Origin of the sequence: Duganella sp. BJB1802 (assembly GCF_013369445.1) — a bacterium.
In the GTDB taxonomy this organism is placed as follows: Bacteria; Pseudomonadota; Gammaproteobacteria; order Burkholderiales; family Burkholderiaceae_D; genus Rugamonas; species Rugamonas vulcania_A.
The window spans coordinates 54,629-112,299 of the sequence record NZ_JABWEF010000022.1 but is presented as its reverse complement, the minus strand read 5'-3'; the positions used below and the strand labels follow the sequence as shown (position 1 = coordinate 112,299).

Sequence of the window (57,671 nt, the reverse complement as noted above, 5' to 3'; positions counted from 1 at the left end):
TCATCTCGATGGCGTCGATCCTGGCCTCGGCCAGCATGGATTCGAGCTTCTCTTCGTCGATGAACAAATCGATGGCCGAATCGGAGTGCGGCGGCAGGTCGCGCTGCGGCTCCTGCAGCGGCGACTTCACCGGCGACAGGTGGTTGGCCAGCAGCAGCGTGTCGAGCAGCGTGTCCGGCGGGATCGACATGAAGCTGTCGCGCAGGCCTTCGATGGCTTCGGCCACCGGCTCGGGGATGCACAGCTTGCGCATCACTTCGCGCGTGATGATCTCCTCGCTGGCCGAATGCCAGTTCTCGGGATCTTCTTCCAGCAGGCCGGGGAATTCGTCGGCGCGCGAGAGCAGGTAGAAGCCGCCCACCTCGTGCACGATGGCGGCGAACAGCGCGGTGTCCGGATTCACGCCGGTGACCTGGCGCGCGATGATGCGCGACAGCGCCGCCACGGCGATGGTGTGGTCCCACAGCTTCTCGGCCTTGAAGCGCAGGTCGGGGTCGGCGATCTTGGCGCCGAACTGGCGCACCACCATGGCGGCGGCCAGCGCGAACAGGTTCTGATAGCCGATACGCATGATGGCGCCGCGGACGTTGGTGATCATCGGCGCGCCGGAGCGGTTGAACATCGCCGAATTCGCGATGGCGACGGTACGCGCGGCCAGGATCGGCTCCGCCAGCACCAGGCTGATCGCCTTGTCGACCGGGCACTCCGGGTCGTCCAGCGCGAGTTGAACGCGGAGTGCCGCATTGACGCTGGTCGGGAAAACCAGTTCACCACGGATGGCCAGCGCCGCGATATGGCCGAATGCTTCAAGTTTATTCATGATCAAAATTATACGCATGCGCGGCCCCAATCTCAACGCCATCATGGCGTGATGTGGCTTCTTGGCGGCGGGAGGAGGCGGCAATGCGACAGTGCGCGGCGCCATCGGGGGCGCCGCGCACGGGAAAAGCTTGGTTCAGCTTCAGGCGTTGGCGAATTGCGGACGGCGCGCGGCGCCGTCGCGCTGGTAGCGGCTGACCGACAGGTCGTCGGACAAGATCGCCGGGCGGCGCGCCGAGATCAGGTCCGCCAGCAGCTGGGCCGAGCCGCACGACATGGTCCAGCCCAGGGTGCCGTGGCCGGTGTTGATGAACAGGTTGCGCAGACCGGTGCGGCCGACCACCGGCGTGCCGTCCGGCGTCATCGGACGCAGGCCGGTCCAGAAGGTGGCGGACGCGGTGTCGCCGGCGCCGGGGAACAGGTCGTTGACCACCATCTCCAGCGTCTCGCGGCGGCGCGGGTTCAGGTTCAGGTTGAAGCCGGCGATCTCGGCCATGCCGCCGACGCGGATGCGGTCGTCGAAGCGGGTCACGGCGATCTTGTAGGTCTCGTCCAGGATGGTCGAGACCGGCGCAGCCGAGGCGTTCACGATCGGCACGGTGATCGAGTAGCCCTTCAGCGGGTAGACCGGAATCTTGACCAGGTCCTTCAGCAGCGTGGTCGAGTAGGCGCCCAGCGCGACCACGTAGGAGTCGGCCGTCACCAGTTCGCCGGCGAGCTGCACGCCTTTGATCTCCTCGCCGGCCGTGACCAGGCCGGTGATGTCGACGCCGTAGCGGAACTTCACGCCCATCTGCTCGGCCATCGCGGTCAGGCGGGTGGTGAACAGCTGGCAGTCGCCGGTCTCATCGTTGGGCAGGCGCAGGCCGCCGACCAGCTTGTTCTGGTCCAGGCCGGGCTCGGCGGCGACCAGTTGTTCGCGGCTCAGCAGTTCATACGGCACGCCGGTTTCCTTCAGCACCTGGATGTCCTTGGCGGCGTCGTCCAGTTGCTTCTGGGTGCGGAACAGCTGGGTGGTGCCTTGCTGGCGGCCTTCGTATTCGATGCCGGTGGCGGCGCGCAGCGCCTTGAAGCAGTCGCGGCTGTACTCGGCCAGGCGCACCATGCGCTCCTTGTTGACGGCGTAGCGCTCGGCATTGCAGTTCTGCAGCATCTGCCACATCCATTGCAGCTGGAACAGCGTGCCGTCCGGCGTGATCGACAGCGGCGCGTGGCGCTGCAGCATCCATTTCATCGCCTTGAGCGGGATGCCGGGCGCGGCCCACGGGGAGGCGTAGCCGGGGGAGATCTGGCCGGCGTTGGCGAAGCTGGTTTCCAGCGCGGGGCCGGGCTGGCGGTCGAGCACGGTCACGTCGTGGCCGGCCTGGGCCAGATAGTAGGCGCTGGTGACGCCGATAACACCGCTACCCAAGATCACAACGCGCATACAGTCTCCCGATTATTTAGCCATGCCAGATATTCCGCTATGGTATGCTTGTATCACCAGTATTTGTTACTGTATAACTTGATAAATTCAGTGGATTTTCATGCGAATTCAAAAGGAATCGGTCCGCACCCTGGACAAACTGGACAGAAAGATATTGCGCATCCTGCAGGAGGATGGGCGGATCTCGATGAAGGATTTGAGCGAGCAGGTGGGGCTGTCGATCACGCCGGCCATCGAGCGCGTCAAGCGCATGGAGCGTGACGGGGTGATCACCGGCTACCACGCGCGCATCGATCCGCCGGCGCTGGGGGCCAAGCTGCTGGTGTTCGTGGAGATCACGCTGAACCAGAAGTCGGGGCCGGTGTTCGAGCAATTCCGGCGCGAGGTGCTGCGCATTCCGGAGGTGCAGGAGTGTCATCTGGTGTCGGGCGATTTCGATTACCTGATCAAGGCGCGCATCCACGAGATGGCCGAGTACCGCAAGCTGCTGGGCGACATGCTGCTCAGTTTGCCCGGCGCGGCGCAGTCGAAAAGTTATGTCGTGATGGAGGAGATCAAGGAAACCTTGATCCTTTCCACCGAGGTGGCGCAGGCTTGAGCCGCCTCAAAGTGTGGCGCTTGCGCGGCGCAGCGAGAGGCGCACAATATGCGGATGAACACCACATTCGACACCCTCAGTTATACCAAGCGGCTGGAAGCGGCCGGCGTACCCGCTGAGCAAGCGGAGGCGCATGCGTTCGCGCTTGGCGAAGTGATGCGGACGCAATGCGCGACCAAGGCCGATATCTATGAACTGCGCGAAGAACTGCGCGAAGCGATACTTTCGCAAGGTGCACGGATGGATGCGCAGGGTCTTCAGTTGCAGCAGATTATCCGGGAGGTTGCTGCAGCCTCAGAAAAACGGGATATGCTGCTGGATGCGAAAATCGATCTGGAGGTGCGGCGGCTTGAGGGTTTGATCAAAGGGCAGGGCGACCGCCTCCATAACGACATGCTCAAGTTAAAGACTTATCTGATGGGCTGGACCGTGGCGCTCAATCTCTCGCAGCTTGCCGTCCTGTTCGCCGCATTGACCTACTTCCGCTCCTAGCCGTTCGCCAGCTAACGCAGCGATCGCGCCGCTTCAGTTAAAATGCAATAACAGCATTATTTACGAAGCGGAGCAAGTGTGAACAATCAGCACGGTACTCCAGGCGATACCCATGTCATCAGCGTGCGCTCCCTTGACGAGCACATGTCTTCCGATCAGAGCTTCAGCTCGGCCTACGCGCGCGCGGTCGGCGCCATCGCCGGCAACGAGGGCAGCCTGACGCTGGCCCAGTTCGCCGCCGTCACCGACATCGCCGGCGACGGCAAATCCTCCGCCGTCTTCACCGCGCTGGTGTTGAACGCCATCGAATCGGGCGTGGACGTCGACTGGGCCTTCAACGCCCTGAGCCGCAGCAGCGCCGGCATCGACCAGGCCGCGCGCGAAAACGCCCTCGCCATGACCATCCCGCTGCTGGCGCTGCACGGCGCCGACGCCCGCGCGCTGGCGCAGCGCCTGGCCAAGGCGCTGTCGGCCCGGCTCTCGCCCGAAGACCTCAACCACCTGCCGCCGGCCGAGGAACGCGGCATCCTCGCCAACCTGGGCGAACAGGCGCGCCGGCTGGTGCGCGGCCGCTCGCTGGCCGACACCGTGGCCGATTTCGGCCGCCACGCGGGCCAGCCGGTGCTGGTCGAACACGCGCGCAACTTCCAGTCCGGCGACATCGACCACGGCCAGCTGCGCGAATTGGTGGGCACCGCCACCACCGCCATCGCGCAGGACATCAGCGCCTACCTGGAACAGGCGCGCATGCTGTCGGCGGGCGAGGCCATGGCCGCCACGCTGATCAGCGCCGCCAACGACCTGAAAAACCAGGTGCTGCAACGCCTGACTTTGGTGGACCAGCGCATCGCCCACGAACGCCGCCTGATGCTGGAGGAGATCGACGACGCCGTGCACGACGCCGGCAACGCCATCGAACTGGCCATCACCGACCGGCTCAACACCGATCAGTGGAAGGATGAAGACGTGTGGGCCAGCATGGGCCGCCAGCAGTTCGGCCAGGAGATGGAGCGGCGGCTGGACCGCGTCGTGCGCCGCAAGGAGCAATCGCTGCATCTGCTGCAGGAGGATTTGCGGCTGTTCCAGCAGGCGATGCGCCTGAATCAATCGTCGGTGTTCCAGCGTCAGCACCACTCCACGCTGGCCAAGCTGATGCCGCGCCTGCGGGTCGGCACGCGCATCGTCAACAGCGTGGACACGGCGGCCAACGTCACCTTGATGAGCGGGGCGGTGGTGGCGGCCGGCACCGGCACGGCGGCCTATCTGATCGGCGCGGCGGTGGTGCTGCCGGTGGTGGCGCCGGTGGCGCCGTTTGTCGGCGGCGCGGTGCTGCTGGCCGGCGCGTTCAAGTGGTTCAGCGACGGCGGCAAGCGCAAACGCACCGAGATCCGCGACAAGCGCGCCGCCTTCGAGGCCGAACTGCGCAAGCAGCTGCAGGCCGCCGAGCAAAGCTTCAACACGCAGCTGGACCTGGTGGCGCAGGGCTTCCACGAGTCGGCGCTGCAGCTGCTAACGCCCTTGCTGCTGGAGGCCGAAGCGGCCGGCCGCGTGCCCGGCATGCGCCAGCGTATCGCCGACCGCGTGATCACCCACGCCCAGGCGGCGATCCGCCAGCTCGACGCCGAGCTGCGAAAATAATCAGAGGTTGCGGGCGACGATGGCGTCGGCGGCGGTGGCGGCCTGCTGCAGCGGCTGCGCCAGCGCCTGCGTGCTGTAGACCGGCGCCTGCGGCATCGCCGCGCCCAGCACCGGGCCATCGGTCTTGCTGACGTCGACCGTCACCGTGGTCGACAAGCCGATACGCAGCGGATGCTCGGCCAGTTCCTTCGCATCGAGCGCGATGCGAACCGGCAGCCGCTGAACCACCTTGATCCAGTTGCCGCTGGCGTTCTGCGCCGGCAGCAGCGAGAACGCGCTGCCCGTGCCGGCCGACAGTCCGACCACCTTGCCGTGGAAGACCACCTTGCTGCCATACATATCGGCCTCGATCTTCGCATCCTGGCCGACGCGGATGTCGCGCAGCTCCGATTCCTTGAAGTTCGCGTCCACCCACAACTGGTCCAGCGGCACGATGGACAGCAGCGAGGTGCCCGGCGTGGCGCGCGCGCCGATTTGCACGCTGCGCTTGGCCACATAACCCGACACCGGCGCGACGATGGTGTTGCGGCGCGCCGCCAGCCATGCCTGCACATAGTCCGCCTTGGCCGCCTGCACCAGCGGATGCTGCGCCAGCGGCACGCCGGCCACGCCGGCCTGCGCGGCCTCGGCTTGCCGGAGCGCCACCGCGATCGCGGCGCGCGCGTTGTCCACGGCCTGGCGCGCGTGGTCCACTTCCTCACCCGACACCGTGTGGTCCGCAGCCAGCGGCTTGCGGCGCGCCAGATCGTCCTCGGCGGTCTTCAATTGCAGCTTGCGCAGCGCGACGGTGGCCTCGTACTGCGCGACGTCCGCGTAACGCTGGCGCTGCTGGCGCACGGCCGCGCCGAGGCGGGCGTCGGCCTGGCTCAAGGCGACATCGGCGTCGGCCGAATCGAGCTTGATCAGCGTGGCGCCGGCGCGCACCATCTGCGTTTCGTCGGCGCGGATTTCGGTGACGTTGCCCGCCACCTGCGACGACAGGTTGACCAGGTTGCCGCCCACGTAGGCGTTGTCGGTTTCCTGCTCCTTCGACAGCACGGCCTTGTAGTAGACCGCGTAGGCCGCGCCGGCGGCGAGAAACAGCAGCGTGATGGCGGCGAGGACGGTCTTGCGTTTGCTGTCGTTGGTTTTGGTGATGTCAGTGCTCATGTTCGGTTCCCGGTTTTATTTGGAGGCGGTGGCGGTGGGCGCTTCTTCGCGGTAGCCGCCGCCCAGCGCGTTGGTCAGGGCCACTTCGGCCAGCAGCTGCACCTGCTGCAGATAGAGGTCGGCGTCCTGCTGCTTGAGCAGCGCCAGTTGTGCGGTCAGCGTTGCCGCGCGGTCGGCCAGGCCGTGTGCCAGGCGCGCCTGCGCCGACGCCAGTTGCGCGCGCGTCGTGCCGGTGGCCGCTGCCTGCTCGGTGATCTGCCGCTCGATGCCTTGCAGTTGAACGCCGTCCTGCGCGACTTCGCGTACGGCGTCGACCACCGCCTGGTTGTATTCGGCGATGCGCTCGTTGCGGCCGGTGCGGGCGCCGTCGAGTTGTGCGTCGAGGCGGCGGCTGTCGAACAGCGGCAGCGTCAGCGTCGGGCCGAGGTACAGCGTGCGGCTGGCGGATTGCAGCAAGTCCTCCAACTTGATGGTGTCCAGGCCGATGGAGCCGGTCAGGTTCACGTCCGGATAGAACGCCGCCTTGGCCGCATCGATCCTGCTCAGCGAGGCTTCCAGCTTCCAGCGCGCGGCCTGCAAGTCCGGGCGCCGCGCCAGCAACTCCATGCCGAGGCGGGAGGGCAGGGCGTGCGCCGCGCTGCCCAGCGTGCGCGCTGTGAGGCCGGCCAGCGTGCCGCTGTCGGCGCCGGTCAGGGCGCGCAGGGCTTCGCGTTCGCGGCCGATGTCGGCGGTGAGCTGCGCGTGCTGCTTGCGGATCTGGCTCAGCTCCGCTTCGGCGGCGCGCTGCTCGTCGCTGTTGGCCAGGCCGCCGGCGATGCGCTTGGCCTTGTCCTGCACCAGCGCCGCCTGCGCGGCCGCCAGCTGCTCGTTGTTGGCCAGCCGCGCCCACGCGCCTTGCAGCCGGAAGTAGCTTTGCGCGACGGCTGCGGCCAGCGCGCGTTCGGCTTCGGCGTATTCGGCGCGGCCGGCGTTCAATTCGCCGACGGCGGCGGCCACCTGCGCGCGGTTCTTGCCCCACCAGTCGAAGTTGTAGCGCGCTTCCAGGCGCAGGGTCTCGGCGGTGAACCACGCGCCGCCGATGGGCGCGGGGAACAGGCCGGTGCCGGAATAGCGCTGGCGGTTGGCGCCGGCGTAGCCGTCGACATCAATCCCCAGGTCGGCCGCGCTGCGCGACAACGCCGAACGCGCGCTGCCGATGTGCGCCGCCGCCACGTCCAGCGTCGGCGCGGAGGCCAGCGCCTGCTTGATCAGCGCGTCCAGTTGCGGATCGCGGTAGGCGGTCCACCATTGCGCATCGGGCCAGCCTTCGCGCGCCAGTTTGATGTCGGCGGGCAGTTCGGCGATGTCGCGCCGCGCCGGCGGATGCTGCTCCGGCGCGACGTGGGCGCAGCCGGCCAATGCCAGGGCCATGGCAAGCAGCAGGGTGGTCTTGTTCATTTGAGGTTCCATTCGTTTCATGTTCATTCCATCGCTGCGTGGTCGACCGCCGGCGCGGCTTGTTTGGCGGGCGGACGCACCAACAGCAGCAGCGGTATCACGCACAGCGTCAGGATCATCATCAGCCAGAAGTCGTCGACATAGGCGATCATCGAAGCCTGGCGGGTGATCTCGCCATTCAGCGCGGCCGCCGCTTCGGGCGTGGCCACGTTGTCCAGCAGCGCCGGATTGACGGTGGTGATCTTCTCGGCCAGCGTGGCGTGCATGCCCTGCGTGTTCCGCACCAACAGCGTCTGCACCAACGCGATGCCGATCGAGCTGCCGATATTGCGTATCAGGCTGTAGATGGCCGTGCCCTCGGCGCGCATCTCCGGCGACAGCGTGGCGAAGGTCGCGGCGCTCAGCGGCACAAACACCAGCCCTAGTCCCAGGCCCTGGATCACGCCCGGCCAGACGATGTCGCTGCGCGAGAGCACCAGCGTGTAGCGCGTCATCTGCCACAGCGAGAAGGCGGTGATGGCGAAGCCTATGCCCAGCAGCAGGCGCAGGTCGAACTTGCCGACCAGCCGGCCCACCACCATCATCGCGATCATGGTGCCGATGCCGCTGGGCGCGGTCACCAGGCCGGCGACGGCGGCCGGATAGCCCATCAGGCTTTGCAGCATCGACGGCGTCAGCGCGCGCGTGGCGAACAGCACCAGGCCGACGATGAAGATGAACAGCAGGCCGCTGACGTAGTTCGCGTTCTTCAGCAGCCGGTAGTCGAAGAACGATTTGCCGGCCGGCCGCAGCGCGGTGTGCGCCACGAAGTAGGCGAAGCTCAGGGCCAGCACGATCGCCTCCACCCAGGTCTCCCTGGCCGCGAACCAGTCGTTTTGCTCGCCGCGGTCGAGCAGCATCTGCAGCGCGCCGATCGACAGGCTGAGGGTGGCGAAGCCGAAGGCGTCAAAGCTCATCTTGCGCGCGCCGGGCACCGGGCGGATGTAGCGCCAGATGCCGTAGAACGCCAGCGCGCCCACCGGCACGTTGATGAAGAACACCCAGCGCCAGTTGTAGCTGTCGGTCAGCCAGCCGCCCAGCGTGGGGCCGAGGATGGGGCCTATCATCACGCCCATGCCCCACACGGCCATGGCCGAGCCGTGCTTCTCGCGCGGATTGATGTCGAGCAGCGTGGCTTGCGACAGCGGCACCAGCGCCGCGCCGAACACGCCCTGCAGCAGGCGCGCGGCGACGATCTCCGCCAGCGAGCCGGACAGCCCGCACAGCACCGAGGCCAAGGTGAAGCCGGCCACCGCGGTCAGGAAGATGTTCTTCTGGCCGTAGCGGTCGCACAGCCAGCCGGTCAGCGGCGTGGCGATGGCGGCGGCCACGATGAAGGAGGTCAGCACCCAGGTGATCTGGTCCTGCGAGGCCGACAGGCTGCCCTGCATGTGCGGCAGCGCGACGTTGGCGATGGTGCCGTCCAGCGCCTGGATGACGGTCGCCAGCATGATCGACAATGTGATCATGGGGCGGTTGATGTCGCCGGGCGGTGCGGCCGTGCTCATGGGCGCGACTCGATTTCGGTGAGCAGCGTCTCCAGGAATTCGGTGACGACGCGCAGCACCGCCGGATCGGCGCCGCCCAGCAGCTCCAGGCGGAAGGCGGAGGCTTCCCGCCAGACGCTCTGGTAGATCTGCTGCCCTTGTTCGGTCAGGCTGACCAGCTTGACGCGGCGGTCGGTCTCGGACGGCGTGCGGACCACGTAGCCGGCTTTGACGAGGCGGTCGATGGTGGCGACCATGGTCGGGTCCTCGACGCCGACGCGGGCGGCCAGCCGGGTTTGCGACAGCGCCTCGCTTTCCTTGGCGATGAAGGCGATCGCCATCCAGCTGGCCTGGCTCAGGCCCAGGTGCTTGAGGCGGCGGTCGACCGCCAGGCGCCAGGCGCGGGCGGTGCCGTGCATCGCGGCGGAGAAGCGTTCTTCGATAGAGGGCATATGATTTCGCAGCTAATGGTTAGGTATCGAACGATTATTTTAGCACGGGAGTTTTCCGTTCAACAAGTGGCGTGCTACGCTGGCGACATTGCCCAATCAGGAACCACCATGAAAACTACTCTCGCCGCCGCGCTGTGCCTGTTGCCCTTGTTTTGTCTGGCCGAAGACGGACCGCCGATCACGCCTTACCGGCCGTCCGTGTCCAGTCCGGCGCAATTGCCGGCCGCCGGCCAGCTGGAACTTGAACTGGGTGGCCTGAGCAGCAAGTCCGACGACGGCCGGCGCAACAGCCTGCCGTACGCGCTCAAGCTGGGCTTCAACGAGCAATGGGGCGTGGTGCTGGTGGGCGAGGGCTTCGTGTCGGCGCCGGACGGCGATGGCGGCCGCGCGCGCGGCATCGGCGACACGCAGTTCGTGCTCAAGCGCGCCTTCATCCTCAGCGAGGCCAGCGCGCTGGGGCTGGAACTGGGCGCCAAGGCGCCCACCGCCAAGGACAGCATCGGCAGCGGCCGCGCCGACTACAGCCTCAACGGGATCTACAGCCAGGACATGGGCAGCGTCCACATGGACGCCAACCTCAACGCCACCCGCCTGGGCGCCTACGATGCCGGCACGGGCCGGGTGCAGACCGGACTGTCGGCCTCGTTCTCGACGCCGGTCAACGAGCGCTGGGGCGTGACCGGCGAGTGGTCCGGCACCCGCCGCAGCGGCGCGGCCAGCACGGCGCAGGTGCTGGTGGCGATGAGCTACAGCCCCAGCAAGCGGCTGACGGTGGACTTCGGCGCGGCCCACGGCATGAACCGCGCGTCGCCGGACTGGGCCTTCTTCAGCGGTGTAGTGTTGCCGCTGGCGCAACTGTGGTGAGCGATTGCGGCGATTTATGTACGCTAGCGTACGGAAAGTTACTCCTCGGTTTGCTAAGATGGGAATTGAGCAAGTTCGCTCAGCCACACTATTACAAGAAAAGAAGGCCATCATGAAAGCCAAGATCCTCGCCGCCAGCTTGCTGGCGTTGTCCTCCGCAGCTTACGCCAGCGACGTTGGCGTCTCCATCAGCATCGGCCAGCCCGGCTTTTACGGCCGCCTCGATATCGGCGACTACCCGCAGCCGCAGGTCATCTACCGCGAGCCGGTGATCGTGCAGCGCCCGGTGCGCTATGTGGAGACCGCGCCGGTCTACCTGCACGTGCCTCCGGGCCACGCCAAGCACTGGGACAAGCACTGCGCCGAGTATCGCGCCTGCGGCCAGCGCGTGTACTTCGTCGATGACGGCTGGTACCAGAATCAATACGTGCCGCGCTATCGCGAGCGTCATGGCGAAGGCCGCCGCGATGATCGTCGCGACGACCGCCGTGACGACCGCCGCGACGACGACCATGGCAACGGCAACGGCAACGGCCGGGGTCATGGCAACGGTAACGGCCACGGCAACGGCCACGGCAAAGACAAAGACTAAGCACGCGGCGCAGGCCGCCGCCCACAGGAGTCAGGTTTGCACAGCAAAATCGTGATCGTAGGCGGCGGGGCGGGCGGGCTGGAGCTCGCCTGCAAGCTCGGCCGCAAGTTGGGGCCGCAGGCGGTGACGCTGGTCGACAGCCGCCAGTTCCACATCTGGAAGCCGTCGCTGCACGAGGTGGCGGCCGGCACGCTGGACGTGCATCAGGAAGGCTTGTCCTACCCGATGCTGGCCCACGACAACGGCTTCACCTTCGTCTACGGGCCGATGCAGGCGCTGGACGAGGCCGGGCGCCGGCTGACGATCGGCCCCATCTACAGCGGCGACAGCGGCCAGCGCGAACAGGTGCTGCCCGAGCGCCGCATCGGCTACGACGCGCTGGTGCTGGCGGTCGGCAGCGTCTCCAATTATTTCGGCGTGCCCGGCGCGGCCGAACACACCATTTCCCTGAACGCCACCGAGGACGCCGAGCGCTTCCGCCTGACGCTGCTGAAGCTGCTCACGCAAGCCGAGCTGCGGAAAAGCACGCGGCCCGAGGCCGGCGTCGACATCGTCATCATCGGCGGCGGCGCCACCGGCGTCGAGCTGGCGGCCGAGTTGCGCGAGGCCAGCGGCGTGTATGCCGCCTACGATTTCCATCGCCTCGACGCCGAGCGCGATGTCCGCATCACCCTGCTGGAGGGGGCGCCGCGCATCCTCGCGCCCTTGCCGGACAAGGTGGCGGCGGCCGCGCTGGACCTGTTGCGCGAACGCGCCGTCACCGTCGTCACCGACACTCGCGTCACCGCCATCACCGCCGATTCGGTGACGGCCGGCGACGTCGTCTATCCGGCGCAACTGGTGGTGTGGGCGGCCGGCATCAAGGCGCCGCCATGGCTGGCGCAGCTGGGTCTGCCGGTCGCGAAATCGGGCCAGATCGAGGTCGACGGCCACCTGGCCGTGCCGGGCCATCCGGGCATCCACGCGCTGGGCGATTGCGCCGCCTGCGCCGGGCCGGACGGCAAGCCGGTGCCGCCGCGCGCGCAGGCCGCGCACCAGCAGGCCGATTACCTGTTCCAGGCGTTCATGCGCCAGCACAAGGGCAGGGCGCCGCAGGCGCATCCGTACGTCTACCGCGACTACGGTTCGCTGGTGTCGTTCGGCCAGACCACGACGGTGGGCAGCCTGATGGGATCGCTGAAGGGATTGAGCTGGTTTGTCGACGGCCTGGTCGCGCGGCTGATGTACGTGAGCCTGCACCTGATGCACCACCGCGCCGTGCTCGGCACGGTGCGCACCGGCGTGCTGGCGCTGGCGCGCTTCCTGATCAAGCGCAGCACGCCGCTGGTCAAGCTGCACTAGCACGCCGCCGGTCGAACCGCACCGGCGCGGCGTGCCGGTCTCGCTACGGCTTGACGGCGAACAGTCCAAATTCGGCAAGATCCGTAAAGGTGGCGTCGCCGTTGTTGGCCGCGATGTCGAGGCGGTAGTAGCGATAGGCGCCCGGAGTGGCGACCGTGTAGCCTTTCAGCTGGTTGCGGCCGGTGAACGCCTGGTCGCTCTGGGTGTCCAGCGTGGTCCAGGCGAGGCCGTCGTTGGACGCCTGCAGCTGCCAGTCCTTGGGATCGCGCGGGACCAGGCCTGTGGAGCTGATCACCGTATAGCGCCGCACGGTTTCAGCATGGCCGAGGTCATACTGCAGCCAGCCCGTCGCACCCGGATAGAACCATTGCGTCGCCGAGTTTTTGTCGAAGGCGTAACCGGCGTTGGCCGGGTTGTTCTTGCTGTCGCTGGCGGTGCCGCCGGTGGCGATGTTCACCAGCGGATGAGCCGGTGTGGCGCTGTCCTCGGGCGACGTCAGGCTGGTGCCGGCGGAGTTGGTTGCCGTAACCGCGTAGTAGTAAGTCGTGCCGTTGGCCACCGAGCGATCCGTGTAGCTGCCGCCCGTGATATCCATCGCAATGGTCGAGTAGGGGCCGCCGCTGGAGGTCGAGCGCATCACCGTGTAGCCGGTGGCGCCGGCGGACTGCTGCCAGCGCAGCGGGACGGCGGCATCGCCCGGCGATGCGTACAGCATGGCGGGCGCGGCGGGGATGACGCTCGGCGCGCGACCGTCGCCGCCGGTGATCTGGACGTTGCTGAAGGTGGAGGTGTTGAGCGTGCCGTTGGCGTGCGAGACGACCATCAGGCCCACATAGATGGTGTCGGGCAGCGGGGCGTCGATGCGGCCGGCGTCGGTGGCGGCCCAGTTGCTGCCGTCGGGAGAGATGTAGCCGGTGATCATGTTGCCGATGCGTTCGAGCTTCACCCAGTACGACGGCACGCCGTTCGCGATGGCGAGGGCCTTGTTGCCGTAGTTGTTGCCGCCGTAGACCGCGAGGTTCTGCATGTTCTGCTCGACCTTGACCTGGTTGCTGACGGCCATCCAGGCGCGGGGCGCGCCCTGGGCCAGGCTGGTGCGCATCATCACGCCGGCCTTGGCGTACGGGCTGGTGTTCTGGAGCGACTCGACTTTCGCGATGATGGCGCCGTCGCCGGTGAGGGCCTTGTAGCTGAAGTGGCAGCTGTCGGTCGTGCCCCAGCTGTCGGCGCCCGCGCCCGCCACGCTCCATTTGCCGGCGGCGTAGCTGGACGTGCCGGCCGGCGTGGCGCCGCCGATCTCGATATTGCTCAAGCCCGAGGTGATGGAGGCGACTGCGGGAATGGCGAGCGGCGGTGGCGGCGTGGCGGTCGAGGTGTCGCTGTCCTTCAGGAACATGAAGCTGCCGCTGTCCACCGGCATCCAGAGGCGTCGCTGAGCGATGTAGGGGGCTTGCATGCCTTTTCGGAGGACATAGGCGCCATGGATCTGATTGAGCGCGATGTTGCCGCCGCCCCAGCCGCTCCAACCGCGGTTGGTGGCGTCGGTGAGATAGTAGGCATCGGTGGTGCCAAACGGCAGGGCGGTCGTGGGCACGAGTTCGTTCACCCGCGCGTAATATTCGCCGGCCGCCAGCAGGCGGTCGTCCAATTCGGAGTAGACGTCGATGCCTTGCTTCCAGAGCGCCTCGGCCAGCATGACCAGCGACCTGAGCTGTCCATGGGCGTGCCCCTGGTCGCGCAGCGAGTCGCCCAGCATGCCGAGGTCGTTGGAGTTGCGCAGGCCGATGTGGGCCAGCGAGCGGGTCTGGTACACCACCCGGTCCAGCATCGCGCTGTCGTCGTTGAAGATGGCCATCAGGCCGAGGGCGACAAGGGCGAGCGCCCCCTTGTTGGCGGCGCCGAACTGGTTTTCGCCGTAGGGATTTGCCGCCGGCATCAGGACGTCGTTGAAGTACTTCTTCACGACGGTCGTGTCGTTGTCCGTCCAGCCGCCCCAGGTGCCGCGCAGGATGTCGGCGGCGCCGACGAACTGGTAGGCGTAGTCGCCCAGATCGAGCATCGACTCGCGGCCCGTGAACGCGGTCTGGGTGGTGGCCCATGCCATCAGGATTTCGTGTGCTTTCCTGGCGTAGTCGTCGTTGCGTGTGAAATACCACATCCGCGAGAGATTCCAGATGGCGACCATGTCGTTGCGCCATGCCCAGAGATTCACGTCGGGGGCGCGGCCCACGGTCGCGAACGGCCCGGCCATGGCGTAGGTGAGCTTGGCCTTGCCATCGTTCGCCAACAGCTTGTAGGCGGACGTCCACGGTTCCCTGCCTTGATCGACGTTGGCCTTGAGCGCGGTGAGATCCGAAAGGCTGAGCGGCGCGCCCGGATGCATGAAAGGGCCCGCCGTCGCGGCATCGCCGTAAGCCGGGAGCGTGGCCGAGCTCAATGCGAGCAGCGCGGCGGCAAGACGGGTGCGATCGAACGGGGAAGTCTTTTGATTTTGGTTTTGCATAAATTACATGAACATCACCTGCCGGCGCCGCAGCGTCTGGCGTGGATCGGAGCGCAAAGGGCGGAATCGTGGCTGCGTGCGGTCCTAGGCGGCCGGCTTGGGCAGTATCATCGTCAGCGTGACGCCGTGCTCGGCGCCGGCCGCCAGCGTCAGCGTGCCGCCCAGGTAGGCCGCCCGCTCGCGCGCGGTGCGCAGGCCGAACTTGCCGCTGAGCTGGCCCAGCACGCCCGCCAGCGGCGCGTTCAGGCCGATGCCGTTGTCCTTGACCGTCAACATCACCTCGTCCTCGTTGTCGTCGACGATGACGTCCACCTCGGTTGCGCGCGCGTGCATGGCGATGTTGCGCAGCGCCTCCTCCAGCGTGTGCAGCAGCACGATGCCGTGGCTGCGTGGACAGTTGAGCTCGTCCTCCGGCAGGCTGCAGCGCGCGGTCATCTGGTGCTGCTGGCCGAACTGCTCGACCGCCTCGCCCAGCGCCACGCGCACGCCGAGGAATTCGAGCTTGTCGTTCCACAGCTTGATCTGCATCTGGCGGTTGGTCTCGACGATCTGCATCAGCAGCTGCTTCATGTGGGCGGCGCGGTCCTGCAGCGCGGCGTCCTGCGGCATTTTCTGCATCAGCAAACCGAGGTGCATGGTGAGCGCGGTCAGCGACGAGCCGAGGCTGTCGTGCAGCTGGCGCGACAGCGAGCGGCGCTCGTTGTCCCAGCAGGTGTGGACGTGGCCGAGCAGGTCGCTCAGGTCGGCGCTACGCAGGGCGTCTTGTTCTAGTGGTGCCGGGACGGACATGGTTCTCTCTGTTAGGACGGACTGTGTCTCTCGATGATACCCGAGCTTTGCAAGTCGTGGCGCACTCTGGCGCGCTCACTGCCGCACCGGCACCCGCACGCAGCCGCCGATCGCCTCGGTCAGCTGGTCGATGTCGACCGGCTTGACCAGGTGGCGGTCGAAGCCGGCGTCCATCACGCGCCGCAGGTCCTCGGCCAGGCCGTAGCCGGTCAGGGCGATCAGGCGGATGCCGCGCGTGGCCGGATCGGCGCGCAGCCGGCGCGCGCCACCTCGTAGCCGTCGATGCCGGGCAGGCCGATGTCGACAGCGCCACGTCCGGCCGCGGGCGCGCGGCGGCACCACGCCGTGGCCGTCGGCCGCCGGTGCACCGTCGTAGCGTAGCAGCTGAGCATCGCGGTATCATCTCGCGGCCGTCGTCGTTGTCCTCGATCAGCGGGATGGTGGGGCGGCCGGCGCCGCGCCGCGCGCAACGCCGGCCTCGACCAGAGAGGCCGGCGGCGCCGCCTGGTGCTCGATGCGCGGCAGGCACAGCGGTGAAGGACCGCTTACTTGCACCGCCCGGCCTGCTGTCGGCGGCGATGTCGCGCTGATGCAGCTCGGCCAAGCCGGCGCACCAGCGACAGGCCGATGCCCAGGCCGCCCTGCGCGCGGTCCAGCGTGCTCGAGCCCTGCACGAACACGTCGAACACATGCGGCAGCAGGTCGGCCGCGATGCCGACGCCGGTGTCGCGTACGCTGAGCACGACGTCGTCGTTCTCGGTCCAGGTGCGTACCTCGATGCGGCCGCCGGCCGGCGTGTACTTGAGGGCGTTGTCGATCAGGTTGCTGGTGATCTGCTCCAGCCGCGTGGCGTCGCCCTCGACCCAGCCGGGGTCGAGGTCGTTGACCAGCTCGTAGTCGGCGCTGCGGCCGGTGGCGCGGTAGGTTTCCAGCGTCTGCGCCACCAGCGCGGCCAGGTCCAGCGGCGCGCGGTTGAGCAGGATCTTGCCCGACATCGCGCGCGACAGGTCCAGCAGGTCGTCGACAATGCTGCCCAGGTGCTGGCTCTGGCGCTGGATGATCTTGCGGGCGCGGCCGACGCCGTCGGCCGACACGCCCGGCAGCCCGATCAGCGAGGCCGCGCTGCTGATGGCCGACAGCGGGTTGCGCAGCTCGTGGCCCAGCATGGCCAGGAACTCGTCCTTGGCGTGGTTTTGCCGCTCGGCCGATTCGCGTTCCTCGATCTCGCGCGTGAGGCGCTCGTTGGTGGCGGTCAGCTCGGTGGTGCGCTGGCTCAGCTGGCGGGCCTGGCGCTTGAGCTCCTCGTTCTTGGTGGCCAGCGCGACGAACACCGCGACCTTGGCGTGCAGCACCTGCGGGATCACCGGCGTGAACAGGAAGTCGACCGCGCCGCGCTGGTAGGCCTTCAGGCGGTCGAGCTCGTCCGCGAGGAAGGCGGTGATGAAGATGATGGGGATGTTGGCCGAGCGCGCGCGCTGGTGGATCGCCTCGGCGGTCTCGAAGCCGTCCATGCCGGGCATGTTCACGTCCAGCAGGATCACGGCGAAGTCGTGCATCAGCACCTGGCGCAGGGCCTCCTGGCCCGAACGGGCCGCCAGCACCTCATAGGCTTCCTGCTCCGCCCACTGGGTGAGCAGGCTGGTCAATGCGAACAGGCTGTTGGCATCGTCGTTGACCACCAGGATTTTGGGTTTTTCAGTTTTAGGCACGGGGTCTCTGCATCCTGCTGACACGGCGAAATCTTCGCGGCCTTGTAGCTGCCAGAGAAGCAAGAAATTGTCGCCAAACCATCATATCAATTGCATATATGAATGTCAAAAACGGTCCCTCAATCGAACACGGCGGCAGCCATGCGGCGCCAGTGTTCGGCGCCGTACAGACCGCGCCGGCGCGCGTTGCGATAGTGGGGGCCAACCTCGTTGAAAGGACACATCATGAATATCGATACTGTGGTGGATAAGGAATACCTGGGCCAGAGCTTCCGCGCGCTGGCCGACGCGCCCACCAGCGCGTTGCGCGGCCTGAGCGCCAAGGACGCCAAGGCGCTGGCGCAGGCGTTCAATGTGCACACGGTGCGCGAGCTGGCCGCGCTGGAGTTCGTCAAATGGGCCGCGGCCATCACCACCCTGGCCGACCTGGAGCAGGCCACGCCGGAAGAGCAGGCCAAGGAGACCCTGCTGGACGACGGCCTGGAGATGACGTTCCCGGCCAGCGATCCGGTGTCGGTCGACGCCGGCGTCACGCGCATCGAAGTGGCGCCGGAAAAGGTCGACGCGCACGACGACCACCAGCACGCCGGCAAGATGGAGCACGACGCGCGCACCGGCGTGAACCCGGCAGAAGCCGCTCAGGCGGCACCGGCGACATCGCGTGGTGCTGCTGCGGCGGCATATGGGCATCATCTGCGCGGTATGCAGCAGCGGTTCTTGCCCGAGCGCTTGGCCTCGTACAGCGCGGCGTCCGCCACGGCGATCACCGACGCCACCTGGTCGGCGTCGTCGGGATAGATGCCGATGCCGATGCTGGTCGACAGGCGCAAGGTCAGGCCGTTGACGAGGTAGGGTTCGGAGACCGCCTCGATCAGCTTGGCGGCCGGCTCGTGGGTGTCGCCCGGCTGGCTGATATTGCCCATGACGATGACGAACTCGTCGCCGCCGACGCGGGCCACCGTGTCCTCCTTGCGGGCGCAGCCGACCAGCCGCTGCGCCACCATCTTGAGGATCTCGTCGCCGGCCGCGTGGCCGTGGGTGTCGTTGATGGCCTTGAAGCCGTCCAGGTCCAGGTACATGACGGCGGCCTTGTTCTGCTGGCGCGTGGCGTGCTGCAGCACGGTGGCGATGCGGTCCTCGAGCAGGCGGCGGTTGGGCAGGCCGGTGAGCGGGTCGTGCAGCGCCAGCTCCTGCTGCTGGCGGCTGTACTGCGCCAGCTCCTTGTACAGCAGCCGCACCTCGAGCATGTTGTGGATGCGCTTGTGGACCTCGAGCAGATCGAACGGCTTGCTGATGAAGTCGCGCGCGCCCGCCTCCAGCGCGGCGATCTTGAAGCTGGGCTGGGCGGTCAGCGCCAGCACCGGCAGGTAGCCGCCCTGTTCGATTTCCTTCAGGCCCTTCATGACCTGGAAGCCGTTCAGGCCCGGCATCTGCAGGTCCAGCAGGATCAGGTCGTAGCAGTGCTGGCGGTGCAGCGGGCACACCTGCTCGGGCAGCATGGTGGAGGCGACATCGGTATAGCCGGCTTCGCGCAGGATCTCCAACATCAATTCGACGTTGTCGGCGCTGTCATCCACCACCAGGATCTTGGCGTGCAGGATTTCGTCTCGGCTCGGCATATTGGTCTCTGTCTGTCTCAAATTCGGCCATTCTGGCCGGAAAGTTATACTCTCACGATCATAGCGCATGCGTCTGTGCTGCGGCGCACACCTGCGCATGATATTTCCATGTGGAAACTAATTGTACCTGCTTTTTCGTGATTTTGTAGTTTACCAACCGAATTTCGGATTGCTTGTAGGACATTGCCGCGTCTGCGGGTAGGAAATGTTTTATTTCGTAATAGTAATAGTCGCCACGCCTGTTGAGCGTTTGTCAACCCCGCTCAGGCGTGGCGGTGGTGGGCGCCCATGGCCACCTTCGCGATCAGCTCGTTCGGCTCGACCGGCTTGGCGATGTGCGCCAGGAAGCCGCTCGACAGCGCCTTGATGCGGTCCTCCGAGCGGGCGAACGCGGTCAGTGCGATGGCCGGCAGGTCGCCGCCGCGCGACGGGCCCAGCGCGCGCACGCGGTCCAGCAGGCCGTAGCCGTCCACCTCCGGCATGCCGAGGTCGCTGACCATCAGGTCCGGGCGCGCGTGTTGCAGCAGCGACAGCGCCTCGGTGGCGGTGGCCGCGGTCAGCACGTCGGCGTTGCAGTCGGCCAGGATGCGCTTGATCAGCTCGCGCGCGTCGTCCTCGTCGTCGACCACCAGCACCTGCAGGCCGGACAGGTCGTGGGCGGCCGCGCGGCGCCCGCCGATGGCCGCGCCCAGCGGCTCGTTGGCGCCGCGCCGGCGCGGCAGGCGCACGGTGAAGCAGGTGCCATGGCCGACGCCCTCGCTGGCGGCCGCCACGGTGCCGCCGTGCTGCTCCACCAGGTGCTTGACGATCGCCAGTCCCAGCCCCAAGCCGCCGTGCTGGCGGGTGGTGCTGGCGTCGGCCTGGCGGAAGCGCTCGAACACGTGGGCCAGGAAGTCGGGCGCGATGCCGATGCCGTTGTCGCGCACGGCGATGGCGATCTGGTCGCCCTCGCGCCGGATGCGGACTTCGATGCGGCCGCCGGCCGGCGTGAACTTGAGGGCGTTGGTCAGCAGGTTCCAGATGATCTGCTGCAGGCGGTTGGCGTCGCCGGCCACCATGCCGGGCGCGGGCTCGAACTCCTGGGCGATGTGGATCTGCTTGGCCTCGGCGGCCGGGCGCACGGTGTCGATGGCGGCCGCCACGATGGCCGACGGCGCCAGCGCCAGCATCTCCAGCCGCACCTTGCCGGAGGCGATGCTGCTCATGTCGAGCAGGTCCTCGATCAGCTGGGCCTGGGCGCGGGCGTTGCGCTCGATGGTCTGCAGGCCGCGGTGCAGGTCGGCCTGGTCGCGGCTGCCGCGCCGCAGCACCTGGGCCCAGCCGAGGATGGCCGTCAGCGGCGTGCGCAGCTCGTGCGACAGCGTGGCCAGGAACTCGTCCTTCATCTGGCTGTTGCGCTCGGCCTCGGCGCGCGCGTGGCGTTCGCTGTCGAGCAGGATCTTGCGCTCCTCGGCGGCCTGCTGCGAGGCCTCGTACAGGCGCGCGTTGTCGATCGCGATGGCGGCCTGGGCGGCGATGCCGCCGATGATGCGCTCGGTGCGCTCGCTGAACATGGCCGGCTCGGGATGGCCGAAGTGCAGGCAGCCGATCACCGCGCCCGAGCGCAGCGCCACCGGCACCGCCAGGTAGCTGCGCCGCGGCGGCTGGGCCGGCGGGCCGTCCGCGCCGCCGCCGTTGCGGGCGTCGGCCGGCCAGTCGTCGCTGCGCACCGTGCCGTTGCGCACAGCGGGGCGCTCGGCGGGCGCGCCGTCGCGCGGCGGCCGAAGCCGGCGCAACCGGCCGGGGCGTCGCTCGACAGCATGTGCAGCATGCGCGCCTTGCCGTGGCCGTCGGCGCCGTGGTAGCAGAAGGCGCCGAAGCGGGCGCCGCTGATGCGGGTGGCGGCGTCGGTCACCTCCTGCAGCAACGGATGCAGGTCGCGGGTCGAGGCCAGCGCGTTGCCGGTGCGGTTGACCAGCTCCAGCACGGCGGTCTGGTCGCGCAGCGCCTCCTGCACCCGCTTGACCTGGTCGACGTCGGTGCTGGTGCCGAACCAGCGCAGCACGCGGCCGGCGGCGTCGTGCACCGGGTTGGCGCGTGTGAGGAACCAGCGGAACTCGCCGTTGGCGCTGCGGATCGGCACCTCCAGCTCGTAGGGCTGGCCGGTGGCGCGCGAGTATTCCCAGCGCTCCAGCATGGGGACGATGCAGTCGGGCGCGTAGACCTGGCGCCAGCCGTCGCCGCCCATCTGCTCGGGCGTGGTGCCGGTGTAGGCGTACCACGGCTGGTTGTACCAGACCTTGCTGCCGTCCTGCTCGGCGATCCAGGCCAGTTGCGGCATCGAATTGGCGAGCGCGCGCAATTCCAGCTGGCTTTGCCGCAACGCCTCCCGCGCGCCCAGCAAATCGTGCTGGGCGGTCGTTGAAGTGGGGAGCGCGGCGTCGTCCGTCGGGGGCTGGGGCGTTACGGCGTCGTTGGGCTCGTTTGGAAGAATCATGTAAGGCTTCGGGCTGCCGCGAAACCTGTGGCCGCCGGACGGCGGCCGTCAGGCTCGTCAGACTTGCGCTTGACGTTTTACGGTGTCTTTATTGTATGCCCATCTCCCGCCGTGGCTACGCACGGTTGGCGGCGGCTCAGGCCGGGCGGGCCGCCAGGCGTTGGGCGATCTGGTCCAGCGCGGCTTGCAGCTGTTCGATGTCGTAGGGTTTTTGCAGCGACTGGGCGGGGAATTCCAGGTGGCGGGTCAGGGCGTCGCCGTAGCCGGAGGCGAACAGCAGTTGCAGCGCAGGGCTCTGCTTGCGCGCCAGGCGGGCCAGCTCGACGCCGGACATGCCGGGCAGGCTGACGTCGGTGAACAGCACGTCGAAGGGCTGGCGCGCCAGCTCGGGCAGGGCGTCCTCGCCGGTGGCGGCGGCCTGCACCTCGTGGCCCAGCGCGCGCAGGGTTTCGCAGACCAAGTAGCGGGCGTCGGCGTTGTCCTCGACCACCAGCAGGCGCAGCGGACGGGCGGTTTCGGCCGGTGGCGCGGCCTGGGCCGGCGCCAGCGTGCACAGCACGCCGGCCACGCCGCCCGTCTCGTTGCGCACCGGGGTGTAGTACAAATCCAACGGCAGCTGGGCGACGCCGTTGTTGCGCCACACCGGCAGGCTCACGCCGCGGTGGCTGGTGCTGTCGCCGGCCCAGGCCTGGCGGATCGCGGCGCCGTTCCAGCTCCACGCGGCCGGCTGGATGGACGGCACGCCGCCGCCCGGCGCGCGCAGGCTCGACAGGCCGGTCAGCACCGCGTAGGCGTCGTTGTAGACCATGATTTGTTCGGGACCCCACATCAGCAGCATGGCGGTGGGGGAGTTGAGCAGGATGTCCACGGTCAGGCGCAGCGGCAGCGGCCAGCCGGCCGGTTCGCCAAGGGCGGTGCGCGACCAGTCAGGGGAGGGCGGCGCGACGGCGGTGGATGGTGTCATGCTGGGGCAACCTGTCTGAATTTGTCTTGGAAGGCAAAGCTGACCGCATCGTACACTAAAAAAAAAGCCCGCTACAGGAGCGGGCTAAATCTATTTCCTTGGAGGAGAATAGAGGAGACAGGTGAATGATGCTGCATTGCGCAAACGAATGCAAATTTTTTCTGATGATGAGCGTGATCACTGGCATGAATGAAGCCACCCGCAAGCCTTGGAAATGCTGGATTTGTGAGTGAAACGGCCATGTTTTTTTCCGCGTCCGGGCGGGCTGGCTGTACACTGGCGGACGGCGCGGCGCAGTGCCGCAAACTGGAGGCGCGATGGCGACGGTGTTGAAGCACAGGAAAGTGAATATTGTTGTTCTCGAACAAAGCGAGCAGATCGCGGACAACTGCCGGCCGGGCGACATCGCCATCATCACCGACGCCGCCGGCTGGTGGATCAAATTCGTCGGCGAGGGCGGCCAGATCGATTGCTACGGTGTGCCGTACGCGTCCTACAACGAGGCGCTGTGGTCGGCCAAGGCGGCGGCCGAATTCGGCACCTGACAGAGAGTGCTGGACAAGCCGGGGGAGTGTCCCTATAATGCTGCTTCTTTCGAACGGCATGCCGGTTGAAGGAGATGCAGCAAAGCAGTTTGCAAAGTGGTTGATTCGGTGTTTCGTGCGCTTGACCAACTAAACGATAGAAAATATCGAACTTTGCAAAACGAAATTAATGCTTTATAATGTTGCTTAAGCGGCTGTAGCTCAGCTGGATAGAGTACTTGGCTACGAACCAAGGGGTCGTGGGTTCGATTCCTGCCAGCCGCACCAAAAATTCGTAAGTGAAAGGGCCTGAAGAGCGATCTTCGGGCCCTTTTGCTATAAGTGTAAGCCCTTGAAACAGATTGCAAAATTTCTTCAAGGAATGCTTCGCCAAACAAGAAAACGCTGTTATAATCTTGTTTTTCGCGGCTGTAGCTCAGCTGGATAGAGTACTTGGCTACGAACCAAGGGGTCGTGGGTTCGATTCCTGCCAGCCGCACCAAAATTCGTAAGACGAAAGGCCTGAAGAGCGATCTTCAGGCCTTTTTTCTTTATCCAGCCAATTCCGCCTGGCCGGATTCCTTCACCACTGCGGTGCGGAGATTCCGTTCGATTTTCAGCAGAACGATCAACAGGACCAGGCCGGCAAAGATCATGAAGCCCGCGCCGGCGGCGTAGAGCGAAGATGTGGAGCTGGCCCGCGCCGTCTCGGCAGCTTGTTGGGCTTCCATTTTTTTCGCTTCTATTTGTTGCGCGTCGTTTTTGAACTGGTCGCCAAAATGGCTCAGCAGGCGGCCATATTCTTCGTTCATATTCAATTTCGCGCGAGCGAGGATGGCTGGGTTTTTCGTCGCATCGTTAATGACGGGAATGAATAATTTAAGGAAGTCGCGCCCCAGGCTGGGGTCTTGCGCCATGCTCTCGAACCCTTCGTGCAGTTGTTCTTTGTTGAGGGTCACTGTGGCGCCGGCCGCTTTGATGAACGAATCGACCGCTTTATAGTAATCCTCGAACAGGGGATCCAGCTTCCGGGTGACCTGCTGTGAGGAGTCTGAAGTCCGGTCGACGCCTTTTGCCGGGGCTTGCGCTTGCTTGGCCGGCTCGTAACTCGACAGATTCAGCTTGATCTCGTCTTTTACGGGAGTGGCTTGGGCATCATGGGTATTGATATAACGAACTCCCAACACGACGCTGGCGACAATGGCCAGGGTTGCGACCAGCAGCAAAACTATCCGCAGTAATTGCAGGTAGACCTGTTCTATTTTTTGAATCATTAATTTCTCTCCGTGTCACATAATGTGGGGAGTGCATTGTATGCGGCACAAATGGCGGGAAATTACACGAATTATCACTTTTGCCCGTGCGGACCGCTGAAAAACGCGCCGTAAAAAAAGTCGTCGCCGCTCTTCTTGATTTGAATTTCCCCTGCTATAATGTTGTCTTTCGCGGCTGTAGCTCAGCTGGATAGAGTACTTGGCTACGAACCAAGGGGTCGTGGGTTCGATTCCTGCCAGCCGCACCAAAATTCGTAAGACGAAGGGCCTGAAGAGTAATCTTCAGGCCCTTTTTCTTTATGGCTTGCGGGCCTTGGCGCATTGCGCCGACAGGATCGAGCGTTCCATCGCGTCGGTGACGGCGCGGATGTGCTCCGGCGTGCAGTTGGCGGCGCTGACCGCGACCGGCTGCACCTGCCGGGTCAGGCTGCGATAGCCGAAGATGCCCAGCAGCGCCGCGGCGGCCAGCGTGATGGCGACGTTGGTTTTGGATTTCAAAGATCATTCCCTTTTTGATAGTGCTTCCATGATACACGGGCCTCGTGCGATGATTGTCCGATCATCATCCCGGAGGAGCGTGCATGACCATCATCACCACCGTCGAAGACCTGCGCGTCTTGGCCCAGAAGCGCGTGCCGCGCATGTTCTACGATTACGCTGATGCCGGCTCGTGGACCGAATCGACCTATCGCGCCAACGTCGAGGACTTCCAGCGCATCAAATTCCGCCAGCGCGTGGCGGTCAACCTGGAGAACCGCACGCTCAAGAGCGCCATGGTCGGCCAGGAAGTGGCGATGCCGGTGGCATTGGCGCCGACCGGCCTGACCGGCATGCAGCACGCCGACGGCGAGATCCTCGCCGCCAAGGCAGCGGAAAAATTCGGCGTGCCGTTCACGCTGTCGACCATGAGCATCTGCTCGATCGAAGACATCGCCGCCAACACCAGCAAGCCGTTCTGGTTCCAGCTGTATGTGATGAAGGACCGCGAATTCATCAACCGCCTGATCGACCGCGCCAAGGCCGCGCGCTGCTCGGCGCTGGTGCTGACGCTGGACCTGCAGGTGCTGGGCCAGCGCCACAAGGACTTGCGCAACGGCCTGTCGGCGCCGCCCAAGCTCACCATCGCCAACATCGTCGACATGGCCACCAAGCCGCGCTGGGTGCTGGGCATGCTGGGCACGAAACGCCGCAGCTTCGGCAACATCGTCGGCCACGCGTCGTCGGTGTCGGACATGTCGTCGCTGTCGGCGTGGACCAGCCAGCAGTTCGACTTGAGCCTGTCGTGGAAGGACGTCGAGTGGATCAAGCAGCGCTGGGGCGGCAAGTTGATCATCAAGGGCATCATGGACGCGGAGGACGCGCGGCTGGCGGTGGAGAGCGGCGCCGATGCGCTGATCGTCTCCAACCACGGCGGCCGCCAGCTGGACGGCGCGCAGTCGTCGATCGGCGCGCTGCCGGCCATCGTCGACGCGGTGGGCACGCAAATCGAAGTGCACATGGACGGCGGCGTGCGCTCCGGCCAGGACGTGATCAAGGCGCTGGCGCTGGGCGCCAAGGGCGTCTACATCGGCCGCCCGTTCCTGTATGGACTGGGCGCGATGGGCGAGCAGGGCGTGAGCAAATGCCTGGACATCATCCGCAACGAGCTGGATCTGACCATGGCCTTCTGCGGCTTGCGCGACGTCACCAAGGTCGATAAAAACATTCTCCTGCCAGGCAGCTACCCGTGAAGCAGCCCAGCACCGGCAAGGGTTTGTTGCAGAAGGGTGTGGCCAGCCGCAGCGCCTTGGCGGTGGCCATGCTGCGCGCCGCCCACCAGCTGATCGACAAGCCGCCGGTGTTCGACGATCCGCTGGCCTTGTCCATCCTCGGTCCCGAGAACGAGGCCGTGGTGCGCGCCGCGCCACAAAAATTCGACAGCGGCGTGGTGCGCGTGCTGCGCGCCGCGATGGCCGTGCGCAGCCGCTTCGCCGAGGATGAACTGGCGCGGGCGCTGGACAACGGCGTGCGCCAGTTCGTGCTGCTGGGCGCGGGCCTGGACACCTACGCCTACCGCAATCCCGTGCCCGACCTGTGCGTGTTCGAGGTCGATCATCCCGCCACCCAGCGCTGGAAGCGCGGCCTGCTGGAGCAGGCCGGCATCGCGGCGCCGGAGTCGCTGACCTACGTGCCGGTCGATTTCGAACGCGACGACCTGGCCGACGCCCTGATGGCGGCCGGCTGCCGCCTGGACCAGCCGGTGTTCTTCTCCTGGCTGGGCGTGACCCTGTACCTGAGCACCGACGCCGTGTTCGACACGCTGGCCTTCGTCGCCGGCCTGCCATCGGGCAGCGGCATCGTGTTCGACTACGGCGTGGTGCCCGAGCTGCTCAACCCGATGGAGCGCATGGGCATGTCCTATTTCGCGCAGAAGTACGAGGCCGAGGGCGAACCGTGGATTTCCTACTTCGCGCCCGAGGTGCTGGCGTGCGAGCTGCGTGCCATGGGTTACGGCGTGGTGTCCGACCATGGCGCCGACCAGCTGCGCGCGCGCTATCTTGCGAGCCGCGACGACGGCCTCCGGCTCGGCGGCGGCACGCGCCTGATGAGCGCGCAAGTCAGCCTGACTCGCAATCGAGTCGATTAATTCAGCATGAACCACGCGAAGGAAACGGCGAGTGCCGTGGCGACAGCGAGCGTCCACAGGTTTCCCCAGTATCCGAGGTGTACGTCCTGCGGCTTGCCGCGGCGGTAGCGGATCGACACTTCGCTGCCCACCGCGTAATCGACCAGTCCCTGGAAGCCGTCGGCCTCGTAGTTGCGGCCGGCCACTTCATATCGGATCGAGATCCGGTAGTGGCGATTGAGATAGCCCTCCGAATCCTCCTGTTGATGCAAGGACGTGTGAGTGACGATGGCCGTACCGCGCCGGCTCAGGCACAGGAAGGCCAGCCTGTAGGCCAGCACCAGCACGAGCAGGCCTGCGAACGGCACCAGAATCACAGCCAGCAGCAGCTTCACCTGACTTGCCCCGGGCGCTGGTTAAGCCAGCACATTTCGGGGCGCGCCAGCCACCCACGCCTCGATGTTGTCGATCAGCTGATCGGCCAGCACCTGCATCGCCTGCGAGCTGGCCCAGGCTGAATGCGGCGTCAGGATGAAGTTCGGCAGCCGCAGGTTGAGCAGCACGTTGTCGGCCGGCGGCGGTTCCTGCATCAGCACGTCGAAGCCGGCGCCGGCGATCACGCCGCTGCGCAGGGCGTCGGCCAGTGCGGTCTCGTCCACCAGGCCGCCGCGCGCGGTGTTGATCAAGAGCGCGCTGCGCTTCATGCGGATCAGCTCCTTCGCGCTGATCATGTTGCGCGTCTTGTCGTTCAGCGGCAGGTGCAGGCTGATGATGTCCGAGGTCTCCAGCACTTCGTCGAAGCCCGCTTCGCGCACGCCGTCGCCAGCGGCGTCGGGTAGCGGCGAGCGCGTATGCACGATCACCTCCATGCCGAACGCCTTCGCGATCCGCGCCACCGATTTTCCCAGCGCGCCATATCCCAGCAGGCCAAGCCGGCTGCCCGCCAGGTCCGCGATCGGATGGCCGAACAGGCAGAACCGCTCCGACTTTTGCCACAAGCCGGCTTCGATGTCGGCGCGGTAGGCCACCAGTTGCCGGCGCAACGCCAGCATCAGCGCGAAGGTGTGCTCGGGCAGCGTGTGCACCGCGTAGTTGCGGATGTTGGAGACGACGATGCCGCGCTCGCGGCACGCGGCCAAGTCGATGATGTCGGTGCCGGTGGCCGCCACCGCGATCATCTTCAGCTCCGGCAGTTGTTCCAGGTCGGCCGCGCGCAAGGGCACCTTGTTGGTGATGGCGATGGTGGCGCGGGCGTCGCGCAGACGCTGCATGGCGTCGGCCGCCTTGGTGGCCGGATGCTCGCTCCACTCGTGTGCGAACGCCGGCTTGCGGATGGTGGCGATGACGCTGTCGCGGTCGAGGAAAACGATGCGGTGAATATCAGTCATGGCAGTCATAGTGCGACCTCAAAGGGAATCGGGCGCGCCGGCGGCGGGACCTTCGGCAGGCGCATGCCCGGATGGTTGGAAAACAGTTCGGCGACCCATTCGACAAACACCCGCACCTTGGCCGACAGGTGGCGGTTCTGCGGATAGACCACGTGCACCGGCAGCGGATCGGTGCTCCAGTCGGCCAGCAGCTGTTCGAAGCGGCCGTCCTTGAGCATGGGCTCCATCATAAAGTTCGGCATCTGCACGATGCCCAGTCCCGCCAGGCCGGCCGCCGTGTAGGCGTTGGTGTCGTTGACGGCGATGTGGCCGGGCAGCGCGACCTGGATGCGGTGGCCGTCGCGCGAAAAGTCCCAGTCGAACAGCTTGCCCGTGCGCGAGGAAAAATAGTTCACGCAGCGGTGCCGCATCAGCTCATCGGGATGCGCGGGCCGGCCGTAGCGGTCCAGGTAATCCGGCGTGGCGCAGGTGACGAACTGCAGGATGCCCACGCGCCGCGCGATCAGGTTGGAGTCGCCCAGCACGCCGCCGCGCACCGCGCAGTCGACGCCTTCCTCGATCAGGTCGATGGTGCGGTCGCTGCAACCCAGCTCCAGCTGGATGTCCGGGTAGCGCGTGAAGAAGTCGGGCAGGGCGGGGATCAGCACGTCGCTGGCCAGGCCGGTGGGCGCGTCCACCCGCAGCCGTCCGCTGGGACTGAGCCGGGTGCGCGATAGCGATTCCTCGGCCTCGCGCACGTCGGACAGAATGCGCAGGCAGCGCTCATAATAGGCGGCGCCGTCGGCCGTCACGCTGACCTGGCGCGTGGTCCGGTGCAGCAGCTTGACCGACAGCGTCGCCTCCAGCGCCTGGATCAGCGTCGAGACGGTGGCCTTGGGCAGCTGCATATTGTCGGCCGCGCGCGTGAAGCCGCCGGCGTCGACCACCTGCACAAACACTTCCATTGCTTGCAGTTTATTCATCTTCCCATCCCATTGTTCGGAATCCTGAACAATCAATTCGACATTGCGGTATTTATCAGATTGTAGATCAAGTTTAAGATTGCTGTACTGCACCAAGAAAGTACACGGAAGGAAAGGGGTTCAACATGAAATATCGGAATGGAATTGTTACGACGATCGCCCTGGCGCTGACTTCGGTCGCCCTGGCAAGCGTGGTCTATACCGATGCCTACTCGCAGGCGGCCAAGGCCGAGGCGAACGGCGTTCGTGCCCTGACCCAGGCGGCCGCCGGCGATACCGCCATCGCCTGCGCCGACACCGCCATGCTGTCCAGCGCCTCGGATACGGTGCAGCGATGAGCGCAAACGTCGAGCCATTGCCGCAGCTGTCGGATCTGATCAAAGTCCGCAACCTGGAAGTGCGCGGCGCGGAAGGCCCGTTGGCCGCCCGCGAGTACACCAGCGGCGAGGCCGGCGCCAAGCGCGACACGCTGATCGTGTTCTTCCATGCCGGCGGCTTCAATAGCGGCGACCTGGACGATGCCGACATGTTCCTGCGCCACATGGCCGACGACAACCAGGAGAGCACCGTGCTGGCCACCGCCTACACATTGGCCACGGTGCAGCCGTTCCCGGCGGCCGTCGAGGATGCCCACGCCGTGCTGAACTGGGCAAAGAAACACAAGGCCAAGCTGGGCTGGACCGGCAAGCGCCTGGTGGTGGCCGGCATCGAGGCCGGCGCCAACCTGGCGGCGGTGTGCGCGCTGATGTCGCGCGACCGTGGCGGCCCGGCGCTGGCCGGCCAGATCCTGGTGATGCCCATGCTCGATCCGGGCCTGAGCACCTGGTCGATGCGCGAGATGCAGAACGCGCCGGACCTGCTGGACGTGGCCGACGCCTGCGCGGCGGCCTACCGCGGTTACCTGCCGAACGCCGCCGACCGTACCCATCCGTACGCCTCGCCGCTGCAGTCGAGCCGTTTGAAGAACCTGCCGCCGGCACTGATCCTGTCGGCCGAAGACGATCCGCTGCGCGACGAAGCGGAACAATATGGCGCCAAGTTGATCGCCTGTGGAGTCAAGACCACCGTCAACCGAATGCCGGCCGCGGCCCTGAATGAAGCAGGGGCGCGCAACGAATGCGCGTGCAGGTGTTACGCGCTGGGAGAAATCGCCGGCTTCATCGCTGGCCTGGAACGGTCCGAGACGCCTCCAGCCTCATAGGATTCCCCAACCTTTAAGCAGTATCTGCAATCACGTCCCCACTGGCTTGCCGGAGGGGCGCTAGTACCGTGTTTTCTCGCAATTCGTTGAGGGCAACCGGTGCCGCCGTTTCTATTAATAATTTTCATACAAAAAGGAATGAACATGAAAACCATTAAACAACTCACCGTCGTAGCCCGGCCGCTGGCCGCCGCTATGGCGCTGGCGGGACTGGCCGCTTTCGGCCTCTCCGGTTGCGACGACGCGACCGGCAAGACAGCTGAAGCACCGGCAGCCGCCGGCGGTCCTCCGATTTCGGCCGCAGTGGTCGTCGAGAAAACCATCACCGAGACCCAGGAGTTCTCGGGCCGCCTGGAAGCGATCGAGCAAGTGCAGATCCGTCCGCGCGTGGGCGGCTTCATCACCGCCATCAGCTTCCAAACCGGGCAGCAGAAGTGAAGAAGGGCGAAGTCCTGTTCGTCATCGATCCGCGTCCGTTCCAGGCCGAAGCCAACCGCGCCGAAGCGGCGGCCGGCTCGGCCCGCGCCAAGGCCGAACTGGCCAAGGTGGAACTGGTCCGCGCCGAAAAGCTGCTGGCCGACAAAGCCATCGCCCAGCGCGAATACGACGCCCTGGCGTCGAGCCTGAAACAGCTGGACGCCGATGCCCGCGCCTCGCAAGCCCAGTACGAAGCGGCCAAGCTGAACCTGAGCTACACCCAGGTGACGTCGCCGATCAACGGCCGCGTGTCGAAGGCCGAAATCACGCTGGGCAACCTGGTCGACGCTTCGGCGGTGCTGACCTCGGTGGTCTCGCTGGAGCGCATCTACGCCTCCTTCGACGGCGATGAAGAGACCTACCTGCGCGTCGGCGCCGCCGCCCACCAGGGCAAGCCGGCCACCGTCAGGATCGGCCTGGCCAACGAAACCGGCTACCCGCACGAGGGCAAGCTGGAATTCGTCGACAACCAGCTCGACCCGCGCAGCGGCTCGGTACGCATGCGCGCCACCTTCACCAACACCGACGGCATGCTGGTGCCCGGCCTGTTCGCCCGCGTGCAGCTGGCCGGTTCCACTGGCGCCAAGTCGGCGCTGATGATCAACGACCGCGCCGTCAGCACGGACCAGGACCGCAAGTTCGTGTTCGTGGTCGACAAGGACAACAAGGCCGAGTACCGCCCTGTGACCCTGGGACCTGCGATCGACGGCCTGCGCGTGGTGCGCGACGGCTTGAAGCCTGGCGAGAAGATCGTCGTCAACGGCCTGCAGCGGGTACGTCCCGGCGCGCCGATCACGCCGACCGTGGTCGCCATGGATTCCGATCCGCTGGCCGCCAACGTGGCCAAACCCGAAGTTAAAAAAGATGAAAAAGTAGCGGCGGTCGCAGCCAAGACCGGCACTTCCAAGGAATAAAACAATATGAACATCTCTCGATTTTTTGTCGACAAGCCGATTTTTGCGGCGGTACTGTCGATCATCATCTTCGTCGCCGGCTTGATAGCGATCTTCAAGCTGCCGATCTCGGAGTACCCGGACGTGGTGCCGCCGTCGATCGTCGTGCGCGCGCAGTATCCGGGCGCGAATCCGAAGATCATCGCCGAAACCGTGGCCGCGCCGCTTGAGGAACAGATCAACGGCGTCGAGAACATGCTGTACATGTCCTCGCAAAACACCTCGGACGGCGCGCTGGCGCTGACCGTCACCTTCAAGATCGGCACCAACGTCGAGCAGGCCGAAACGCAGGTGCAGAACCGCGTCCAGCGTGCGCTTCCGCGTCTGCCGGAAGAGGTGCGCCAGATCGGCGTGACCACCGTGAAGTCGTCGCCCAACCTGACGATGGTGGTCCACCTGCAATCGCCGAACGGCCGTTACGACGACCTGTATCTGCGTAACTACGCGGTGCTGAACATCAAGGACCAACTGGCCCGCCTGCCCGGCATGGGTGAGGTGCAGCTGTTCGGTTCGGGCGACTACGCGATGCGCGTCTGGCTCGATCCGCAGAAGGTGGCGCAGCGCGGCCTGACCGCCGGCGACGTCGTCGACGCGGTGCGCGAGCAGAACGTGCAGGTGGCCGCCGGTGTGATCGGCCAGGGCCCAAGCCAGGGCGCGGACTTCCAGCTGACCGTCAACACGCAGGGTCGCTTGAAGAGCCCCGAGGAATTCGGCAACATCATCCTCAAGACCAACGCCGACGGCGCGGTGACGCTGCTGAAGGACGTGGCCCGTCTTGAAATGGGTTCGAACTCGTACGCGCTCCGGTCCCTGCTGAACAACAAGTCGGCGGTGGCGATCCCTATTTTCGAAGCGCCGAACGCCAATGCGCTGCAACTGTCGACCGACGTCCGCGCGACCATGGCGCGTCTGTCGAAAGATTTCCCGGAAGGCGTCACGTACAGCGTTGTATATGACCCGACCCAATTCGTGCGTCAGTCGATCGACGCCGTGATCCACACCCTGATCGAAGCCGTCATCCTGGTGGCGCTGGTGGTGATCATCTTCCTGCAAACCTGGCGTGCCTCGCTGATCCCGCTGCTGGCCGTGCCGGTGTCGGTGGTCGGTACCTTCGCCGTGATGCTGGGTTTCGGCTTCTCGATCAACACGCTGTCGCTGTTCGGCCTTGTGCTGGCCATCGGTATCGTGGTCGATGACGCCATCGTGGTGGTGGAAAACGTCGAGCGTAATATCTCCAACGGCCTGTCGCCGCATGACGCGACCATCCAGGCGATGAAAGAGGTGAGTGGTCCGATTATCGCCATCGCGCTGGTGCTGTGCGCCGTGTTCGTGCCGATCGCGTTCGTGTCGGGCCTGTCCGGCCAGTTCTACAAGCAGTTCGCGCTGACCATCGCCATTTCGACCGTGATCTCGGCATTCAGCTCGCTGACGCTGGCGCCGGCCCTGGCCGCATCGCTGCTGCGTTCGCACGACGCACCGAAGGACGCGCTGACCCGCGTCATGGACAAGGTGTTCGGTGGCTTCTTCAACTGGTTCAACCGCTTCTTCGGCCGTGCTTCGCACAACTACGAAGGCGGTGTCAAAGGCGCGTTGAAACGCAAGGGCGGCTCGCTGATCGTGTACGCCGTGCTGGCCGTCGCCGCAGGCTTCATGTTCAAGGTGGTGCCTCCCGGCTTCGTGCCGCCGCAGGACAAGGGTTACCTGATCGGCTTCGCGCAGCTGCCGGACGCCGCTTCGCTGGACCGTACCGACGCCGTCATCCGCAAGATGTCGGACATCGCCAAGGACATCCCTGGCGTGGACAACTCGATTTCCTTCCCTGGCCTGTCGATCAACGGCTTCACCAACGCGCCTAACGCAGGTATCGTGTTCGTCGGCCTGAAGCCGTTCGAAGAGCGCACCAAGGCCAGCGAATCGGCCGAGGCGATCGCCGGCGAGATCAACAAGCGCATGGGTGCGATCGAAGGCGCCTTCGTGCTGGTGCTGTCGCCGCCACCGGTGAGCGGCCTGGGTACCACGGGCGGCTTCAAGATGATGATCGAAGACCGCGACAACCTGGGTTACGACGCGTTGTACAAGGCGGTGCAGGCGGTGCAGATGAAGGCATGGCAGAATCCGAAACTGGCCGGCGTCTTCTCGAGCTACCAGATCAACGTGCCGCAGCTGTTCGCCGACATCGACCGCTCGAAGGCCAAGCAATTGGGCGTGCCGCTGCAGACGATCTACCAGACCTTGCAGATCAATCTGGGCTCGCTGTATGTGAACGACTTCAACCAGTTTGGCCGCACCTACCAGGTGCGTGTGCAGGCGGACAAGCAGTTCCGTTCGCACGCCGAAGACATCGCGCAGCTGAAAGTCCGCAACAACAAGGGCGAGATGATTCCGCTGTCGTCGCTGATGCGCGTCAAGGACAGCTATGGCCCGGATCGCGTACAGCGCTACAACGCCTACGTCGCTGCTGAAATCAATGGCGGCGCCGCACCTGGCGTGTCGACTGGCGAAGCGCAGGCCGAGATGACCAAGATCGTCAACGAAGTCCTGCCGAAGGGTATCGGCTACGAATGGACCGAGCTGGTTTATCAGGACATCCTGTCCGGTAACACGATGATGTATGTGTTCCCGCTGTGCGTACTGCTGGTGTTCCTGGTGCTGGCCGCTCAATACGAAAGCTGGACCCTGCCGCTGGCGGTGATCCTGATCGTGCCGATGTCGATCTTCTGCGCGCTGGTCGGCGTGAAGCTCACCCACGGCGACAACAACGTCTTTACGCAGATTGCCTTGTTCGTGCTGGTTGGCCTGGCGTCGAAGAACGCGATTCTGATCGTGGAGTTTGCACGCGAACTGGAACACCATGGCCGCACCATCGTCGAAGCGGCGCTGGAAGCTTGCCGTCAGCGTCTGCGTCCGATCCTGATGACGTCGATCGCATTCATCATGGGCGTGCTGCCGCTGGTGTTCTCGCACGGTGCGGGTGCGGAGATGCGTCATGCGATGGGTGTGGCGGTGTTTGCCGGCATGCTGGGCGTGACCTTCTTCGGCCTGTTCCTGACGCCGGTGTTCTACGTCCTGCTGCGTAAGCTGGCCGTGCGCCTGGAGAAGAAAAAACCTGCCGTGGCCGGCGACGCCGCCGCGGTGAAACTGGAAGGAAGCCATTAATATGAGCACCTCGATGAACAAGCTGCATATGATCGCCAAAGGTGTGGCGCCTGTATTGGCGGCCTTGCTGATGACCGCATGCGCCGCGCCGGAATTCAAGCAGCCCGCGATGGACGTGCCGGTCGCGTTCAAGGAATCGCAGCTGCCGGCGGCCGTCAAGGTCGCCGCCGACGGCAGCACCTGGAAACAGGCGCAAGCCGCCGAAGCGCAGCCGCGCGGCGAGTGGTGGCTGGCCTTCAACGATCCAGCTCTCAATGAGCTGATCGCCGAGGCCACCCGCGCCAACGCCAACCTGGCAGTGGCCGCGGCCCGCGTCAAGCAGGCCCGCGCCATCGCCGGCATCGCCGAAGCGGACCGCATTCCGCAGGTCGGCGTCAACGTCGGCGCGCAGCGTCAGCGCCAGTCGGACCTGGCGCTTGGCCTGCCGGCCGGTACGCCGGTCGCTCCGGGCAACGCGTTCACCGCCAACCTGACGGCTAGTTACGAGGTTGATTTGTTCGGCCGCGTATCGTCGAACGTCAGCGCCGCCCGCAACGACGCCGCTTCCGTGGAAGCGACCTACCGTTCGGTGCTGCTGTCGGTGCAGGCCGATGTGGCGCAGACCTACTTCCGTCTGCGTGCCACCGACGCCGAGCTGGAAACGCTGAACCGCACGGTGCAGACCCGCGAGGAAAACGTCAAGGTCAACCAGCGTCGTTTCGACCTGGGCGACATCGGCGAATTCGACCTGTCGCGCGCCAAGACTGAACTGGCGACCTCGCGCGCCGAAGCCATCGGCCTGCAACGCCAGCGTGTGACGACCGAGCATGCACTGGCGGTCCTGCTGGGCAAACCGGCGGCCAGCTACACTGCCGGCGCCAGCCCGCTGCTCGACACCTCGCTGCTGCCGGTGATTCCGGCCGGCCTGCCGTCGTCGTTGCTGGAGCGCCGTCCAGACATCGCTGCGGCGCAGCGCACGATGGAGGCGTCCAACGCCCGCATCGGCGTGGCCAAGTCGGCGATGTTCCCGTCGCTGGTGTTGAACGCCAACGCCGGCGGCGCCTCGGGCAATACCGTTGCCGAGGTGTTCAAGTGGAGCAGCCGTTCGTGGGTGCTGGGTGCGCTGATGTCGATGCCTTTGATCGACGGTGGCCGCAACAAGGCCAATATCACGCGCAGCGAAGCGGCGCTTGAGGAATCGGTCGGAACGTATCGCCAGAGCGTGCTGGTGGCTTTCGCGGAAGTGGAAGACAACCTGGCCGGCCTGCGCATCCTGGCTGGCCAGACCGCGCAGATCGAAGACGCGGTGGTGTCGGCGCGCCGTTCGGCCGACCTGGCGCAGAAGCTGTACACGGCCGGCCGTTCGAGCTACCTCGATCTGCTGGACGCGCAGCGCAACCTGGCGACCGTGGAACGCAACGCGGTTCAACTGCGCGGCAATCGCGCGGTGACCACCGTGGCGTTGATCCGTGCGCTGGGCGGGGGCTGGGATGGCGCCAACGCGCCGGAGAAGGTCGCACAGCGATAAGCTGAACAGCTAACGAAAAACCCCGCCAGCACTGAACGCGTTCAGGCTGGCGGGGTTTTTTTACGTCTGCGGCGGGCTGGGGGCCGCCGCGAATGACACGATTACTTCGTTACGACTGGTGCCGGTGCGGCTGCTTCGGCTTTCTCGGCCTTGGCGTGGGCCTTGGCTTTGGTTTTGTGAGCCTTGGCGTGAGCGTCGGCCTTTTCGGCTTTTTCATCGGCCTTGGCAACTGCGACGTCTTTCTTGGCGTCGGCTTCGACCTTGGCGGTTTTCGCTTCGGCTTTCACGGCGGTCTTGGTTTCCTTGGCGGTGGCTTTGGCATCGGTCTTGGCTTCCTTGGCTTCCGCCTTCACGGCGGCAGGAGCGGCTGGAGCGGTTGCTGGGGTCTGTGCAAAAGCTGCGGTAGCGAACAGGCCGGCGATCAGGGTAGCGATAAGTTTGTTCATGATGAAATCCTCATTCAGGTTGATTTAGAGCCGGGACAATTCCCGTGTCACTGAGCGAAAAACGCCGCCCGGAGCGTAGTCGTTGACGGGCTTTACATTCGCTTACAAGCTCTCCAGATTGCTTACATGTTCGTCAGCGCACAGAGGCGGCGCCGGCGGCGGCATAATCTGGCTGCATGGGAGACTCGCTGAAAACCTACAAGTCCAAGCGCAATTTCGCGATCACGCCCGAACCGGCCGAAGGTGGCGAGGAGGGCGGTGAGGCGCGCGCCTTCGTCATTCAAAAACACTGGGCCAGCCGGCTGCACTACGATTTCCGGCTGGAGCTCGATGGCGTGATGGTCAGTTGGGCCGTACCTAAAGGCCCCAGCTACGATACGCACGACAAGCGCATGGCCGTGCATGTGGAGGATCATCCGATTTCGTACAACGATTTCGAAGGCACGATACCGCCCAAACAGTACGGCGCGGGCAAGGTGATCATCTGGGATCGCGGCGTGTGGACGCCCTTGGGCGATCCGCGCAAGGCGCTGGCGGAGGGGAATCTGAAGTTCGAGCTGGCGGGCCACAAGATGCGCGGCCGCTGGGCACTGGTGCGTATGAAGGACAAGGGCGAGAAGCAGGAGCCATGGCTGTTGATCAAAGAGAAGGACGACTACGCGCGGCCTGCGGCCGAGTTCAGCGTGGTGGACGAAATGCCGGACTCCGTCAAAGCGCTGCCTGCGGCCGGCCAAGGCCATCGCGTGCGCGGCCCGGCGCATGCGGCCCCCGCGCCGAAAGCCGCGCTGTCGGACGCGCCCGCCGCCGGCCTGCCGGAGACGCTGTCGCCGCAACTGGCGACGCTGGTCGATGGTCCGCCATCGTCGCCCGAAGACTGGCTGTTCGAAATCAAATTCGACGGCTATCGCCTGCTCACGCGCGTCGATGGCAAGGACATACGCCTGATCACGCGCAACGGCAACGACTGGACCCACCGCTTGCCGCAGCTGCACGCGGCCATCGCCAAAATGAAGCTGCCCAACGGCTGGTACGACGGCGAGATCGTCGTCCACGACGAGAACGGCCGCCCGGACTTCGGCCTGCTGCAAAACGCCTTCGACGAAAACAATCCCGCCGATATCGTCTACTTCCTGTTCGATATTCCGTTCCACGATGGCCACGACCTGCGCCACACGCCATTGGAGCAGCGCCGCGCGATCCTGCAAGCGCTGCTCGACAAAAAGCCGTCGGACACCGTTCGCCTCAGTTCCGCGCTGGACGCAGGGCCGCAGGAGATGATCGCCGCCGCGTGCAGCATGGGCCTAGAAGGCATCATCGGCAAGCGGCGCGACAGCATCTACACCGCGCGCCGCAGCGGCAGCTGGATCAAGCTCAAATGCGGCCAGCGGCAGGAATTCGTCATCGGCGGCTACACCGATCCGCAAGGCTCGCGCAGCGGCTTCGGCTCGCTGCTGCTGGGGACTTACGACAAGGACGGCAAGCTGCATTACGCCGGCAACGTCGGCAGCGGCTTCAACGCCGCCACGCTGCGGGACATCAAAGCTAAAATGGACAAGCTGGCGGCGGACAAGAGCCCGTTCGCCCCCAGCCGCGAGATCGACAAGAAGGCCCACTGGCTCAAGCCCAAGCTGGTGGCGGAGGTCAGCTTCGGCGAATGGACGCATTCGCGCTCGATCCGCCACGCCGTCTTCAAAGGCCTGCGCAAGGATAAAAAAGCCGACGCCATCGTGCGCGAAGTGCCGGCCCACCTGAAGGAGGAAACCGACATGCAGCAAGCAAGCACAGTGCAGGGCAAGCTGCCCGCCTCACTCAAGGTCACCAATCCGGACCGCGTGATCGATCAACAGAGCGGCGCCACCAAGATCACGCTGGTGCGCTACTACGCGCTGGTCGGCGCATTGATACTGCCGCATCTGAAGGGGCGTCCCGTTTCGCTGGTGCGCGCGCCGGCGGGCGTCGGCGGCGAACTGTTCTTCCAGAAGCACGCCGAGACCAACAAGCTGCCCGGCGTCAAACAGCTCGATCCCGCGCTCGATCCCGATCACCCGCCGATGCTCGAGATCTCCAGCGAACAAGGCCTGTTGTCGGCCGCGCAGTGGAACGTGGTGGAGCTGCACACGCAAAACGCCAACGCCTCCAGCTACGAGAAGCCCAACCGCATGGTGTTCGACCTCGACCCCGGCAAGGGCGTCGGCTGGACGCAGATGCAGGAGGCGGCCCAGCTGATGCATGCCTTCCTCGATCAACTGGGCCTGCCGGCCTTCCTGAAAACCAGCGGCGGCAAGGGCTTGCATGTGGTGGTGCCGGTCAAGCCGGGCTTCGGTTGGGACGACGTCAAGGACTTCTCGCAAGCCATCGTCGCCCACATGGCGGAGCATGTGCCGGAACGCTTCGTGTTGAAGAGCGGGCCGCGCAACCGGGTGGGCAAGATCTTCATCGACTATTTGCGCAATGGGCGGGGCGCCACCACGGTCGCGGCGTGGTCGGCGCGCAGTCGTCCCGGCCTCGGTATTTCGGTGCCGGTGGCGTGGGATGAGCTGGACGGCCTGCACGGCGCCGACCAGTGGACAGTCGCCAATGTCCACACGCGGCTCGATGTCGGCAACGCCCCCTGGGACGACTATGCGAAGTCCGCCAAGGGGCTGGCGGCGGCGATGCGCGTCATGGGGTTCAAACCTGGAAGCACCTGATTTTGCGATTTCCGTGAAGGAAATATTATTTAATATTGACAACAGTTGTTGTTGATGTTTTAATGACGGATCGACATATATTCCAGGATCTTCCAGATGAAAAAACTGCCAATGTTGTTAGCCGGTTTGAGCCTGTTCGGTTCGGCCCAGGCTACCGTCTACCAATTTGATTTCACTGCAAAAATCCAGGAGATGGTCGAGTTTTCGCCAATGACGTTCGACGGCGGCCCAGTCGCTTCCAGCAGTCTGTCGGGCAGCACGGTTTCGGTCGGGGATATCATCAGCGGCCACTTCAGCTATGACACCGAGACCGCCATGTTCAGCAACAAGGGCGGCAGCGTCATGTATTCAGCGCCTGCGGCCCTGAACACGCTGGGCGCCAGCATCGGCGGCAACAACATCGCCTTGAGCGACGCCAACTACAGCAGCACCAATGTGCAGGTCGCCAACAACGCCGCCGCGCTGGGCGGAGCGGACAGCTTCGGCATCGCCAACGTCTCGGCCAACGCCTACGCGTCGGAGATGATGGCGGTGAGCTTTTTCGATAAATCCGGCCAGGCCCTGAACGCCGCGACCATGCCGGGGCAATTGGACTTCGCCAGTTTTAACCGGTCGACTTTCTACTACACGTATTCCTCCAACGCGACCCACGCGATGATGGGCGCGAACGGCGCGCTGACGTCGGTGACGTTCACGGAGGTGCCGACGCCGGTTCCCGAGCCGGAAACCTACGCCATGCTGCTGGCCGGCCTGGCTGCAATCGGCTGGAAAGGGCGCCGCCGCTAAGCGGCCGCCTTGGTGCGCCGGCGCTTCGGGGCCGGCCGCTTGCCCAGGCTGTCCTGCAGCAGCGCCACCAGGTCCACCACGTTCGACGACTTGGCCGCGTTGCTTTCCGGCTCGGCGGCGGTGATGGTCTTGGTCTGGCCGGCCTTCACCTTCTTCTTCACCAGCGCCAGCACGTCGTCCTTGTAGGTGTCGTGATACTGCTCCGGCTTCCACGGCTCGCTCATGCCTTCCACCAGCGACAGCGCCATCTGCAGTTCCTTGTCGCTGATGCCGGCCGCCTTCAGCGTGGCGGGCGGCAGCTTCAATTCTTCCGCGCTGCGGATCTCGTTCGCATAGCGCAGCGTGTTCAGCACGATCTTGTCGTCGTCGCAGACCAGCGCGCACAAGTGCTGCTTGGTGCGGATCACCACCGTGGCGATGCCGATCTTGCCGGCCTTGCGCAGCGTCTCGCGCAGCAGCGCGTACACCTTGGCGCCGCCGCGCGATGGCGCCAGGTAGTAGGGCTGCTCGAAGTAGGTCAGCGGCACGTCGGCCGCATCGACGAAGGCCAGGATGTCGATGGTCTGCGTGGCCTCGACGTTGGCGCGCTTCAGGTCTTCGTCGGACAGCACCACGTACTCGTTGTCCTGGTACTCGTAGCCCTTGACGATATCGTCCCAGGTGACCTCCTTGCCGGTGTTTTTGTTGTAGCGCTTGTAGCCGACCGGCGAAAAGTCGCGCCGGTCCAGCATCGTCAGATCCAGCTCGTGCTCCTGCACGGCAGAATACATCTCCACCGGGATGTGCACCAGGCCGAAGCTGATCGCGCCCTTCCACAACGCCCGCGCCGCCATGGCTCACTCCCCGACGCTGCCGGTGATGGGCAGCACGATGCCGGTGATGTAGCTGGAGCAGCAGGGCGCCGCCAGGAACACATAGGCCGGCGACAGCTCCTGCGGTTGCGCGGGCCGCTGCATGTCGGTGCTGGCGCCGAACTGCGCCACCTTGTCGGGCGGCGCGTCGGCCGGGTTGAGCGGCGTCCACACCGGGCCGGGCGCGATGGCGTTGACCCGTATGCCATGCTCCAGCAGGTTCGATGCCAGCGACATCGTGAACGCATGGATCGCGCCCTTGGTGGTCGAATAGTCCAGCAGGTGCTTCGAACCCTTCAAGCCCGTGACCGAGCCGGTATTGATGATGGCCGCGCCCCGCTTCAGGTAGGGCAGCACGGCCTTGGCCATGTGGAAGTAGCCATAGACGTTGGTCTTCATGGTCAGGTCGAAGCGTTCCGCGGTCAGGTCGGCGAGCGACTCCGCGTGCTCCTGGAAGGCGGCGTTGTTGACCAGGATGTCCAGCCGGCCGAAGCGCTCGTGCACCTGCTCGGCGGCGGCGCGGCAGAACGCCGGGTCGCGCACGTCGCCGGGCAGCAGCAGGCAGCTCTGGCCTTCGGCTTCGACGTAGCGCTTGGTGTCGTTGGCGTCCTCGCTCTCCTCGTTCAGGTAGACGATGGCCACGTCCGCGCCCTCGCGCGCGTACAGCACCGCCACCGCGCGGCCGATGCCGGAATCGCCACCGGTGACGATGGCCACCATGCCATCGAGCTTGCCGCTGCCGCAGTAGGCCGGCGCCAGGAACTCCGGCTTCAGCTGCATGTCCGCCTCCAGTCCCGGCTTTTCCAGATGCTGGGCCGGCAGCGGTGTGCCGGGGTAGTCGTGCTGCGTGGTCTGCACCGGGCCCTGGCGCTCGCCGAGCTGGCTGGAGCGCGGCTCCTGCTTGCTGCGCGCGTCGGATTGGTCCTGGCGCTGCTGGATTTCGCGCTGCATGCTGCCGGCGCCGGAATCCGGTTGGTTTTTAATGTCTGCCATGGTATTTTCCCTCCGAGGGGACAGTATTGACGCCGCCGCGCGCCGGGACGGTGCGCTCGTTCACACATGCGGCATATCGGCCGCGCAAAAGAAGTTGCTCAAGGAAATTATCTAGTCTCTATTGCAAAAAATATTGCTTTTTATGAACTTTATGGCACACTAGTGCCGGGGATATATTTTTAACATCAAAAGAGTGCCTGGGAGTAACATAATGTCGGACCGGACCAATAGCATAGGCGTATTTTTTAACGCCACTGGCGAGCGGCGCTCGGAGTTTCAGGCCTGCTGCGGAGAGCTGTTCTCCCAGCTGACGATGACGGAGCACGTCGAAGCCGCGGCCGCTGCGCTGGGCAAGCGCCACGTGGATTTGCTGGTGCTGGACCTGAACGGCTATGGGCAGCTGAGCGAACTGGCGGGCGTCGGCGCGCTGATACGGGGCCGCGCGGGCGCGCCGGTGCTGGTGCTCTGTTCGTACGAGCACAGCGCCTGGTTGCCGGAGCTGATGACCTACGGCCAGTTCGACTACCGCATCTGTCCGGTCCTGAGCGACGAGCTGCAACAGGCCGTGCAACAGGCGCTGGCGGTGCCGGCCGATGCCGCCGCCGCCCTGCAGCAAGCCTTGCTGGACAAGGAAAAGGAGCTGCGCGACCTGTTGGGCGTGCAGCGCAGCCTGCAGCGCGCGCTGAGCGGCATCGACACCGTCGAATCGATGTCGGCGCAGATCTGCCTGGCGCTATGCAATTTCCCCGGCGTGCGCCATACCGCCGTGCTGCACATGAAGGAGCGGGGCGACCTGCAACTGGTGGCGCAGGAGTCGCGCAACCACCTGGACCTGGCGCGCCTGCTGCAACGGCGCGACCGCCTGCTGCAATCGCCGCTGCGCGAGGTGTTCCCGCCGCTGCTGGCGGTGGCGCGCGGCGAGATGGTGCTGCTGGACGCGCCGGAAAAAGCCGGCGACCCCGAACTGGCGATGATGCTGCACGACCGCTGCGTGCGTATGGTGCTGGCGCTGCCGCTGCGCACCGAGCCGGGCAGCCCTGAGCTGGGCGCGATCTGCCTGATGTTCGACCGCCACATCACCTTCTCGCGCGAGCAGTTCGCGTGCTTCGCCAGCCTGGCGCAGTTCGTCAGCTTCGGCCTGGGCATGAGCGAGTTGAAGCACCGGAACGAGGAGCTGACCGGCCAGATTTCACTGATCAGCACCGTCGACAGCGTCACCGGCGCCGCCAACCGCCGCGCCGGCGAGGACATGCTGGACAACGAGATCCGCCGCGCCCGCCGTTACGGGCTGCCGCTGGCGGTGCTGTCGTTCGACGTCGCCAGCTTCCAGTCCGAAAACGATTTATACGGTTCTCCGGTCGGCGACCCGACGCTGCGCGCGGTGGCGGACATCGTCAAGGCGCGGCTGCGCACCTCGGACCTGCTGGCGCACATGCGCGGCGACGAGTTCCTGTTGATCGCCACCCACACCACGGCGGCCGATGCCGTGCGGCTGGCGGAAAAGCTGCGCGCGGCGATCGCCGAAGCGGACCTGCCGCGCACCACCGAGGTGGTGGTCAGCCTGGCCGTGGCCCAGGTGGAAGCGGACGAGGGCGGCGCCACGGTCCTCGACCGGCTCGACGCCACGCTGCACCGCGCCAAGCGCATGGGCCGCAACTGCATCGAGCTGGCCGGGTAAGGATAGTCTCTACCGCCGCGGTTCGCCGAACCAGCGCGCCGCGGCGGCGGCCAGCGCCTCCTCGTCAGGCGATGCCTCGCCGGCCCAGGCCACGCAACCGTCGGGACGCACCAGCACCGCGCTCAGGTCCAGCGTATCCGTGGCGCCGCTGGCGACATACTCGAAACGGCCGTCCCAGCGGCTTGCCCATGCCTGCCACGGCTTGCGCGCGTCGAAGTCCAGCAGCAGGCCGCGCCCCGCGCCTAGCCGCCCGCCCAATGTCGTTCCGTCGGCCAGTTCGAAGTCGGGAGCGCTGCGGCCTGCCAGCGGATGGCCGTCTCCCACATCGTAGCGAAGCGCGACACCCCAAACCCTGCCGGCGAAGTAGGTCGCGCCGTCGCGCGTGCCGACCAGGTCCCGGACAATGGCTTCGAGCGCGCGCGCGTGCGGGCTGGGACGCATCAGCGCGACCTGGGCGCGCGACCAGTCCAGCACCTGCGCGCCGACCGGATGCCGTTCGTTCGAGTAGCTGTCCAGCAGGCCGGCCGGCGCGGTGCCGTGTATGGTGGCGGCCAGCTTCCAGCCCAGGTTCATCGCGTCGCCCAGGCCGAGGTTGAGGCCTTGTCCGCCCAGCGGCGAGTGGATATGCGCGGCGTCGCCGGCCAGCAGCACCCGCCCGTCGCGGTAGTTGGCCGCCTGGAAGGCGCGGTCGGTCCAGGTGGTCGCCAGCTTGAGGGACGTCAGCGTGACATCGGTGCACGAGACGCGGCGCAGCACCGCCTGCACCAGCTCCAGCGTGACCGGCTGCGTGCGGTGGAAAGCGCCGCCGTCGAATTCGACCATCGCTATCGTGCCGGGCCGGGACTGGAAATACATGCCGGTCGGCGTGTAGTGGCGGCCGATGCGCAGCTTTTCAGGATCGGCCAATTCCACCTGGACGGAATAGCCGGTGAACTCCGGGTCGGTGCCGGCGAACGCGAAGCGGCCGGCTTTGCGCACCGTGCTGCGCCCACCGTCGCAAGCGACGAGCCAGCGCGCGCGGATCGTTTGGCCGCCGGCGCGTATGGCCACTTCATCGGCGGACTGCTCGAAGCTTTCGACGTCGACGCCGCGCCGGATCTCCGCGCCCATCACGACGGCGCGGGCGGCCAGCGTCGTCTCGATGTGCTCCATGTCGGCTGCCGCGTTGGCGTCGGCGGGATTGGGCAGGCGGTACGGCCATTGCGAGGTGTCGATGTTGGCATGGTCCAGCGGGATGCCAGCGAAATGGCCGGCCTGGTGGCGCTGCTGCGGCGAAGCGGGCGGCGCGATGTCGTTCAGCAGGCCGCGCCGGTAAAACGCTTCGACCGACGGCACGGACAATCCGCGCATGCCGAATGGCAGGCGCTTGAGGGGAGAGCGCGGGTCTTCGGCCCGCTCCAGCACCAGCACCGAAATGCCGGCGAGGCGCAATTCGCAAGCGAGAAACAGGCCGACCGGCCCGGCGCCGGCGATGACGACGTCATAAATCATGGGAACTCCTTCAGCGCACAGGCGCCGAAAATGTACAGCAAAAAAAGGAAGACGCGGGCACAAAGCAGCATGCCGCCCTTGCGGCGGCATTGTGTCCAGCGGATAAGCTCAGGAAAGCGAGCGATGGGGGGAGGGCAACCTCAATTGGTAACGGTGCTTATTGCACCTCCGTGATGGTGGATAAAAAAGCGCGCGGTGTCAAGCCGCCGGCGTGAACTTCTCCAGCACCGTCGCCACGCCCTGGCCGCCGCCGATGCACTGGGCGGCCAGCGCGTAGCGGCCGCCGGTGCGCGCCAGCAGCGCCGCCGCCTTGCCGGTGATGCGCGCGCCGGTGGCGCCCAGCGGGTGGCCGATGGCCATGCCGCCGCCGTCGATGTTCAACACCTCCGGCCGGATTCCCAGCTCGCGCACGCAGGCCAGCGCCTGCGAGGCGAAGGCTTCGTTGATCTCCGCCACGTCGATATCGCTCGCTTGCAGGCCGGCCAGCTTGAGCGCCTTTTGCGTCGCCGGTATCGGGCCGATGCCCATCAGCGCCGGATCGCAGCCCACCGCCGCCATCGCGACGATGCGCGCGCTGGGCTTCAGGCCGTGCCTGAGGGCGAACGCTTCGCTGGTGACCAGCACCGCCGAGGCGCCGTCGGTCAGCGGCGACGAGGTGCCGGCCGTGACCACGCCGTGCTCGGATCGAACACCGGCTTCAGGCCGGCCAGCGCTTCGACCGTGGTGCCGGGACGGATGCAGCCGTCTTCGTCGACCACTTCGCCGGTGGCGGTGGCGATGGGGACGATTTCATCGTTCAGCAAGCCGGCGGCGCGGGCGCCGGCCGCCTTTTGATGCGACTGGAAGGCCAGCAGCTCCTGGTCGGCGCGCGATACCTCGTATTTGCGGGCGACGTTTTCGGCGGTGTCGCCCATGCTGATGTAGGCGTCGGTCTGCTCCAGCAGTTGTGGGTTGGGCGAGAAGTTGTAGCCGCCCTGCGGCACCATCGTCATCGATTCGACGCCGACGCACAGGTAGGCCTCGCCCAGTCCCGCCTCGATCTGCGCGGCGGCGATGTGGATGGCCGACATCGACGAGCCGCAGAAGCGGTTGATCGTCATGCCCGGCACCTCATGCGGAAAGCCCGCCAGCAGCGAGACGATGCGCGCCAGGTTGTTGCCCTGCGAGGATTCCGGATAGGCGCAGCCGAGGATCACGTCGTCCAGCAGCTTCGGGTCCAGCCCGGTGCGCCGCATCAGGCCTTGCACCACCTGGGCAGCCAAGTCGTCGGGACGGGTGTCGGCCAGCTTGCCCTTGCGGGCGAAGTGGAAGGGCGAACGGGCGTAGGCACTGATCACAGCTTTCATGGTCACACTCCTTTTTGATGATGATCGTAATGATTGATATATTACGCTCATCATGTATGATGTCAATGCATGTAACGACGGAGGCGAATATGAAGGTCAGCAGGGAGCAGGTGGCGCTCAACCGCGAGCGCATCGTGGAAACGGCGGCGCGGCTGTTCCGCGAAAAAGGGTATGACGGCATCGGCGTGGCCGACCTGATGAAGAACGCAGGCCTGACGCACGGCGGTTTCTACGGCCATTTCGCCTCCAAGGAAGACCTGCTGGCCGAGGCCACCGCGCATGCGCTCAAGCGCTCCGTCGAGCGCTGGCGCGGCTACGTGGAGCAGGGCGCGGACACCGCGCTGGACAAGATCGGCGCCGGCTACCTGTCGGCCAAGCATCGCGACGGTCCCGCCAACGGTTGTTCCGTGACCTCGCTGGGCGCCGACATCGCGCGCCTCGGCCCCAAGGCGCGCCACGCGCTGACCGAAGGCGCCAGCGCCCAGATGACCGTGCTCGAACAGCTGATGCCGGGCGTCGACGATGCCGACAAGCGGCGCCAGGCCGTGGCGACCTATGCCGCCATGGTCGGCGCCATCGTGCTGTCGCGCGCGGTGGACGACGAGGCGCTATCGCTGGAAATCTTGCAGGCGGTACAGGCGTCGCTGCCGCCACGCTGAAAGAGACTGGCCGCACCCATCCGCTATTTTCTCTCTTGTTTTATCTCAAAAAACGCCCGTCGTATTCCTGACATGATCGGTATCCTGTGCCGTCCGGTTGTTCGCGGCTGACGCTGAGGAGCGATTGTGGAAAGCGATAACGACTTTTTCAGCTTCATGGGCCTGGCCAAAGAACTCGTGACCAGCAACCGGCCGCTGCGCCTGCGGCTGGACCTGCCGGGAGGCGTCAACGACGACATGCTGCTGCCGCAGCGGGTGTTCGGCTCCGAAACGCTGTGCGGCGGGATCGAGTACCGCGTGCTGTGCGTGTCGTCCAATGCGCAACTGCCGCTCAAGCAGATGATCGCCGTGCCGGCCGCACTGGACTTCGTCACCGACCAGGGCGACCTGCGCAGCGTGTGCGGCATCGTCACCGAAGCCTGCTCGGGCGACAGCGACGGCGGCCTGGCGAGCTACCAGCTGGTGCTGCGCGACGCGCTGGCGCTGCTGGAAAAGCGCAACAACACCCGCGTGTTCCGCAACATGGATGAAGTGGAGATCGTGCAGCGCATCCTGAACGAATGGCGGCAGAACAGTTCCATCCTGGGCGTCTGCTTCAAGCACGAGCTGGATGAATTCTTCACCATCCGCGAATATCCGCAGCGCGAATTCACGATGCAGCACAACGAATCGGACGCCGCTTTCATCCGGCGCCTGCTAAAGCGGCGCGGCATCGGCTGGTATGTGCGCGCCGTCGGCGGCGAATATCCGGTGCACACGCTGGTGCTGTTCAACAACGCCGACAGCCTGCGCCGCAACGCCGCCGGCACCATCCGCTACCACCGCGACGCCGCCACGGAGGAACGGGACACGATCACCTCCTGGAGCGCGGTGCGCAGCCTGCAAGCCGGCAAGGTAACGCGGCACAGCTGGGACTATCGCAACCCGCTGGGGCGCGACTTCATGATGGCGGATGTGGGCAGCGGCGTGGATCAGGGCCTCCACGGCAACGACCTGGCCGCCAGCCTGGATGACTATCAAATCCTGGCGCCCCACGCGGGCGACGACAACGAGGACCTGTGCCGCCTCGGCAAGCTGCGCATGAGCCGGCACGATTTCGAGTCGAAATGCTTCCATGGCGAAGGCAGCGTGCGCGACCTGTGCGCGGGGGAATACTTCACGCTGGCCGAGCATCCCGAGGTGGACAGGCATCCGGCCGAGGAGCGGGACTTTGTCGTCACGGCCTTGCAGGTGAACGCGCAGAACAACCTGCCCAAGGCGCTGGCGGCGCGCGTGGAAAAGCTGTTCGCCCGCAGCCGGTGGATGCAGGGTGGCCAGGAGCTGCAGATGCAAAGGGACGTGGCGGACAAGGTGGCGTCTGGGCCGCTGCGCATGCACATCCAGTTCACGGCCGTGCGGCGCGGCGTGATCATCGTGCCGGCCTACGACCCGCGCACCGACCTGCCGCAGGCGCTGATGCAAAGCGCGATCGTGGTCGGCCCGAAAGGGGAGGAGGTGCATTGCGACCAAATGGGGCGAGTCAAAATCCGCTTCCCCGGCACGCGCGCGGCTGACCACGAAGAAGCCGCCGGCAGGGGCGCATCCGATTCCGACAGGGATTCCGCCTGGGTGCGCGTGGCGTCGAACTGGGCGGGCAACGGCTCGGGCAGCCTGCAGCAATGCGGCACCGTCGCCTTGCCCCGCGTGGGGACCGAGGTGCTGGTCAACTTCCTCGGCGGCGATCCGGACAAGCCTGTGATCGTCGGGCAGCTCTACAACCAGCAGGCGCAGCCGCCGGCGTTGAGTAGCTTAGGTGACCTACCTGGCAATCGCTACCTGTCCGGAATCAAGAGCCGCGAGGTGCGAGGTGGACGCGCGAATCAGCTTATGTTCGATGATACAAACGGTGAGATTAGCGCGCAATTAGCTAGCGCTCATGGGAAAAGCGAGCTGAATTTGGGCTTCCTAACTCAGCGCAAAGTGAACGGCTGGGGAAAGCCGCGTGGCGAAGGGGTGGAGTTGCGCAGCGATGAATCAGTTGCGGTTCGCGGAGCAAAGGGCCTATTGCTGACGGCTTGGCAGGGCTTGGCGGGGGAGGATATGCAACTCGCTCGCGAGGAGTTTCTTGGCTTGTTGGCTCAATGTGCGGACCTCGCTCAATCGCTAGGCAAGTGCGCGGAAGGCCATCAAGCGCTTCCTATGGATACAAGTGAACTAGATAGCAATAGTCGCGCACTCGTAAAATGGGATGTTAAGGAGCCCGTTGGTTCGTCTTCTTGGGATGCTGGTGTTGCGGTCACTGCGCCCGGCGGAATCACTTTCGCAGCTCCTCAGGCCGTGATTACTTACACTGGGACGAATTTAGAGTCCTTCGCTGGACGGCATCTGCACTTTGGCGCAGGTGGGAGTGTAGTTGTAAATTCCGGGCAAGGAGTGTCTTTCTTTGCCAAAGATGGCGGCGTTCGAGCGATCGCCCATCAAGGAAAGATACTCCTTCAAAGTCAAAACGACGAGGCCATAATGCACGCGGCGAAGGACATCAAGCTCACCGCGTGCAACGGTAACTTGACGGCTACAGCCAAAGAAATTGTTTTGATTGCGGAGGACGGTTCCTACATCAAAATCGGAGGCGGCATAACCATTGCTACTGCTGGGGCGGCTAAGCACCATGGAGCGATCTTCAGTTTTGAGGAAGGGGCGACGATGAGCGTCGAGGTACCCCAACCCTCTGTTTCCGATGTCAATGCAGAACATTCGGAGAGCCTGGCACCACATGAGGGCACCAATAAGCCGGTGGGCGGCGGAGAACCACCAGCTCGTTCGGGTGGGCTAACAGCTAAGACCGAAGACAGTTCGAGCTCCAACAAAGTAGCGCCAACAACTGCTGGCGAATTGCGGAATGTGAAATCTGTTGAGTCGGCACCCTCTAGAATCGTCCTTACTGGGATGCAAGCTCAATTCGACTCCCTCTGGAAGGATAGTTTTCCCAATGGCAGAAGCAAAGAATCAGGCGGAACAATTGTTGCAAACGGCAGCGGCCGATTATCGCTTACAAATCCCAGTACTGGTGATAGCTCCGACACATACATGCCGAACCTGAATGTTCTGGGAAATCAGACTGTTCTTGGCGCATTTCACACCCATCCATACGACGACACGGAGTACAATTTTGTAGATTCTTCTTTAAGTGGTGCAGACGCCGCGTACATGATTAATAATGGTCACACTATAATGATGGCTCAGAGTGGTGAGGGGCAATTTCTCTTCTTACGAACCGCTCAAACTCCTGCAACGGTCGATTATGATGCAGTGAGCGCTGAACAGAATAAAATGGTGGAAGATCTAATGAGCAGCGGCTATGAATTTGATAAAGCGACGCAGATGGCCGCACGCGCGACCGCAAAAAAATATGGAATGGCCTATTATGAAGGGAAGAACGGTACTCTCGACATTGTTTCTCATTGATTCTGTGCTGTTATTGCCGCAGAGTGCTGCCTTGGAGTCTTCTCTAGGTATGGATGTGACGCCAAAAATATTTAAAGAAAATGGAGAGTTTGCAATGGTTGAAAAAGATTTCATCGAGGCAAAAAAAAATCTCTTGGCTGGCGAGTTGGAAATTGAAAAGAAGAATTACGCTGGCGCAATCGAATACTTTAGAAGAGGTATTTCATTATTGAAAAATGATTATGTAAGCAACTTATCAATTGATGATACGGGCGTAAAGATGATTTTGGCGGACAAGGCTGAGCGTGAAGAAAAACTAGATATTTGCGCCGGAATGCTTAGGAATGTACTCTTTTCTCGGATAAAAATGTATCAAATGAAGATTGACGAGCAAAAAAATAGAGCTGCATTGATTTAGCATTAGTTAACTTTGTATTTCCTCGATCGAGATGCGTAAGATACTTTGCGTAGGCGATTCCAGCCCGCTCTGGTCCAGTCCGCCTAATCGCGTAGACCGGCTGCTGCCATCCTTATGCGTTTTTCAGATTAGCTTATGAAAAAAACGCATGAGGGTCTGGGCCGCAGGGAGCCGATCGCGTAGACTGGCGGTATTTCCCAGCTCCACGGACCGACCATGCTGCATTGGCTGAAGCACTACCGGCGCCCGCTGCTGGTCGGCGATCTCTCCGCCGGCCTGGTGGTGGCGATGATGATGATCCCGCAGGCCACCGCCTACGCGCTGGTGGCCGGCCTGCCGCCGGTGGCGGGGCTGTATGCCAGCATCCTGCCGCCCATCGCCTACGCGCTGTTCGGCAGCAGCATGACGCAGTCGGTGGGGCCGATGGCGATCATCGCGCTGATGACGGCCACCGCGATCGCGCCACTGGCGCCGGCCGGCTCCGCGCTGGCCGGCGTGCTGGCCGCGCAGCTGGCGTTGATCTCCGGCGCGGCCCTGCTGCTGTGCGGCCTGCTGCGCATGGGCTTCCTGGCCAACTTCTTTTCCCGTCCGGTGATGAGCGGCTTTACGGTCGGCTCGGCGCTGGTCATCGCGTTCAACCAGCTGCATACCCTGCTCGGCGCCGAGCCGCCGCACCTGCACCTGCCCAGCGCCGTGCTGGGCGTCGGCGCGCTGCTGGTGCTGGTGTTGTCGCGGCTGTACCTGGCCGGCCTGCTCAAGCGCTGCGGCCTGAAGCCGGCCGCCGCCGACGTCGCCGCCAAGCTGATGCCGATGATGGTGGTGTTGGCCGGCATCGCGCTGATGGCGACCACCAGCCTGGGCGAGCAGGGCGTGCACACCGCCGGCGCCATCCCCGGCGGCCTGCCGCGGCTGAACCTGGCCACCTCCGCGCCGCATTGGAAGCCGCTGCTGCAACCGGGGTTGCTGATCGGCTTCATCATTTTCCTGACGTCGATGTCGTCGGCGCAGTCGCTGGCGCTCAAGCGCAATGAAAAGCTGGTCAGCAACCACGAGCTGGTCGGCCTGGGCGCGGCCAACGTGGCCAGCGCCTTGAGCGGCGGCTTCCCGTCACCGGCGGCTTGTCGCGCTCCGCCGTCAACTACGCCGCCGGCGCACGCACGCCGCTGTCGAGCATCGTCACCGCCGCGCTGCTGGCCGCCGCGCTGATCGCGCCCACCGGCTGGCTGGCGCTGCTGCCGCTGCCGGTGCTGGCCGCGACCATCATCGTCGCCGTGCTCGGCCTGCTGGAGCTGGACATCGTGCGCACCGCCTGGCAGTACGACCGTGGCGACGTGCTGGCCTGGGCCGCCACCTGCCTGGGCGTGCTGGCGCTGGGCGTGGAGGCGGGCGTGGTGGTCGGCGTGGCGCTGTCGATGGGCACGCTGATCTGGCGCGCCAGCCGGCCGCACATCGCGGTGCTGGGCCGCATCGCCGGCACCGAGCATTTCCGCAACGTCGAGCGCTATCCGGTCGAAACCAGGCCGGAGCTGCTGGTGCTGCGCATCGACGCCAATCTGTTCTTCGGCAATATGGAGGCGGTGGCCGGGCGCATCGAATGCGAACTGGCCACCCACGCCAGCGCGCGCCACCTGGTGCTGGTGATGTCGCCGGTGAGCTCGATCGACACCACGGCGCTGTACGAATTGGCCGAGCTGAACCAGCGCCTCAAGCGGCGCGGCATCGGCCTGCATCTGGCCGAGGTGAAGGGCCCGGTGCTGGACCGGCTGCGCGGCACCGCGCTGCTGCGCGAGCTGAACGGGCAGCTGTTCCTCAGCACGGCGCTGGCCTGCGAGGCGTTGCAGGGGGAGTCTGCGCCGGGTTGAGCGAGCGTCGATGCAAATAAATGACAGGAAGTTACAATTGGTGACTTTGTTTAATTGACATTATTGTAGAATTTTTAAGGCTGGACTCGGTTGGATCGCGTCGACAGCTACCTTTTCTACATTTATTTCAAAGCGATAAATCCCATGACTCTGATCTCAATGAAATCCCTGACCGCGGCTGCGGCGGCACTCGCCCTGTTGGGCGCAACCGGTGCGGCGCAAGCCGCGCGCTACGCGCGCTGGTTCGATAACGGCGCTTTTATCGGCACCCTTTCCTTTGACGGCCGCAGCGTCTCGGTACCGGAAACCATGACCGCTGTGATGAAATCCGGCGGGCCATTGGGCGCCCTGAACACTTCCCTGGATAACTTCACCGGCAAGCTGGCGTCTGACCTGAACGACCGGATGGCGAAGGAAGCGAGCAGCGAGGCGGGCGTCACGTTCAACGGCGGTAACTTGGGCGGACCGATCAATCTGGGCATTTCGGCCCAATCGGGCTTGCTGCAAGTGGCGTTTTCCGGCCCCAGCTACTCTGCCAGCGTGACCGGCCGCAGGTCGTGGAACGGCCTGTCGGTCAGCTGCACCACCGATATCAGGCTGAACTCGATCGCTTTCACCTTCCTGTATAACCCGGTCAACGGCACGATCCAGCAGGTAACCCAGGCCCAGTTGAATCCGACGCAGAACACGTCTTGCTCAAGCAGCCTGAGCTGGATACCCGTGCTGGGCGGCTTCATCGACCGCTATGCCGCCAACCGGGTCGGCGGCGCAGCCATCGAGATCGCCAACAACGCCGCCGCGCAGATCAGCGACAAGGACAACTTCGGTAAGCTGCAATTGTTCGGGCTGATCAACGCCATCAAGCCGGGGCAGTATGTATTCGACGGCGTCGATTATGGTAGCTATATCGTCAACAATTTCAGCTATCTGCTCAATACCAGCGCTGGCATCAACATGACGATCAACCCACAGATCAAAGAATCCGACTATACCCACAGCCCCGGCTCCGCGACGCTGCATTACACCCCGTTTTCGTTTAATTTCTTCAACCAGAACCATTCCTTCGGCTTCACCTTGAGCGAGAGAATCAGCTACACTGAGCAGGAGCTCTGCGACAGGACCAAGCCAGAATGCACGGACCCGAAATAAGCGGGCGGCGTCGCCGGAGTTGAACCGGCAGCTGTTCCTGAGCACGGCCATCGCCTGCGACCATTTGCAAACCGTCAAGGATGTTGCATGATTGTGTAAAAACTTGCCGTTTCTGTAATTTAATCCTTTTGGGCAATTAAATGCATGGACTTCGGGTCGGTTTGAACCTATGATTTAAGCCGAAGCTCCGCAGACTAACCCCAAAAGAATGGTTTTCCGATGTTGGACCGACTTGCCCGCCGCGCAGGAAGAGTATCAATCGCCGTGTTCGTCAGCGTCACGCTCACCGCCGTGGTGACGCTGGTGCTGACGACCTTCGCGCTGTACTTCTACCAGGTCGAACGCGCCCAGCGCTGGGAGCAGCTGCACAAAACGCTGGCCAACAGCGCCGACGAGCTGTCGGCCGCCGTGGCGCTGCCGGCCTGGAACTTCGACGAGACCCAGATCGTCACCATCATGAAGAGCGGCTTGAGCAATCGCGACCTGTACGCCAGCGCGGTGGCGCCGGTGGCCAGCAACCATCCCTTCATCATCACCCGCAACGACCAGGCGCAGCTGGTGTCCGCCACCCGCATGCCCGACAATCCCGAGCTGCTGTTCGAGGAGCGGCCCATCGTCGCCGGCGGCCAGAACATCGGCACGATCACCGTGTTCGCCTCGCCGGCCGGCCTGATCGAACAGCTGCGCCAGCGCCTGTACACCATCGCCGGCATGATCTTCGTGCTCGACGTGACGCTGGTGCTGAGCCTTTACCTGCTGCTGTGGCAGCTGATCCTCAAGCCGCTGACCACCATCGAACGCTACGCCGCCAACGTCAAGGCCGGCCAGAATCCCGGCGCCTTGCCGCCCACCGACTGGTTCTTCGGCGAGCTGAAAACCCTGAACGGCTCGATCCGCGAGATGGTGCGCCTGATGGACAGCCGCTTCGTCGCCATGCACGCCAGCGAGGAGCGCCTGCAGATCGCCAGCAGCGCGGCGGCGATCGGCATCTGGGACTGGAACATCCTCACCGACGAAGTGGTGTGGGACGAGCAGATGTACCGCCTGCACGGCATCGAGGGGCGCAAGGTGGCGCGGCCGTTCGAGCTGTGGCGCAGCATGATGCATCCCGACGACGCCATCCCCACCGAGGCGCTGCTGCGCCAGGCGCTGGAGGGCACGGCGGAATTCGACGTCGAGTTCCGCGTGGTCTGGGCCGACGGCTCGGTCCATTACATCAAGGGCGACGCCATGATCTTCCGCGACGCCGAGGGTCACCCTGCGCGCATGGTCGGCGTGAACTACGACGTCACCGCCAGCCGCGTGGCCGAGCAGGAGCTGCGCCGCCACCGCATCCATTTGGAAGACCTGGTGGCCGAACGCACCAACGCGCTGTCGGTGGCGGTGCTGCAGGCGCAGGCGGCCAACCAGGCCAAGAGCATCTTCCTGGCCAACATGAGCCACGAGCTGCGCACACCGCTCAATTCCGTGATCGGCTTCTCGCGCCTGATGGCCGACTCCAAGAACATGCTGCCGGAGGAGAAGCGCAACCTGGCCATCATCCACCGCTCCGGCCAGCACCTGCTCACACTGATCAACGACATCCTCGAACTGTCCAAGATCGAGGCGGGCCGCGCCAGCCTGCAGACCGAGGTGGTCGGCCTGCACGACATGCTGCAGGAAGTGATGGACATGGTCAGCATGCGCGCCGGCCAGACCGGCGTGGAGCTGGATCTGGACGCCGCCGGTCTGCCCGCCGGCGCCCGCGTGGACGGCACCAAGCTGCGCCAGGTGCTGCTCAACCTGATGTCGAACGCGGTCAAGTTCACGGGGCAGGGCAAGGTCACGCTGCGGGTGCGCGGCGCGATGCGCAACGCGCCCCACGGCTGCGAGCTGGAATTCGCCGTCATCGACACCGGCCCGGGCATCTCGCCGGCCGACCAGGCGCGCATCTTCGAGCCGTTCATCCAGGCCGACGGCCCCGGCGCGCATGAGGGCACGGGCCTGGGCCTGACCATCTCGCGCGAATTCGTCCAGCTGATGGGCGGCGACTTGACGGTGCAGTCCGCGCCCGGCGCCGGCGCCACCTTCCGCTTCGCGATCACGGTGCAGGTGGCCGACAGCGCACCGGTCCTCGGCGAGGACGACGAGGTGGCCGCCCTGGCGCCGCCGCAGCGCGGCCGCCGCATCCTGGTGGCCGACGACAACGCCGACGGCTGCGCGCTGCTGGAGAACCTGCTGCAGCCGCTGGGCTTCGAGGTGGCGGTGGTGGGCGACGGCGCCCAGGCGCTGGCCATGGTCGACGTCTGGCGGCCGGACCTGGTGTTCATGGACTGGCGCATGCCGGCGCTGGACGGCTTGAGCGCGACGCGCCAGATCCGCGCCAACGCCGCCGGCCCGCAGCCACGCGTGGTGATGCTGACCGCGTCCGCCTACGCCGAGGAACGCGAGGAGGCGCTGGCGGCGGGCGCCGATGAATTCATGCGCAAGCCGGTGGAACAGGAGCAGCTGTACGCGGTGCTGGAGCAGCAACTGGGCCTGCAGTTCATGCGCCGCCACCACAGCGCGCGCCAGCCCTTGCCGCCGCCGCTGTCGCGCGCCGACCTGGGATTGCTGGAACCGGCGCTGCGCCAGCAGCTCAAGACCGCGCTGCAGGAACTGAACCTGCCGCGCGTGGCGCTGTTGCTGGCGCCCCTGCCGCTGGAGCTGGCGGAGGTGGTCGAGCGCATCGAGCACATGATACGGTTGCACCAGTATCCGCAGCTCTGCGGTTTGCTGGACGAGGCGGACAACGAACTGGAGGCGCAAGCCTGACGGGTATATGATAGCTGCAGCAAACCAGGCGAGAGAGTTTTACATGCATCGGGATTTGTCGGAACAACACACCAAGGGCGAAGTGCTGATCGTGGAAGACACGCCGGCCTCACTCAAACTGCTGAGCGACCTGCTGACGGAAGCGGGCTACTACGTGCGCCAGGCGCCCAACGGCGAACTGGCCCTGTGGACCGCGCAGTCACGCCCGCCGGAACTGATCCTGCTCGACGTCCGCATGCCCGGCATCGACGGCTTCGAGGTGTGCCGCCGCCTGAAGGCATCGCCGGAGCTGAGCCAGGTGCCGGTGATCTTCCTCTCGGCCCAGCATGACACCGACGACAAGGTGCGCGGCTTCGCGCTGGGCGCGGTGGACTTCATCGCCAAGCCGTTCCAGGCCGAGGAGATCCTGGCCCGCACCGACGCCCATGTGCGGCTGGGCCGCGCCCAGCAGGCGCTGGCCGCCGAGCGCGCGCTGCTGGAGGAGCGCGTGGCCGAGCGCACCACCGAGCTGGCCGCGCTGGCCGCGTCGCTGGAAAAGGAGGTCGAGCAGCGCCGCGCCAACGAGGAGTTCATGCGGCTCTCCAGCCAGGTGTTCGAGGCCACGCAGGACGCCATCGTCGTCACCGACCGCGATGGGCGCATCGT

General features: G+C 65.3%; 44 protein-coding genes, 3 tRNA genes and 5 pseudogenes (2 of these 52 running past the window's edge). 28 read left to right on the top strand and 24 right to left on the bottom strand.

Annotated elements, in window-relative coordinates; all coding sequences use genetic code 11:
* Positions 1-820 carry the 5' portion of an HDOD domain-containing protein gene (locus HUX88_RS27420; protein ID WP_117010546.1) on the bottom strand. The gene continues 20 nt to the left of window position 1, outside the view, so only the first 820 of its 840 coding nucleotides appear in the window; the start codon lies at positions 818-820; its stop codon lies off the left edge, out of view.
* Between the two features lie 141 nt (positions 821-961).
* Entirely contained in the window at positions 962-2,245 is a 1,284-nt protein-coding gene (locus HUX88_RS27415; protein ID WP_117010044.1) for a D-amino acid dehydrogenase, read from the bottom strand.
* A 100-nt stretch (positions 2,246-2,345) separates the two neighbouring features.
* Between HUX88_RS27415 and HUX88_RS27410 the strand changes: the two genes are divergently transcribed.
* The 3 genes from HUX88_RS27410 to HUX88_RS27400 all read left to right on the top strand — a co-directional run bounded on the left by HUX88_RS27410 (position 2,346) and on the right by HUX88_RS27400 (position 4,973).
* Positions 2,346-2,843, top strand: coding sequence for an Lrp/AsnC ligand binding domain-containing protein (locus HUX88_RS27410; RefSeq protein WP_117010045.1), 498 nt, complete (start codon positions 2,346-2,348; stop codon positions 2,841-2,843).
* Positions 2,844-2,891: 48 nt separating this feature from the next.
* On the top strand, positions 2,892-3,335 hold the full coding sequence (locus tag HUX88_RS27405; RefSeq protein WP_117010046.1) for a hypothetical protein: 444 nt from the start codon (positions 2,892-2,894) through the stop codon (positions 3,333-3,335).
* A 78-nt stretch (positions 3,336-3,413) separates the two neighbouring features.
* Positions 3,414-4,973 (top strand): hypothetical protein, encoded by a 1,560-nt coding sequence (locus tag HUX88_RS27400; RefSeq protein WP_176363795.1) that lies wholly within the window; start codon positions 3,414-3,416, stop codon positions 4,971-4,973.
* Here HUX88_RS27400 and HUX88_RS27395 read toward each other — a convergent pair whose 3' ends face one another.
* The 4 genes from HUX88_RS27395 to HUX88_RS27380 are packed head-to-tail and all read right to left on the bottom strand — an operon-like array spanning position 4,974 to position 9,537.
* Positions 4,974-6,122 (bottom strand): efflux RND transporter periplasmic adaptor subunit, encoded by a 1,149-nt coding sequence (locus HUX88_RS27395; RefSeq protein ID WP_117010048.1) that lies wholly within the window; start codon positions 6,120-6,122, stop codon positions 4,974-4,976.
* Between the two features lie 15 nt (positions 6,123-6,137).
* The gene (locus HUX88_RS27390; RefSeq protein WP_176363794.1) at positions 6,138-7,559 is read right to left on the bottom strand and encodes an efflux transporter outer membrane subunit; all 1,422 of its coding nucleotides are present in this window, start codon (positions 7,557-7,559) and stop codon (positions 6,138-6,140) included.
* A 23-nt stretch (positions 7,560-7,582) separates the two neighbouring features.
* Complete coding sequence (locus tag HUX88_RS27385) at positions 7,583-9,106, bottom strand: MDR family MFS transporter (RefSeq protein ID WP_117010050.1); 1,524 nt, start codon at positions 9,104-9,106, stop codon at positions 7,583-7,585.
* On the bottom strand, positions 9,103-9,537 hold the full coding sequence (locus tag HUX88_RS27380; RefSeq protein WP_176363793.1) for a MarR family winged helix-turn-helix transcriptional regulator: 435 nt from the start codon (positions 9,535-9,537) through the stop codon (positions 9,103-9,105). The genes HUX88_RS27385 and HUX88_RS27380 overlap by 4 nt, the downstream gene beginning before the upstream one ends.
* 108 nt (positions 9,538-9,645) lie before the next feature.
* On the opposite strand from HUX88_RS27380, the gene HUX88_RS27375 reads away from it, so the two are divergent.
* From HUX88_RS27375 to HUX88_RS27365, 3 genes are all read left to right on the top strand, one after another.
* Positions 9,646-10,401 (top strand): transporter, encoded by a 756-nt coding sequence (locus HUX88_RS27375; RefSeq protein ID WP_117010052.1) that lies wholly within the window; start codon positions 9,646-9,648, stop codon positions 10,399-10,401.
* A 112-nt stretch (positions 10,402-10,513) separates the two neighbouring features.
* Positions 10,514-10,993: a hypothetical protein gene (locus tag HUX88_RS27370; protein WP_117010053.1), complete on the top strand. Its 480-nt coding sequence runs from the start codon at positions 10,514-10,516 to the stop codon at positions 10,991-10,993.
* 36 nt (positions 10,994-11,029) lie between these two features.
* A complete protein-coding gene (locus tag HUX88_RS27365; RefSeq protein ID WP_176363792.1) occupies positions 11,030-12,334 on the top strand; it encodes an NAD(P)/FAD-dependent oxidoreductase in 1,305 nt (434 codons plus the stop codon).
* 43 nt (positions 12,335-12,377) lie between these two features.
* Here HUX88_RS27365 and HUX88_RS27360 read toward each other — a convergent pair whose 3' ends face one another.
* The 4 genes from HUX88_RS27360 to HUX88_RS27350 all read right to left on the bottom strand — a co-directional run bounded on the left by HUX88_RS27360 (position 12,378) and on the right by HUX88_RS27350 (position 17,335).
* Positions 12,378-14,837 (bottom strand): discoidin domain-containing protein, encoded by a 2,460-nt coding sequence (locus HUX88_RS27360; RefSeq protein ID WP_176363791.1) that lies wholly within the window; start codon positions 14,835-14,837, stop codon positions 12,378-12,380.
* Positions 14,838-14,921: 84 nt separating this feature from the next.
* Positions 14,922-15,626: a sensor histidine kinase gene (locus tag HUX88_RS27355; RefSeq protein ID WP_117010056.1), complete on the bottom strand. Its 705-nt coding sequence runs from the start codon at positions 15,624-15,626 to the stop codon at positions 14,922-14,924.
* Between the two features lie 75 nt (positions 15,627-15,701).
* The gene (locus tag HUX88_RS33190; protein WP_308937151.1) at positions 15,702-15,965 is read right to left on the bottom strand and encodes a hypothetical protein; all 264 of its coding nucleotides are present in this window, start codon (positions 15,963-15,965) and stop codon (positions 15,702-15,704) included.
* A 206-nt stretch (positions 15,966-16,171) separates the two neighbouring features.
* Complete coding sequence (locus HUX88_RS27350; RefSeq protein WP_373886853.1) at positions 16,172-17,335, bottom strand: response regulator; 1,164 nt, start codon at positions 17,333-17,335, stop codon at positions 16,172-16,174.
* Positions 17,336-17,560: 225 nt separating this feature from the next.
* Here HUX88_RS27350 and HUX88_RS31945 point away from each other — a divergent pair.
* A pseudogene (locus HUX88_RS31945) lies at positions 17,561-17,944 on the top strand (hypothetical protein); the annotation flags it as partial.
* An 80-nt stretch (positions 17,945-18,024) separates the two neighbouring features.
* Here the strand turns inward: HUX88_RS31945 and HUX88_RS27340 are convergent.
* The 4 genes and pseudogenes from HUX88_RS27340 to HUX88_RS27330 all read right to left on the bottom strand — a co-directional run bounded on the left by HUX88_RS27340 (position 18,025) and on the right by HUX88_RS27330 (position 22,394).
* Entirely contained in the window at positions 18,025-18,954 is a 930-nt protein-coding gene (locus tag HUX88_RS27340) for a diguanylate cyclase domain-containing protein (RefSeq protein WP_176363790.1), read from the bottom strand.
* Positions 18,955-19,217: 263 nt separating this feature from the next.
* Entirely contained in the window at positions 19,218-20,729 is a 1,512-nt protein-coding gene (locus HUX88_RS27335; RefSeq protein WP_229219574.1) for an ATP-binding protein, read from the bottom strand.
* 266 nt (positions 20,730-20,995) lie between these two features.
* A pseudogene (locus HUX88_RS32805) lies at positions 20,996-21,274 on the bottom strand (PAS domain-containing protein); the annotation flags it as partial.
* A gap of 292 nt (positions 21,275-21,566) precedes the next feature.
* Positions 21,567-22,394 carry a response regulator gene (locus HUX88_RS27330; RefSeq protein WP_176363789.1) on the bottom strand — a complete coding sequence of 276 codons (828 nt, stop codon included), beginning with the start codon at positions 22,392-22,394 and terminating at the stop codon, positions 21,567-21,569.
* A gap of 344 nt (positions 22,395-22,738) precedes the next feature.
* Between HUX88_RS27330 and HUX88_RS27325 the strand changes: the two genes are divergently transcribed.
* The 3 genes from HUX88_RS27325 (at position 22,739) to HUX88_RS27315 (ending at position 23,420) form a co-directional block, all read left to right on the top strand.
* Positions 22,739-22,939 (top strand): hypothetical protein, encoded by a 201-nt coding sequence (locus tag HUX88_RS27325; RefSeq protein WP_307720800.1) that lies wholly within the window; start codon positions 22,739-22,741, stop codon positions 22,937-22,939.
* Positions 22,940-23,129: 190 nt separating this feature from the next.
* Positions 23,130-23,206: transfer RNA gene (locus tag HUX88_RS27320), tRNA-Arg, on the top strand.
* 137 nt (positions 23,207-23,343) lie between these two features.
* A tRNA-Arg gene (locus HUX88_RS27315) sits at positions 23,344-23,420 on the top strand.
* 49 nt (positions 23,421-23,469) lie between these two features.
* On the opposite strand, the gene HUX88_RS27310 is transcribed toward HUX88_RS27315, so the two are convergent.
* Complete coding sequence (locus HUX88_RS27310) at positions 23,470-24,192, bottom strand: hypothetical protein (protein WP_176363788.1); 723 nt, start codon at positions 24,190-24,192, stop codon at positions 23,470-23,472.
* 171 nt (positions 24,193-24,363) lie between these two features.
* Here HUX88_RS27310 and HUX88_RS27305 point away from each other — a divergent pair.
* A tRNA-Arg gene (locus tag HUX88_RS27305) sits at positions 24,364-24,440 on the top strand.
* Between the two features lie 49 nt (positions 24,441-24,489).
* On the opposite strand, the gene HUX88_RS27300 is transcribed toward HUX88_RS27305, so the two are convergent.
* Positions 24,490-24,690 carry an entry exclusion lipoprotein TrbK gene (locus tag HUX88_RS27300; RefSeq protein ID WP_117010064.1) on the bottom strand — a complete coding sequence of 67 codons (201 nt, stop codon included), beginning with the start codon at positions 24,688-24,690 and terminating at the stop codon, positions 24,490-24,492.
* An 83-nt stretch (positions 24,691-24,773) separates the two neighbouring features.
* Between HUX88_RS27300 and HUX88_RS27295 the strand changes: the two genes are divergently transcribed.
* Positions 24,774-25,922, top strand: coding sequence for an alpha-hydroxy acid oxidase (locus HUX88_RS27295; RefSeq protein ID WP_176363787.1), 1,149 nt, complete (start codon positions 24,774-24,776; stop codon positions 25,920-25,922).
* Positions 25,919-26,818, top strand: coding sequence for a class I SAM-dependent methyltransferase (locus HUX88_RS27290; protein WP_176363786.1), 900 nt, complete (start codon positions 25,919-25,921; stop codon positions 26,816-26,818). The genes HUX88_RS27295 and HUX88_RS27290 overlap by 4 nt, the downstream gene beginning before the upstream one ends.
* Here HUX88_RS27290 and HUX88_RS27285 read toward each other — a convergent pair.
* From HUX88_RS27285 to HUX88_RS27275, 3 genes are read right to left on the bottom strand one after another with little or no spacing between them, the layout of a single operon-like run.
* Positions 26,815-27,192, bottom strand: coding sequence for a DUF3592 domain-containing protein (locus HUX88_RS27285; protein WP_176363785.1), 378 nt, complete (start codon positions 27,190-27,192; stop codon positions 26,815-26,817). The two genes, HUX88_RS27290 and HUX88_RS27285, sit on opposite strands and share 4 nt — an antisense overlap.
* Before the next feature lie 21 nt (positions 27,193-27,213).
* Complete coding sequence (locus tag HUX88_RS27280; RefSeq protein WP_176363784.1) at positions 27,214-28,185, bottom strand: D-2-hydroxyacid dehydrogenase; 972 nt, start codon at positions 28,183-28,185, stop codon at positions 27,214-27,216.
* A 5-nt stretch (positions 28,186-28,190) separates the two neighbouring features.
* Positions 28,191-29,147, bottom strand: coding sequence for a LysR family transcriptional regulator (locus HUX88_RS27275; RefSeq protein WP_117010068.1), 957 nt, complete (start codon positions 29,145-29,147; stop codon positions 28,191-28,193).
* Positions 29,148-29,272: 125 nt separating this feature from the next.
* On the opposite strand from HUX88_RS27275, the gene HUX88_RS27270 reads away from it, so the two are divergent.
* The 5 genes and pseudogenes from HUX88_RS27270 to HUX88_RS27250 all read left to right on the top strand — a co-directional run bounded on the left by HUX88_RS27270 (position 29,273) and on the right by HUX88_RS27250 (position 36,441).
* Positions 29,273-29,485: a hypothetical protein gene (locus HUX88_RS27270; RefSeq protein ID WP_117010069.1), complete on the top strand. Its 213-nt coding sequence runs from the start codon at positions 29,273-29,275 to the stop codon at positions 29,483-29,485.
* Positions 29,482-30,348, top strand: a complete 867-nt coding sequence (locus HUX88_RS27265) for an alpha/beta hydrolase (protein ID WP_176363783.1) — start codon at positions 29,482-29,484, stop codon at positions 30,346-30,348. Before HUX88_RS27270 ends, HUX88_RS27265 begins: the two co-directional genes overlap by 4 nt.
* A 144-nt stretch (positions 30,349-30,492) precedes the next feature.
* Positions 30,493-31,739: pseudogene (locus HUX88_RS27260) on the top strand (efflux RND transporter periplasmic adaptor subunit).
* 6 nt (positions 31,740-31,745) lie between these two features.
* The gene (locus tag HUX88_RS27255) at positions 31,746-34,934 is read left to right on the top strand and encodes an efflux RND transporter permease subunit (protein WP_117010071.1); all 3,189 of its coding nucleotides are present in this window, start codon (positions 31,746-31,748) and stop codon (positions 34,932-34,934) included.
* A gap of 13 nt (positions 34,935-34,947) precedes the next feature.
* Positions 34,948-36,441 (top strand): efflux transporter outer membrane subunit, encoded by a 1,494-nt coding sequence (locus HUX88_RS27250; RefSeq protein WP_117010549.1) that lies wholly within the window; start codon positions 34,948-34,950, stop codon positions 36,439-36,441.
* Between the two features lie 101 nt (positions 36,442-36,542).
* Here the strand turns inward: HUX88_RS27250 and HUX88_RS27245 are convergent, their stop codons facing one another.
* Complete coding sequence (locus HUX88_RS27245) at positions 36,543-36,887, bottom strand: hypothetical protein (protein WP_176363782.1); 345 nt, start codon at positions 36,885-36,887, stop codon at positions 36,543-36,545.
* Between the two features lie 176 nt (positions 36,888-37,063).
* Between HUX88_RS27245 and ligD the strand changes: the two genes are divergently transcribed.
* Positions 37,064-39,577 carry a DNA ligase D gene (ligD, locus tag HUX88_RS27240; protein ID WP_176363781.1) on the top strand — a complete coding sequence of 838 codons (2,514 nt, stop codon included), beginning with the start codon at positions 37,064-37,066 and terminating at the stop codon, positions 39,575-39,577.
* A gap of 96 nt (positions 39,578-39,673) precedes the next feature.
* A complete protein-coding gene (locus HUX88_RS27235; RefSeq protein ID WP_176363780.1) occupies positions 39,674-40,363 on the top strand; it encodes a PEP-CTERM sorting domain-containing protein in 690 nt (229 codons plus the stop codon).
* On the opposite strand, the gene HUX88_RS27230 is transcribed toward HUX88_RS27235, so the two are convergent.
* Together HUX88_RS27230 and HUX88_RS27225 are read right to left on the bottom strand one after the other, a co-directional pair.
* Positions 40,360-41,196, bottom strand: a complete 837-nt coding sequence (locus HUX88_RS27230; RefSeq protein WP_176363779.1) for a Ku protein — start codon at positions 41,194-41,196, stop codon at positions 40,360-40,362. The genes HUX88_RS27235 and HUX88_RS27230 overlap by 4 nt on opposite strands.
* 3 nt (positions 41,197-41,199) lie before the next feature.
* Entirely contained in the window at positions 41,200-42,207 is a 1,008-nt protein-coding gene (locus HUX88_RS27225; RefSeq protein ID WP_176363778.1) for an SDR family oxidoreductase, read from the bottom strand.
* Positions 42,208-42,520: 313 nt separating this feature from the next.
* Between HUX88_RS27225 and HUX88_RS27220 the strand changes: the two genes are divergently transcribed.
* On the top strand, positions 42,521-43,885 hold the full coding sequence (locus HUX88_RS27220; RefSeq protein WP_229219573.1) for a diguanylate cyclase: 1,365 nt from the start codon (positions 42,521-42,523) through the stop codon (positions 43,883-43,885).
* 9 nt (positions 43,886-43,894) lie between these two features.
* Here the strand turns inward: HUX88_RS27220 and HUX88_RS27215 are convergent, their stop codons facing one another.
* Positions 43,895-45,376: an FAD-dependent monooxygenase gene (locus HUX88_RS27215; protein WP_176363776.1), complete on the bottom strand. Its 1,482-nt coding sequence runs from the start codon at positions 45,374-45,376 to the stop codon at positions 43,895-43,897.
* A gap of 198 nt (positions 45,377-45,574) precedes the next feature.
* Positions 45,575-46,722 (bottom strand): annotated as a pseudogene (locus HUX88_RS27210) (acetyl-CoA C-acyltransferase).
* 89 nt (positions 46,723-46,811) lie between these two features.
* Between HUX88_RS27210 and HUX88_RS27205 the strand changes: the two are divergent.
* The 7 genes and pseudogenes from HUX88_RS27205 to HUX88_RS27175 all read left to right on the top strand — a co-directional run.
* On the top strand, positions 46,812-47,381 hold the full coding sequence (locus tag HUX88_RS27205; protein ID WP_176363775.1) for a TetR/AcrR family transcriptional regulator: 570 nt from the start codon (positions 46,812-46,814) through the stop codon (positions 47,379-47,381).
* 126 nt (positions 47,382-47,507) lie between these two features.
* Complete coding sequence (locus tag HUX88_RS27200; RefSeq protein ID WP_373886852.1) at positions 47,508-50,825, top strand: type VI secretion system Vgr family protein; 3,318 nt, start codon at positions 47,508-47,510, stop codon at positions 50,823-50,825.
* A complete protein-coding gene (locus HUX88_RS27195) occupies positions 50,812-51,222 on the top strand; it encodes a hypothetical protein (protein ID WP_217916468.1) in 411 nt (136 codons plus the stop codon). Before HUX88_RS27200 ends, HUX88_RS27195 begins: the two co-directional genes overlap by 14 nt.
* A gap of 216 nt (positions 51,223-51,438) precedes the next feature.
* Positions 51,439-53,084 (top strand): annotated as a pseudogene (locus tag HUX88_RS33410) (SulP family inorganic anion transporter).
* Positions 53,085-53,243: 159 nt separating this feature from the next.
* Complete coding sequence (locus tag HUX88_RS27185) at positions 53,244-54,233, top strand: hypothetical protein (RefSeq protein ID WP_176363773.1); 990 nt, start codon at positions 53,244-53,246, stop codon at positions 54,231-54,233.
* A 264-nt stretch (positions 54,234-54,497) separates the two neighbouring features.
* Positions 54,498-57,026 carry an ATP-binding protein gene (locus HUX88_RS27180; RefSeq protein WP_373886851.1) on the top strand — a complete coding sequence of 843 codons (2,529 nt, stop codon included), beginning with the start codon at positions 54,498-54,500 and terminating at the stop codon, positions 57,024-57,026.
* A 43-nt stretch (positions 57,027-57,069) separates the two neighbouring features.
* Positions 57,070-57,671, top strand: partial view of an EAL domain-containing protein gene (locus HUX88_RS27175; RefSeq protein WP_117010083.1) — the start only. The gene runs 1,603 nt beyond the window's last position; 602 of the gene's 2,205 nt are visible here — the first part of the coding sequence; the start codon lies at positions 57,070-57,072; its stop codon lies beyond the right edge, outside the window.

What these genes read in the sequence shown, in the direction of transcription:
- HUX88_RS27415 (WP_117010044.1), bottom strand. Translation starts at nt 2,245, where the DNA reads ATGCGCGTTGTGATCTTGGGTAGCGGTGTTATCGGCGTCACCAGCGCC.
- HUX88_RS27410 (WP_117010045.1), top strand. Translation starts at nt 2,346, where the DNA reads ATGCGAATTCAAAAGGAATCGGTCCGCACCCTGGACAAACTGGACAGA.
- HUX88_RS27405 (WP_117010046.1), top strand. Translation starts at nt 2,892, where the DNA reads ATGCGGATGAACACCACATTCGACACCCTCAGTTATACCAAGCGGCTG.
- HUX88_RS27395 (WP_117010048.1), bottom strand. Translation starts at nt 6,122, where the DNA reads ATGAGCACTGACATCACCAAAACCAACGACAGCAAACGCAAGACCGTC.
- HUX88_RS27390 (WP_176363794.1), bottom strand. Translation starts at nt 7,559, where the DNA reads ATGAACAAGACCACCCTGCTGCTTGCCATGGCCCTGGCATTGGCCGGC.
- HUX88_RS27385 (WP_117010050.1), bottom strand. Translation starts at nt 9,106, where the DNA reads ATGAGCACGGCCGCACCGCCCGGCGACATCAACCGCCCCATGATCACA.
- HUX88_RS27380 (WP_176363793.1), bottom strand. Translation starts at nt 9,537, where the DNA reads ATGCCCTCTATCGAAGAACGCTTCTCCGCCGCGATGCACGGCACCGCC.
- HUX88_RS27375 (WP_117010052.1), top strand. Translation starts at nt 9,646, where the DNA reads ATGAAAACTACTCTCGCCGCCGCGCTGTGCCTGTTGCCCTTGTTTTGT.
- HUX88_RS27370 (WP_117010053.1), top strand. Translation starts at nt 10,514, where the DNA reads ATGAAAGCCAAGATCCTCGCCGCCAGCTTGCTGGCGTTGTCCTCCGCA.
- HUX88_RS27360 (WP_176363791.1), bottom strand. Translation starts at nt 14,837, where the DNA reads ATGCAAAACCAAAATCAAAAGACTTCCCCGTTCGATCGCACCCGTCTT.
- HUX88_RS27355 (WP_117010056.1), bottom strand. Translation starts at nt 15,626, where the DNA reads ATGTCCGTCCCGGCACCACTAGAACAAGACGCCCTGCGTAGCGCCGAC.
- HUX88_RS27340 (WP_176363790.1), bottom strand. Translation starts at nt 18,954, where the DNA reads ATGCCGAGCCGAGACGAAATCCTGCACGCCAAGATCCTGGTGGTGGAT.
- HUX88_RS27330 (WP_176363789.1), bottom strand. Translation starts at nt 22,394, where the DNA reads ATGACACCATCCACCGCCGTCGCGCCGCCCTCCCCTGACTGGTCGCGC.
- HUX88_RS27310 (WP_176363788.1), bottom strand. Translation starts at nt 24,192, where the DNA reads ATGATTCAAAAAATAGAACAGGTCTACCTGCAATTACTGCGGATAGTT.
- HUX88_RS27295 (WP_176363787.1), top strand. Translation starts at nt 24,774, where the DNA reads ATGACCATCATCACCACCGTCGAAGACCTGCGCGTCTTGGCCCAGAAG.
- HUX88_RS27280 (WP_176363784.1), bottom strand. Translation starts at nt 28,185, where the DNA reads ATGACTGATATTCACCGCATCGTTTTCCTCGACCGCGACAGCGTCATC.
- HUX88_RS27275 (WP_117010068.1), bottom strand. Translation starts at nt 29,147, where the DNA reads ATGAATAAACTGCAAGCAATGGAAGTGTTTGTGCAGGTGGTCGACGCC.
- HUX88_RS27270 (WP_117010069.1), top strand. Translation starts at nt 29,273, where the DNA reads ATGAAATATCGGAATGGAATTGTTACGACGATCGCCCTGGCGCTGACT.
- HUX88_RS27265 (WP_176363783.1), top strand. Translation starts at nt 29,482, where the DNA reads ATGAGCGCAAACGTCGAGCCATTGCCGCAGCTGTCGGATCTGATCAAA.
- HUX88_RS27255 (WP_117010071.1), top strand. Translation starts at nt 31,746, where the DNA reads ATGAACATCTCTCGATTTTTTGTCGACAAGCCGATTTTTGCGGCGGTA.
- HUX88_RS27250 (WP_117010549.1), top strand. Translation starts at nt 34,948, where the DNA reads ATGAACAAGCTGCATATGATCGCCAAAGGTGTGGCGCCTGTATTGGCG.
- HUX88_RS27245 (WP_176363782.1), bottom strand. Translation starts at nt 36,887, where the DNA reads ATGAACAAACTTATCGCTACCCTGATCGCCGGCCTGTTCGCTACCGCA.
- ligD (WP_176363781.1), top strand. Translation starts at nt 37,064, where the DNA reads ATGGGAGACTCGCTGAAAACCTACAAGTCCAAGCGCAATTTCGCGATC.
- HUX88_RS27235 (WP_176363780.1), top strand. Translation starts at nt 39,674, where the DNA reads ATGAAAAAACTGCCAATGTTGTTAGCCGGTTTGAGCCTGTTCGGTTCG.
- HUX88_RS27230 (WP_176363779.1), bottom strand. Translation starts at nt 41,196, where the DNA reads ATGGCGGCGCGGGCGTTGTGGAAGGGCGCGATCAGCTTCGGCCTGGTG.
- HUX88_RS27225 (WP_176363778.1), bottom strand. Translation starts at nt 42,207, where the DNA reads ATGGCAGACATTAAAAACCAACCGGATTCCGGCGCCGGCAGCATGCAG.
- HUX88_RS27220 (WP_229219573.1), top strand. Translation starts at nt 42,521, where the DNA reads ATGACGGAGCACGTCGAAGCCGCGGCCGCTGCGCTGGGCAAGCGCCAC.
- HUX88_RS27215 (WP_176363776.1), bottom strand. Translation starts at nt 45,376, where the DNA reads ATGATTTATGACGTCGTCATCGCCGGCGCCGGGCCGGTCGGCCTGTTT.
- HUX88_RS27205 (WP_176363775.1), top strand. Translation starts at nt 46,812, where the DNA reads ATGAAGGTCAGCAGGGAGCAGGTGGCGCTCAACCGCGAGCGCATCGTG.
- HUX88_RS27185 (WP_176363773.1), top strand. Translation starts at nt 53,244, where the DNA reads ATGAAATCCCTGACCGCGGCTGCGGCGGCACTCGCCCTGTTGGGCGCA.